Source organism: Hydrogenophaga laconesensis, assembly GCF_031457235.1.
GTDB classification, from domain to species: Bacteria; Pseudomonadota; Gammaproteobacteria; order Burkholderiales; family Burkholderiaceae_C; genus Hydrogenophaga; species Hydrogenophaga laconesensis.
Window position 1 is genome coordinate 1 of record NZ_JAVDWE010000009.1, and the last position, 57,671, is coordinate 57,671.

The 57,671-nt window shown below is 66.5% G+C and carries 44 protein-coding genes and 1 pseudogene (1 of these 45 running past the window's edge); 23 read left to right on the forward strand and 22 right to left on the reverse strand.

All coding sequences use genetic code 11. The features are described from left to right. Both J2X09_RS15860 and J2X09_RS15865 read left to right on the forward strand, forming a co-directional pair. Positions 1-427, forward strand: a pseudogene (locus J2X09_RS15860) (hypothetical protein); the annotation flags it as partial. Continuing rightward, a complete protein-coding gene (locus J2X09_RS15865) occupies positions 424-969 on the forward strand; it encodes a DUF2514 family protein (protein ID WP_204731304.1) in 546 nt (181 codons plus the stop codon). The pseudogene J2X09_RS15860 and the gene J2X09_RS15865, both read left to right, overlap by 4 nt. An 89-nt stretch (positions 970-1,058) precedes the next feature. Here J2X09_RS15865 and J2X09_RS15870 read toward each other — a convergent pair whose 3' ends face one another. Next, complete coding sequence (locus tag J2X09_RS15870; RefSeq protein WP_310308740.1) at positions 1,059-1,259, reverse strand: hypothetical protein; 201 nt, start codon at positions 1,257-1,259, stop codon at positions 1,059-1,061. 157 nt (positions 1,260-1,416) lie between these two features. Between J2X09_RS15870 and J2X09_RS15875 the strand changes: the two genes are divergently transcribed. Together J2X09_RS15875 and J2X09_RS15880 are read left to right on the forward strand one after the other, a co-directional pair. Further along, positions 1,417-2,427, forward strand: a complete 1,011-nt coding sequence (locus J2X09_RS15875; protein WP_204731302.1) for a P63C domain-containing protein — start codon at positions 1,417-1,419, stop codon at positions 2,425-2,427. Between the two features lie 36 nt (positions 2,428-2,463). Then, positions 2,464-3,120 carry an SOS response-associated peptidase gene (locus J2X09_RS15880; RefSeq protein ID WP_204731301.1) on the forward strand — a complete coding sequence of 219 codons (657 nt, stop codon included), beginning with the start codon at positions 2,464-2,466 and terminating at the stop codon, positions 3,118-3,120. 502 nt (positions 3,121-3,622) lie between these two features. Here the strand turns inward: J2X09_RS15880 and J2X09_RS15885 are convergent. From J2X09_RS15885 to dapC, 7 genes are all read right to left on the reverse strand, one after another. Further along, on the reverse strand, positions 3,623-3,871 hold the full coding sequence (locus tag J2X09_RS15885) for a GlsB/YeaQ/YmgE family stress response membrane protein (protein WP_204731300.1): 249 nt from the start codon (positions 3,869-3,871) through the stop codon (positions 3,623-3,625). Positions 3,872-3,975: 104 nt separating this feature from the next. Next, positions 3,976-5,973, reverse strand: a complete 1,998-nt coding sequence (locus J2X09_RS15890; RefSeq protein WP_204731299.1) for an ABC-F family ATP-binding cassette domain-containing protein — start codon at positions 5,971-5,973, stop codon at positions 3,976-3,978. Further along, entirely contained in the window at positions 5,970-6,875 is a 906-nt protein-coding gene (gene prmB / locus J2X09_RS15895; protein WP_310308744.1) for a 50S ribosomal protein L3 N(5)-glutamine methyltransferase, read from the reverse strand. The genes J2X09_RS15890 and prmB overlap by 4 nt, the downstream gene beginning before the upstream one ends. Positions 6,876-6,882: 7 nt before the next feature. Next, the gene (dapE, locus tag J2X09_RS15900; protein ID WP_204731297.1) at positions 6,883-8,055 is read right to left on the reverse strand and encodes a succinyl-diaminopimelate desuccinylase; all 1,173 of its coding nucleotides are present in this window, start codon (positions 8,053-8,055) and stop codon (positions 6,883-6,885) included. Between the two features lie 10 nt (positions 8,056-8,065). Continuing rightward, a complete protein-coding gene (locus J2X09_RS15905) occupies positions 8,066-9,226 on the reverse strand; it encodes a PilT/PilU family type 4a pilus ATPase (protein WP_204731296.1) in 1,161 nt (386 codons plus the stop codon). A 141-nt stretch (positions 9,227-9,367) separates the two neighbouring features. Continuing rightward, positions 9,368-10,192 carry a 2,3,4,5-tetrahydropyridine-2,6-dicarboxylate N-succinyltransferase gene (gene dapD, locus J2X09_RS15910; RefSeq protein ID WP_204731295.1) on the reverse strand — a complete coding sequence of 275 codons (825 nt, stop codon included), beginning with the start codon at positions 10,190-10,192 and terminating at the stop codon, positions 9,368-9,370. 43 nt (positions 10,193-10,235) lie between these two features. Then, entirely contained in the window at positions 10,236-11,459 is a 1,224-nt protein-coding gene (gene dapC, locus J2X09_RS15915) for a succinyldiaminopimelate transaminase (protein WP_204731294.1), read from the reverse strand. 135 nt (positions 11,460-11,594) lie between these two features. Here dapC and smc point away from each other — a divergent pair, with 135 nt between their 5' ends. Genes smc through ligA form a run of 3 tightly spaced genes read left to right on the forward strand, consistent with a single transcriptional unit; the run spans position 11,595 to position 18,343 of the window. Continuing rightward, positions 11,595-15,113 carry a chromosome segregation protein SMC gene (gene smc, locus J2X09_RS15920; RefSeq protein WP_204731293.1) on the forward strand — a complete coding sequence of 1,173 codons (3,519 nt, stop codon included), beginning with the start codon at positions 11,595-11,597 and terminating at the stop codon, positions 15,111-15,113. 15 nt (positions 15,114-15,128) lie between these two features. After that, positions 15,129-16,262: a cell division protein ZipA C-terminal FtsZ-binding domain-containing protein gene (locus J2X09_RS15925; RefSeq protein ID WP_204731292.1), complete on the forward strand. Its 1,134-nt coding sequence runs from the start codon at positions 15,129-15,131 to the stop codon at positions 16,260-16,262. Beyond that, a complete protein-coding gene (ligA, locus tag J2X09_RS15930; RefSeq protein WP_204731291.1) occupies positions 16,262-18,343 on the forward strand; it encodes an NAD-dependent DNA ligase LigA in 2,082 nt (693 codons plus the stop codon). Before J2X09_RS15925 ends, ligA begins: the two co-directional genes overlap by 1 nt. Before the next feature lie 10 nt (positions 18,344-18,353). Here ligA and J2X09_RS15935 read toward each other — a convergent pair whose 3' ends face one another. Further along, entirely contained in the window at positions 18,354-19,979 is a 1,626-nt protein-coding gene (locus J2X09_RS15935; protein WP_204731290.1) for a ShlB/FhaC/HecB family hemolysin secretion/activation protein, read from the reverse strand. A gap of 93 nt (positions 19,980-20,072) precedes the next feature. Continuing rightward, on the reverse strand, positions 20,073-21,413 hold the full coding sequence (locus J2X09_RS15940) for a collagen-like triple helix repeat-containing protein (RefSeq protein WP_204731289.1): 1,341 nt from the start codon (positions 21,411-21,413) through the stop codon (positions 20,073-20,075). Between the two features lie 461 nt (positions 21,414-21,874). On the opposite strand from J2X09_RS15940, the gene def reads away from it, so the two are divergent. From def to J2X09_RS15960, 4 genes are all read left to right on the forward strand, one after another. Continuing rightward, positions 21,875-22,414 (forward strand): peptide deformylase, encoded by a 540-nt coding sequence (def, locus tag J2X09_RS15945; protein WP_204731288.1) that lies wholly within the window; start codon positions 21,875-21,877, stop codon positions 22,412-22,414. 131 nt (positions 22,415-22,545) lie between these two features. Continuing rightward, positions 22,546-23,976, forward strand: a complete 1,431-nt coding sequence (locus J2X09_RS15950) for an efflux transporter outer membrane subunit (protein ID WP_204731287.1) — start codon at positions 22,546-22,548, stop codon at positions 23,974-23,976. Next, positions 23,973-25,088 carry an efflux RND transporter periplasmic adaptor subunit gene (locus J2X09_RS15955; protein ID WP_204731286.1) on the forward strand — a complete coding sequence of 372 codons (1,116 nt, stop codon included), beginning with the start codon at positions 23,973-23,975 and terminating at the stop codon, positions 25,086-25,088. Before J2X09_RS15950 ends, J2X09_RS15955 begins: the two co-directional genes overlap by 4 nt. A gap of 10 nt (positions 25,089-25,098) precedes the next feature. Then, the gene (locus J2X09_RS15960) at positions 25,099-28,257 is read left to right on the forward strand and encodes an efflux RND transporter permease subunit (RefSeq protein ID WP_310308748.1); all 3,159 of its coding nucleotides are present in this window, start codon (positions 25,099-25,101) and stop codon (positions 28,255-28,257) included. Between the two features lie 152 nt (positions 28,258-28,409). Here J2X09_RS15960 and J2X09_RS15965 read toward each other — a convergent pair whose 3' ends face one another. The 3 genes from J2X09_RS15965 to map all read right to left on the reverse strand — a co-directional run bounded on the left by J2X09_RS15965 (position 28,410) and on the right by map (position 32,918). Next, a complete protein-coding gene (locus tag J2X09_RS15965; protein ID WP_204731285.1) occupies positions 28,410-29,240 on the reverse strand; it encodes a hypothetical protein in 831 nt (276 codons plus the stop codon). Between the two features lie 164 nt (positions 29,241-29,404). Next, complete coding sequence (locus tag J2X09_RS15970; RefSeq protein WP_204731922.1) at positions 29,405-32,089, reverse strand: [protein-PII] uridylyltransferase; 2,685 nt, start codon at positions 32,087-32,089, stop codon at positions 29,405-29,407. Positions 32,090-32,093: 4 nt separating this feature from the next. After that, positions 32,094-32,918, reverse strand: coding sequence for a type I methionyl aminopeptidase (map, locus tag J2X09_RS15975; protein ID WP_204731284.1), 825 nt, complete (start codon positions 32,916-32,918; stop codon positions 32,094-32,096). Positions 32,919-33,043: 125 nt separating this feature from the next. On the opposite strand from map, the gene purL reads away from it, so the two are divergent. From purL to J2X09_RS16000, 5 genes are all read left to right on the forward strand, one after another. Further along, the gene (gene purL, locus J2X09_RS15980) at positions 33,044-37,054 is read left to right on the forward strand and encodes a phosphoribosylformylglycinamidine synthase (RefSeq protein ID WP_204731283.1); all 4,011 of its coding nucleotides are present in this window, start codon (positions 33,044-33,046) and stop codon (positions 37,052-37,054) included. A gap of 2 nt (positions 37,055-37,056) precedes the next feature. Then, complete coding sequence (locus J2X09_RS15985; RefSeq protein ID WP_204731282.1) at positions 37,057-37,329, forward strand: DUF2164 domain-containing protein; 273 nt, start codon at positions 37,057-37,059, stop codon at positions 37,327-37,329. Positions 37,330-37,332: 3 nt separating this feature from the next. Further along, on the forward strand, positions 37,333-38,169 hold the full coding sequence (locus J2X09_RS15990; RefSeq protein WP_204731281.1) for a phytanoyl-CoA dioxygenase family protein: 837 nt from the start codon (positions 37,333-37,335) through the stop codon (positions 38,167-38,169). A 12-nt stretch (positions 38,170-38,181) separates the two neighbouring features. Beyond that, positions 38,182-39,156 (forward strand): DUF808 domain-containing protein, encoded by a 975-nt coding sequence (locus tag J2X09_RS15995; RefSeq protein WP_204731280.1) that lies wholly within the window; start codon positions 38,182-38,184, stop codon positions 39,154-39,156. A gap of 84 nt (positions 39,157-39,240) precedes the next feature. Next, a complete protein-coding gene (locus J2X09_RS16000; RefSeq protein WP_204731279.1) occupies positions 39,241-39,795 on the forward strand; it encodes a hemerythrin domain-containing protein in 555 nt (184 codons plus the stop codon). 9 nt (positions 39,796-39,804) lie between these two features. On the opposite strand, the gene J2X09_RS16005 is transcribed toward J2X09_RS16000, so the two are convergent. Continuing rightward, positions 39,805-41,778: a peptidase U32 family protein gene (locus J2X09_RS16005; protein WP_204731278.1), complete on the reverse strand. Its 1,974-nt coding sequence runs from the start codon at positions 41,776-41,778 to the stop codon at positions 39,805-39,807. 63 nt (positions 41,779-41,841) lie between these two features. Here J2X09_RS16005 and J2X09_RS16010 point away from each other — a divergent pair, with 63 nt between their 5' ends. Together J2X09_RS16010 and J2X09_RS16015 are read left to right on the forward strand one after the other, a co-directional pair. Beyond that, the gene (locus tag J2X09_RS16010) at positions 41,842-42,594 is read left to right on the forward strand and encodes an alpha/beta fold hydrolase (protein WP_204731277.1); all 753 of its coding nucleotides are present in this window, start codon (positions 41,842-41,844) and stop codon (positions 42,592-42,594) included. A 9-nt stretch (positions 42,595-42,603) separates the two neighbouring features. Next, positions 42,604-43,344, forward strand: coding sequence for a heparan-alpha-glucosaminide N-acetyltransferase (locus J2X09_RS16015; RefSeq protein WP_204731276.1), 741 nt, complete (start codon positions 42,604-42,606; stop codon positions 43,342-43,344). A 56-nt stretch (positions 43,345-43,400) separates the two neighbouring features. On the opposite strand, the gene J2X09_RS16020 is transcribed toward J2X09_RS16015, so the two are convergent. From J2X09_RS16020 to J2X09_RS16030, 3 genes are all read right to left on the reverse strand, one after another. After that, on the reverse strand, positions 43,401-44,180 hold the full coding sequence (locus tag J2X09_RS16020; RefSeq protein WP_204731275.1) for a foldase protein PrsA: 780 nt from the start codon (positions 44,178-44,180) through the stop codon (positions 43,401-43,403). A gap of 98 nt (positions 44,181-44,278) precedes the next feature. Continuing rightward, entirely contained in the window at positions 44,279-44,557 is a 279-nt protein-coding gene (locus J2X09_RS16025) for a BolA family protein (RefSeq protein ID WP_204731274.1), read from the reverse strand. Further along, positions 44,554-45,102, reverse strand: coding sequence for a septation protein A (locus J2X09_RS16030; protein WP_204731273.1), 549 nt, complete (start codon positions 45,100-45,102; stop codon positions 44,554-44,556). Before J2X09_RS16030 ends, J2X09_RS16025 begins: the two co-directional genes overlap by 4 nt. A gap of 122 nt (positions 45,103-45,224) precedes the next feature. On the opposite strand from J2X09_RS16030, the gene J2X09_RS16035 reads away from it, so the two are divergent. Further along, positions 45,225-46,184: a YcjF family protein gene (locus tag J2X09_RS16035; protein ID WP_204731272.1), complete on the forward strand. Its 960-nt coding sequence runs from the start codon at positions 45,225-45,227 to the stop codon at positions 46,182-46,184. 209 nt (positions 46,185-46,393) lie between these two features. Here J2X09_RS16035 and J2X09_RS16040 read toward each other — a convergent pair whose 3' ends face one another. The 5 genes from J2X09_RS16040 to J2X09_RS16060 all read right to left on the reverse strand — a co-directional run bounded on the left by J2X09_RS16040 (position 46,394) and on the right by J2X09_RS16060 (position 51,389). After that, positions 46,394-47,419 carry an LLM class flavin-dependent oxidoreductase gene (locus J2X09_RS16040; protein ID WP_204731271.1) on the reverse strand — a complete coding sequence of 342 codons (1,026 nt, stop codon included), beginning with the start codon at positions 47,417-47,419 and terminating at the stop codon, positions 46,394-46,396. Beyond that, positions 47,416-48,336 (reverse strand): cysteine synthase A, encoded by a 921-nt coding sequence (gene cysK / locus J2X09_RS16045; RefSeq protein WP_204731270.1) that lies wholly within the window; start codon positions 48,334-48,336, stop codon positions 47,416-47,418. Before cysK ends, J2X09_RS16040 begins: the two co-directional genes overlap by 4 nt. Next, positions 48,333-48,752, reverse strand: a complete 420-nt coding sequence (gene msrB / locus J2X09_RS16050) for a peptide-methionine (R)-S-oxide reductase MsrB (RefSeq protein WP_204731269.1) — start codon at positions 48,750-48,752, stop codon at positions 48,333-48,335. The genes cysK and msrB overlap by 4 nt, the downstream gene beginning before the upstream one ends. A gap of 121 nt (positions 48,753-48,873) precedes the next feature. Beyond that, positions 48,874-50,391, reverse strand: a complete 1,518-nt coding sequence (locus tag J2X09_RS16055; RefSeq protein ID WP_374726511.1) for a protein adenylyltransferase SelO — start codon at positions 50,389-50,391, stop codon at positions 48,874-48,876. A 14-nt stretch (positions 50,392-50,405) separates the two neighbouring features. Then, positions 50,406-51,389, reverse strand: coding sequence for an AraC family transcriptional regulator (locus J2X09_RS16060; RefSeq protein WP_204731267.1), 984 nt, complete (start codon positions 51,387-51,389; stop codon positions 50,406-50,408). A gap of 224 nt (positions 51,390-51,613) precedes the next feature. Between J2X09_RS16060 and J2X09_RS16065 the strand changes: the two genes are divergently transcribed. The 4 genes from J2X09_RS16065 to J2X09_RS16080 all read left to right on the forward strand — a co-directional run. After that, a complete protein-coding gene (locus J2X09_RS16065; protein ID WP_204731266.1) occupies positions 51,614-53,338 on the forward strand; it encodes a carboxylesterase/lipase family protein in 1,725 nt (574 codons plus the stop codon). Positions 53,339-53,524: 186 nt separating this feature from the next. Next, complete coding sequence (locus J2X09_RS16070) at positions 53,525-55,168, forward strand: 3-(methylthio)propionyl-CoA ligase (protein ID WP_204731921.1); 1,644 nt, start codon at positions 53,525-53,527, stop codon at positions 55,166-55,168. A gap of 120 nt (positions 55,169-55,288) precedes the next feature. Then, complete coding sequence (locus J2X09_RS16075; RefSeq protein ID WP_204731265.1) at positions 55,289-56,524, forward strand: branched-chain amino acid ABC transporter substrate-binding protein; 1,236 nt, start codon at positions 55,289-55,291, stop codon at positions 56,522-56,524. A gap of 169 nt (positions 56,525-56,693) precedes the next feature. Continuing rightward, positions 56,694-57,671: the 5' portion of a branched-chain amino acid ABC transporter permease gene (locus J2X09_RS16080; RefSeq protein WP_204731264.1), read on the forward strand. It continues 57 nt past the right edge of the window; the window shows 978 of its 1,035 coding nt (coding positions 1-978); the start codon lies at positions 56,694-56,696; its stop codon lies beyond the right edge, outside the window.

Here is a 57,671-nt window from a genome sequence, read left to right on the forward strand (position 1 = left end):
CGGTCACGATGAACCGACAACGGAGTCGGTCACGATGGGCCGAAATCCTCGGTCACGATACCGAAACCAGCGGTCACGTTGGTCCGAAATACCCACCTATGCCAACCGCAACGGCAACGGGAACGAGGCCAGCGGCGACGGCTGGAACTTCAGGGGGCGCGGGTTCGGGATCACGGGGCGCGCCAACTACGCTGCGGCCTCTCTGGGCGTGGGTCTGGGCTCGGTGTACCTGCAGAAGCCCGAACTGGTCGCGCAGCCCACAGACGCGTGCCTGAGTTTCGCGTGGTACTGGCTGAGCCGGGGGTGCAATCAGGCCATCGACTCGGGCAACTTCGACACCACGACCCGCCTGGTCAACGGTCCCGGGATGCTGCACAAGCATGAGCGTTCTGCAGCGTTCCACCGCAACCTGACGGCATTCGCATGACCAGGCTGCTCGACATCATTCCTTCGTGGTTGTGGGCGACCGCTCTCGCGGCCTCGCTGCTCGGCGGCACCGCCGCAGCGGGCTATCAGTACGTGCTGCTGAGCGCTGAGCGCGCCGCGCATTCGAAGTCGAAGGCCGACCACGCCACTGAGGTGGCGAATTCCAAGCAAGCCGCACTCGATCAATCCGAGGCATTCCGCAAGAAAGAACAGGAGCTACGTGATGCCCAAGTCGCCCACACCGCCGTGGTTCTCGCCCTCCAGGCTGATCTTGACCGCGCTCATCGTGCTGCTGAGCGTGCTTCTGCTGGCGTGCAACACGCCGCCGACGCCGCTGCAGCCGAAGCCCGTAGACGGTGTGCGGCCTCAACCACTGCCGACCCACGCGCGCCAGCCGGAGACCCCATCGGAGTGCTTGCCGACGTGCTCGGACGCGCTGACCGTCGAGCGGGGATCCTGGCGGACCTTGCTGACCGACGCGGCCTTGCCGGCCGATCCTGTGAGCGTGAGTACGACACCCTCTACCGAGCGCTGACCCAATAGCTCAACGGCAGTTGCCACCACCGTTGTCTCCTCGTCAGGTTCGCCTGGCGTTTCCCCCCTGGCCCTCGTGGTCAGGGGGTTTTCTGCTTTCAGAACGGCGTGGGCGAGCGTACTACCTCGACCGGGCCGGGCCCCTGGTAGACCACCTCGCCAGTGAGCACACGCGACACCGTCCACACATCTCCTTGATGCAGCAGCGTGTAGTCGCAAGGAAGGCCAGGCAGCACTTCTTGGGATCGCGTGATCAGCGGATCTGCGTTTGGCCGGCATAGCAGGGTGGGGTGGTCCATGGGGCTCATGGTATCGCCGCTGCACGCTTGCGCGACACGGCCCGGTTTGGGGCAGGCTGGCGATGAAAGTGCAAGCATGTCACATATTGCTTAATGCTTGCAAAATGCACAACGATGGCATACATTGCAAGCATCTCAATCAATGGATGCAAGCATCATGGACGAATCGAAGCCAAAAGGCCGAGCCAAAGGGGGCGTCGCGAGGGCTCGGGCTCTCACTCCGGAGCAACGAAAAGCGATCGCTGAAAAGGCGGCGAAGTCAAGATGGGGTGTTTCGACCGTTCCAACCGCAGAACATGTTGGGGCTGTGAAATTGGGCGAGTTGGCGCTTCAGTGTGCAGTGCTTCCTGATGGCCGACGGGTGTTGTCTCAACGCGGTCTGGCCGAAGCTCTCGGACGGCGCTATGGCGGGAACGATTTTCGCAACGATGATGAAGCCGATGATGGTGGTGGAAAATTGCCGTTCTACATGGCTGCAAAGAGCCTAAAACCGTTTGTTGACAATGACTTAGCGGTGGTGGTGAATTCGATCATTCCCTACCATCACGGCAAGGGTGGCGGTATCGCGCAAGGCGTAGATGCCAGCGCCTTGCCAAAGATCTGCGATGTCTGGTTGAAGGCCCGAGAGGCGGGCGTGTTGACACGGCCGCAGGCCGAGGTCGCCAGGCGTGCTGAGTTGCTGGTTCGTGGTCTGGCTCACGTCGGCATTGTTGCGCTCGTCGACGAGGCCACTGGATACCAGGAGGTTAGAGCGCGAGATGCGCTGCAGGCCTATCTGGAGAGATTCATTCGAAAAGAGCTGGCTGCGTGGGTAAAGGTGTTCCCCGACGAGTTTTTCCGCGAACTGTACCGATTGAAACGATGGCCATGGAGCGGGTCAAGTCGGCGCCCAGGCGTTGTAGGCCACTACATCAATGACCTCGTCTACAGCCGCTTGGGTCCTGGTGTGCTGGAGCAGCTCCAAGAGAAGAACCCGATCATGGAGAATGGCCGACGCCGAAACCGGCACACCCAGTGGCTGAGCGATGACTTAGGCCATCCTGCGCTTTCTCAGCACATGTTTGCATTGATCCGGTTCATGAGGGCAGAGTCGTCCTGGGACGAATTCCGAGTTCGCTTCTACAGAGCTTTCCCTCAACGCGGCGACAATCTGGAGTTGGACCTCTAGGCCTCCACATGAACTTTGGGGCTGTATGCTGCGTCCATGTGCAACCTCTACGGCTCCACCAAAATCGCCGGCATCCGCAAGCACTGGCGGCCAGTGAATGATCTCGACTGGGATGGTGGCGTCGTGGCGCCGCGCAAGCCCGGGCCCTTCATCCGCCGCGCGCGCGACGACTCCGGATACAGCCGTGAACTGGTGGTCGGGCGCTGGGGCCTGATCCCTTGGTTCTCCAAGACCTCGGACATCAAGTACGCCACGAACAACGCCCGCAGCGAGGAACTGACCGAGAAGGCCAGTTACAAGCACCCATGGGCGCGTGGCCAGCGCTGCATCATCCCAGCGGACTGGTTCGACGAACCGAACTGGGAGACCGGCAAAAACGAGTGGTGGCGCTTCCGCCGGACCGATGGTGAGCCCTGGGGCCTTGCGGGGCTGTGGAACGTCTGGAAAGACCCGGCGTCAGGCGAGGAGGTGGAGAGCTACACCATGCTGACCATCAACGCCGACAAGCACCCTCTGATGAAGCGGATGCACAAGCCAGACCCGAAGCTCGGGCCGACCGAGCAGGACAAGCGCAGCGTGATCGCCATCGAGCAGGCCGACGTGGACCAGTGGCTGGCGGGCACGGTGGCGGAGGCGAGCGACTTGTTGCGGCTGTCGCCGGTTGAGGTGTTCGATGCCGGCCCACGGGATTGATCAGCGGATGCGGGCCCCGCCGCGCTTGCCCGCTCCATAGATCGCCAGCCCGGGCGCTGGATCAACCTCAGGCGGGTAAAGCCACCCCACAGGCTGGGCCTCCCAGTACGCACACCCTTTGTAAGACAGGGCGTGGACCTGCAAGCTCTTGACGCACCACACAGCGCCCTCGTCCTGCTCAACCCACCCACCGAAGTGGTTGCAGTGCTCGCAGGCGCGGGCAGTGCGGGAGGTGTCGGGGCCGTCGTAGTGCATTGGGGCAGTCTACGCCCGAATCTGGGTGGGAGATTTTGGCAGAACGGGGTCAAAAACCGGGTTTTCAGGCGTCCGATGCGGCGAGTACACAGAGGGAAACAGGTATGCGCACTGTTCGCGTACCGTCCTTTTAATCCGTTGGTCGGCAGTTCGAGCCTGCCACGTCCTACCAGAAGACCAAAAGCCCCGATCTCACGATCGGGGCTTTTTTCTTGGTGGTTGCTGGCCGCGTGGACTCAGCGCAGCCTCACTTCTTCTTGAAGAAGCCGTAGACCACCAGCAGGATGATGGAGCCGATGACCGAGGCGATGAAGCCCACCGGCTCGCCTTGCTGGTAGAGGCCCAGCGCCACCCCCAGGTAGCCCGCCACGAAGGCGCCGGCCACGCCGAGCAGGGCGGTCATGATCCAGCCCATGCTGTCGTCGCCAGGTTTGAGCATGCGCGCCACGAAGCCGGCGATGAGGCCGATGAAAAGGGTGCCGAGAATGGACATCATGTTGGGAATCCTCCGGATTGGATAGAGAACCGCCGTACTCACGGCGGGCACCGCATCAGGATACCCCAGTCATGTGTCGCGTGCCTGGCCCATGTGGGGTTGGCTCAGGCGCTGGCAGCCTCGATCAGTTCCTGCAGTTCCAGCCAGCGCGCCTCAAGACCTTCGTTTTCATCGTTCACCGCCTTGAGGCGGCGGCCCGATTCGGCCAGATCCATGGGACTGGCGGGTTGGCCCAGCCGGGTTTCCAGGCCGGTCTTCTCCAGGGCAAGCTGCGCCATGCGCTTTTCAACCTGGTCCAGTTCCTTCCTCAGCGGCTTGGTCTTTTCGGCCAGCTGCTGGCGGCGCAAGGCATCCTGGCGCTTCTGTTCGGGTGTGCGGCCCGTCTCTGGCGTCTTGGGTGCTGGTACCGCGGCCGCTGCGGGCACAGGTGTGCGTGGCTGGCCGCGCTGTTCCTGGCGCTGCGCTTCGCGCGACTGTTTCGCCACGTCCAGCAGGTAGCGCTGGTAATCGTCCAGGTCGCCGTCGAAGGGTTCGATGCCGCCACGCGAAACGAGCAGGAATTCGTCGCACACGGCGCGCAGCAGTGCCCGGTCATGGCTCACCAGCATGACGGTGCCCTCGAACTCGTTGAGCGCCACCGACAGGGCCTCGCGTGTGGCGAGATCAAGGTGGTTGGTGGGTTCGTCGAGCAGCAGCAGGTTCGGGCGTTGCCACACGATCATGCACAGCACCAGGCGGGCCTTTTCGCCCCCGCTCATGCTGCCCACGCTTTGCTTCACCTGGTCACCGGTGAAGTTGAAGTTCCCCAGGAAGCTGCGAAGGTCCTGCTCGCGCGTGGGCTGGCCGCTCAGGCGGCCTTGCGCGGTGCAGTCGCGCACCAGCCGGATCATGTGCTCCAGCGGCGTGTCGGCAGGTCGCAGCACGTCGAGTTCCTGCTGGGCGAAGTAGCCGATGTTCAGCCCCTTGCCTTCGGTGATCTGGCCCGCCAGGGGCGCCAGATCGCGCGCGATGGTCTTGACCACCGTGGACTTGCCCTGACCGTTGGCGCCCAGGATGCCGATGCGCTGGCTGGCCAGCACGGAACGGCTGATGCCACGCACGATGGCCACCGGCTCGCCGCCGGCTTCGCGAGGAGGATAGCCGAAGGTGACGTTCTCCAGCGCCAGCATCGGGTTGGGCAGGTTTTGCGGCTCGCTGAACTCGAAGTTGAAGTCGGCTTCGGCGAGCACCGGGCCGATCTTCTCCATGCGCTCCAGCGCCTTGACGCGGCTCTGCGCCTGCTTGGCCTTGCTGGCTTTGGCCTTGAAGCGGTCGATGAACTTCTGCAGATGCGCCATCTTTTCCTGCTGGCGCGCGTAGGCGGTGGCCTGCAGCGCCATCTGCTCGGCGCGCATGTCTTCGAAGCGGCTGTAGTTGCCGCCGTAGCGGTTGAGCTGGACACGCTCGATGTGCACCGTGACGTTGGTGACCGCGTCGAGGAACTCGCGGTCGTGGCTGATCACGAGCAGCGTGCCATCGTAGCGCTTGAGCCAGGCTTCCAGCCAGACGAGGGCGTCCAGGTCCAGGTGGTTCGTGGGTTCGTCGAGCAGCAGCAGCTCGCTGGGGCACATGAGCGCGCGAGCGAGTTGCAGGCGCATGCGCCAGCCGCCCGAGAAGCTGTCCACCGGGCGTTCGAGCTCGTCGATGCGGAAGCCCAGGCCGAGGATGAGGGCCTGTGCGCGGGCGGGGGCATCGTGCGCGCCTGCGTCGTGCAGCGCCATGTAGGCGTGCGCCATGCGCTCGCCATCACCACTCTCTTCGGAGGCGGTGACTTCCGCCTGCGCCTGCATCAGGGTGGTGTCGCCCTCGATGACGAACTGTGTGGCGGACATGTCGGTTTCCGGCATGTCCTGGGCCACCTGCGCCATGCGCCAGTGCGAGGGCACGTTGAAGTCGCCCTTGTCTTCGTGCAGGGTGCCATCGAGCAGGCGGAACAGGCTGGACTTGCCTGCGCCATTGCGTCCGACAAGGCCGACCTTCTCGCCGGGATTGATGGTGCAGGAGGCGCCATCGAGCAACACCTTCGCTCCGCGGCGAAGGACAACGTTCTTCAGGGTGATCATGGGGCGGGCGTCTGCGCGGTGGGCAGCGCCGATAGGGATTCAAGGGTGAGCAGCAGTACCTGGTCGTCGCCAGCGCTGGTCTCGAGCCAGACCGCTTCCAGATGTGGAAAGGCGGCTTCGAAGTGTTCGCGTTCGTTGCCGATTTCCAGCACCAGCACAGCGTCAGGTTTGAGGCAGCGTGGTGCATCGCGCAAGAGGGCGCGGATGAAGTCCATGCCGTCCTCGCTGCCGGCGGTGTTTCCGTCGAGCGCCAGGCCAGGCTCCGCGCGGTATTCGGGGGGCAGCGTCGCCATGCTGTGCGCGTTCACGTAGGGCGGGTTGCACAGGATCAGGTCCCAGGGGCCAGGGCAGGCAGCCAGGCCATCGGACTCGACCAGCCGCACGCGGTCCATCAGTTCATGGCGATCGACGTTGATGCGGGCCACGGCGAGCGCGTCGGGGGAGATGTCGGCGCCGGTGACCTGCACGTCCGGGTAGGCCATGGCCGCGAGCACGGCGAGGCTGCCGTTGCCGGTGCAGAGATCCAGCACATCGCGGGTGCGCTCGCTGAGCCAGGGGTCGATGGAGCCGTCCGCCAGCAACTCGGCAATGAAGCTGCGCGGCACGATGGCCCGCCGATCCACATGGAAGGGGATGCCTTGCAGCCAGGCCTCTCCGGTGAGGTAGGCGGCGGGCTCGCGCGTGTCGATCCGGCGCTGGATGAGGGCTTGCGCGGCCGTCAGTTCTTCGAGCGAAACCGTGCGGCTGGCCAGCCGCTCGAGGTCGCTGTCCAGCGGCAGGCCGAGTTGCCAGAGCACGAGCCAGGCCGCTTCGTCATGCGCGTTGGTCGTGCCGTGGCCATAGGCCAGCTGTGCGGCCTCCAGACGTTGGCCCGCCTGGGCCAAGAGCTCGTTCAGGTTCACGGTGTGTTCACGCGCCCGCACGGGCCTGGGCGTCGAGCTGCTCCAGCGTGCGGCGGTAGATGTTCTTGAGGGGTTCGATGTCCGCCACGGCGACGTTTTCGTCCACCTTGTGGATGGTGGCATTGGGTGGGCCGAGCTCGATCACCTGTGGGCAGACCTGCGCGATGAAGCGGCCGTCACTTGTGCCACCGGTGGTCGACAGCATGGTATCCAGACCGACCTCGGCCAGGATGGCGGCTCGCACGGCGTCCACCAGCGTGCCGGGTGGCGTGAGGAACGGCCGGCCGCCCAATGTCCAGTCGAGATCGAAGTCCGCGCCCGGGTTCAGCCCGTGGCGCTGCAGAAGATCGAGCACGCGCTGCTGCAGTCCTTCGGGTGTGGACTCGGTGGAGAAACGGAAGTTGAAGTCGAGCACCACCGTTCCAGGGATCACGTTGCTCGCGCCTGTGCCGCCGTGGATGTTGCTGATCTGCCAGCTGGTGGGCGGAAAGAACGCGTTGCCCTGGTCCCAGACGGTGGCCGCGAGTTCGGCCAGCGCCGGAGCGGCCAGGTGGATCGGGTTCTTCGCCAGGTGCGGATAGGCGATGTGGCCCTGGATACCCTTGACGGTGAGTTTGCCGCTCATCGTGCCGCGCCGGCCGTTCTTGATCATGTCGCCGGTGCGCTCCACGGAGGTCGGCTCGCCGACGATGCACCAGTCCAGCCGCTCGCCGCGTTGCCTCAACGTTTCACAGACGACCACGGTGCCGTCGAGCGCGGGGCCTTCCTCGTCGCTGGTGAGCAGGAAGGCGATGTCGATGGCCGGGGTGGGATGGGTGGCGTGGAACTCCTCGCACGCCACGACCATCGCCGCCAGCGAGGTCTTCATGTCGGCACTGCCCCGGCCAAACAGCCTGCCCTCGCGGTGGCTCGGCACGAAGGGGTCGCTGGTCCAGGCGGTCGCGGGGCCGGTCGGCACCACATCCGTGTGGCCGGCGAACACGAGGGTGGGTTGTCTGCCCTCGCCCAGGCGCGCCCACAGGTTGGTCACACGGAAGTCGGCGGGGCCGCTTTCGATGGTTTCGCAGGCAAAGCCCAGCCGCGCCAGCCGTGCCCCCAGCATGGCCTGGCAACCCTCGTCCCGGGGCGTGATGGAGGGGCAGGCGATCAGGGCTTCGGCCAGGCGCAGGGTGTCGGTCATCGGACGCGGTTCAGAATTTGACGTCGAGCGTGAACTCGGTGAAGGTCGCGTTGTCGCCCGCGTCTTCCTCGGCGGCCTGCGCGGCCTCGGCCGCCTTCGACGCATTGAAGTCGTTCTGCAGGCGCCACAGCAGGTTGTTGGGCGAATCGGCGTGGGCCAGGCCTTCGTTGCGGGAGACGAGGCCGTCGCTGATCAGGCGCGCAAGGTCCTGCTCGAAGCTCTGCGATCCTTCGGCCAGCGATTTCTCCATTGCATCGCGCACACCGGAAAAGTCGGACTTCTGGATCAGGTCGGCGATCAGCGATGTGTTGAGCATCACCTCCATGGCCGGCACGCGCCCGCCGGTGTGGGTGCGCAGCAGGCGTTGCGAGACGATGGCGCGCAAGGCGGCGGCCAGATCGCCGAGCATGGTCGGGCGCACTTCCACCGGGTAGAAGCTCAGGATGCGGTTGAGCGCCTGGTAGCTGTTGTTGGCGTGCAGCGTGGCCAGACACAGGTGGCCCGACTGCGCGTAGGCGATCGCGGCGGACATGGTCTCACGGTCCCGGATCTCGCCGATCAGGATCACATCTGGCGCCTGGCGCAACGCGTTCTTGAGGGCGATCTGCAACGACGCCGTATCGGGCCCGATCTCGCGCTGGTTCACCACAGACTTCTTGTTGCGGTAGACGTACTCGATCGGGTCTTCGATGGTGAGTACATGGCCGGTGGTGCGCTCGTTGCGGTGATCGATCATCGCGGCCAGCGTGGTGCTCTTGCCGGCACCGGTGGCACCCACCATGAGCACCAGGCCTCGCTTTTCCATGATGAGGTCAGCCAGCACGGGCGCCACATTGAGCGAGTCCAGCGGCGGAATGTCGCCAGGCACGAAACGGATCACCGCCGCGATGTGGCCGCGCTGGCGGAACGCACTGATGCGGAAGTTGCCCAGCGCTTCCAGCGGAACCGCCATGTTCAGTTCGCCAGTTTCCTGCAGCTCTTCCATCCGGGTCGGCGGCAGGATTTCAGCGAGCAGATTGCGGGGTGCTTCCGGCGGCAGCACCTGGCTGTTGATGGGAATCGTCTGCCCGTTGATCTTGATCATCGCCGGCGCATGCGCCGTCAGGTACACGTCCGAGGCCTTCTTGTCGGCCATCAGACGCAGGATGCGCTCCATCGTTCCGCTGCTCATACCGAACCTTTCACGCCATCAAACAAGAGAGAGACACGTCAACGAAAGGACGCCAGTCCTGGCGCACCGCCGAACCGGCTGTGCCGGGCGGCTGGTGCTGCCCCTCGAAGGGGGCGTGGAGCGCGGCGCGGGTGGTCATGATCAATCGCGCAGCAGATCGTTCAGGCTGGTCTTCGAGCGGGTCTGCGCGTCCACGCGCTTGACGATGATGGCCGCATACAGGCTGTACTTGCCGCCATCCTTGGGCAGGTTGCCGCTGATGACCACCGAGCCGGCCGGCACGCGGCCATAGCTCACCTCGCACGAGGCGCGATCGTAGATGGGCGTGCTCTGGCCGATGTACACGCCCATGGAGATGACCGAGTTCTCCTCGATCACCACGCCCTCGACGATTTCCGAGCGGGCGCCGATGAAGCAGTTGTCTTCGATGATGGTCGGGCCGGCCTGCAGCGGCTCGAGCACGCCGCCGATGCCCACGCCACCCGAGAGGTGCACGTTCTTGCCGATCTGGGCGCAGGAGCCGACCGTGGCCCAGGTGTCGACCATGGTGTTCTCGTCCACGTAGGCACCGATGTTCACGTAGCTGGGCATGAGGATCGCGCCTTTGGCGATGTAGCTGCCACGGCGGGCCACGGCCGGAGGCACCACGCGCACGCCGGTGGCCTTCATCTCGGTTTCGCTCAGGTGGGCGAACTTGGTCTTGACCTTGTCGAAGAAGCCCAGATCGCCGGCGCGCATCACTTCGTTGTCCGACAGCCGGAACGACAGCAGCACGGCTTTCTTGATCCACTGGTGCACCGTCCACTGGCCCACGCCTCCACGCGTGGCCACGCGCAGCCTGCCGTTGTTGAGCTCACTGATCACGTGTTCCACCGCGTCCACCACTTCCTTGGGAGCTGAAGCGGGGGAGAGTTCGGCGCGGTTGTCCCAGGCGTTGTCGATCAGGGTTTGCAGTTGTTGGGTCATGGTCTCAGGGCAAGGGTGAAGAAAAAGGAAATCGGAGCGTCGCTCAGGCGCGGCGCGACATGAATGCGTGAATGCGTCTGGCGGCTTCCAGGCATTCGCCGGGTTCGGCCACCAGGGCCATGCGCACGCGCCCGTTGCCGGGGTTCATGCCACCGGTCTCCCGGGCGAGGTAGCTGCCGGGGAGAACCGTCACATTGTATTGAGCCAGGAGTTCGCGGGCGAAGGCCTCGTCGGCGCTCAGGCCCGCTGCGGCATTGGCGAAGGACGCGGGCACACCGGCCCAGAGATAGAAAGAGGCATCGGGCAGGGCGACGTCGAGCACCTCGGCCAGCAGCGGGGTGACCTGATCGAACTTCTCGCGGTACTGGCGACGGTTGTCCACCACGTGGGTTTCGTCGCCCCAGGCGGCCACACTCGCTGCCTGCACCACGGGGCTCATGGCGCCGCCGTGGTAGGTGCGGTAGAGGAGAAAGGGCTTGATCAGCGTGGCGTCACCCGCCACGAAACCGCTGCGCAGGCCGGGCACATTGCTGCGCTTGGAGAGGCTGGTGAAGATCATGAGCCGGCGGAAATCGCTGCGGCCGAGCTTGACGGCCGCTTCCAGCCCGCCCAGCGGCGGCTCGTCGCGGAAGTAAATCTCGCTGTAGCACTCGTCGGAGACGATCACGAAGCCGTGGCGGTCGCTGAGCTCGAACAGGCGCTGCCATTCGTCCAGCGGCACCACCGCACCGGCGGGGTTGCCTGGCGAACAGACGAACAGCAGTTGCGTGCGTGCCCACACGGCTTCGGGGACGCTGTCCCAGTCGGCGGCGAAGTTGCGTGCCGGGTCGCTGGCCACGTAATGCGGCTCGGCGCCGGCCAGCAGGGCCGCGCCCTCATAGATCTGATAGAAAGGATTGGGCATGACCACGGTGGCGCCCGGCCGCGTCGGGTCGATCACCGTCTGGGTGAAGGCGAACAGCGCTTCACGCGAGCCGTTCACGGGGAGCACCTGCGTGGCGGCGTCCAGCGGCACGCCATAGCGTCGCGTCACCCAGTCCGCACACGCTTCGCGCAACGCGGGTGTGCCTGCGGTGGCGGGGTAGCTGCTCAGGCCGGTGTCGAGCGCGCCGGCCAGCACCTGCTTCAGAAAATCGGGCGCCGCGTGCCTCGGTTCGCCGATGCCCAGGCTGATGGGTGGCAGATCGGGGTTGGGGATGACGTCGGCAAAGAGCTTGCGCAGCCGCTCGAAGGGGTAGGGCTGCAGGCGCGAGAGCAGGGGGTTCATGGCCGAGGATTATCGGGCTTGGCGCAGGCGGCTGGCCGGGCGGCATCGCAGCGCGCATGCACGGTATCATCAAGCGCTCCTCCGCCGTGCCATGCGCGGCGAAAATGCCTTTGAATTCAATCACTTGGCCATAGCGTGCGCCTCAATTCGATCAAGCTCTCGGGCTTCAAATCCTTCGCCGAGCCCACCAACTTCATGCTGCCGGGGCAGCTCGTGGGTGTGGTCGGGCCCAATGGCTGCGGCAAGTCCAACATCATGGACGCGGTCCGCTGGGTGCTGGGTGAGTCCAAGGCGTCGGAACTGCGTGGCGAGTCCATGCAGGACGTCATCTTCAACGGCACCACCTCGCGCAAGCAGGCCAGCCGCTCCAGCGTCGAACTGGTGTTCGACAACAGCGACCACCGCGCTGGCGGACAGTGGGGCCAGTTCGGCGAGATCGCCGTCAAGCGCGTGCTCACGCGCGACGGCACCAGCAGCTACTACATCAACAACCAGCCCGTGCGCCGCCGCGACGTGCAGGACGTTTTCCTGGGCACGGGCCTTGGGCCGCGTGCCTACGCCATCATCGGCCAGGGCACGATCAGCCGGATCATCGAGAGCAAGCCCGAGGAGCTGCGTCTCTTCCTCGAGGAAGCCGCCGGTGTCTCGAAGTACAAGGAGCGTCGCCGCGAGACCGCACACCGGCTGGCCGACACGCGCGAGAACCTCACCCGGGTCGAGGACATCCTGCGCGAACTCAACGCCAACCTGGAAAAGCTGGAAAAGCAGGCCGAGGTGGCCGCGCATTACAACCAGCTGCAGGCCAGTGCAACGCTCAAGCAGCAGCAACTGTGGTTCCTCAAGCGCAGCGAGGCGGAGTCCGATCAGGTCAAGGTGAAGACCGACGCCGCCCAGGCGGTGAACGACCTGGAATCGCGCACGGCAGACCTGCGCCGCATCGAGTCCGAGCTCGAGACGATCCGTCAGGCGCACTACGCGGCGGGCGATCAGGTGAACCAGGCCCAGGGCAAGCTCTACGAGGCGAGTGCCGAGGTCGGCAAGCTGGAGGCGGAAATCCGTTTCGTGGTCGAAGGCCGTCAGCGCGTCGAGCAGCGTCTGGTGCAACTCAAGGAGCAGATCGCCTCCTGGTCGACCCGCAGCCAGGACGCTGCGGTGGAACTGGAGCAACTGGCCGAATCGATGGTGCAGGCCGAAGACCAGTCCGTCGTGCTGGCCGCGCAGGGCGAAGAGCAGGCGGGCGCGCTGCCCGCGCTGGAAGACAGCCTGCGGGCCGCCCAGGCGCGTGCCAATGAGCAGCGCGCCAGCGTCACGCAGGTGCAGCAGCAGATCCAGGTGCTGGCGGCAGAGCAGCGCAACGTCGAGGAGCAGAGCCGCGCGCTCAACCAGCGGCGCGAGCGGCTGATGGCCGATCGCAATGCACTGGCGGCGCCCGACGAAGCGCGTCTGCAGAACGCACAGGCGCAATTGGCCACGGCGCAGGAAGCTGCCGAGCTGCACGACGCCGTGCTGCATGAGTTGCAGGACAGCGTGCCCCAGCTGGACGAGGTGCGCCGTGCCGCGCAGCAGGCGGTGAACCAGGAGTCCGGGAAGCAGGCCGACCTGTCGGCCCGCATGGAGGCGCTCAAGGCGCTGCAGGACAAGGTCAGGACCGACGGCAAGCTCAAGCCCTGGCTGGCCAGGCATGGGCTGGACGGCCTGCAGGGTCTGTGGAGCCGCATCCATATCGAAGCCGGTTGGGAGAACGCCCTGGAAGCCGCGCTGCGCGAACGCATGGGCGCGCTGGAGGTGTCGCGGCTCGACATGGTGCGGGCGTTCGGCAACGACGCGCCACCGGCCAAGCTGGCTTTCTACAGCCCACCGCCCGGTGCCGCCGCACCGGCCGGCACCACCGGCCTCAAGCCGCTTGTGCAATGGCTGCGCCTGAACGATGCCGGCCAGCAAGCCTTGCTGGCCGAATGGTTGCATGGCTGCCTGACGGCCGGCAGCCTGGAAGAAGCGCTGGCCCAGCGATCGCAGCTCAAGCCTGGCGAGGTGATCTTCGTGGCCAGCGGCCATGCCGTCACCGCACACAGCGTGAGCTTCTACGCGCCCGACAGCGAGCAGGCCGGCCTGCTGGCGCGCGCGCAGGAAATCGAGAACATCGACAAGCAGCTCAAGGCGCAGCTGCTGATCGCGGAGCAGGCCCGCTCGGCCCTGATCCGCGCCGAGGCGGCCTACACCGATGCGTCGCAGCGCCTGGTGGGCGCGCGGCGCGAGGCGGCCGAATCGCGCAGCCGTGCCCATGAACTGCAGGTGGAAGCGCTGCGGCTGACGCAGATGGCCGAGCAGACGCGTGCGCGCAGCGAGCAGATCGGCGCCGACCTGGCGGAAGTGGACGCCCAGCTGGAGGAATTGCAGGAACGGCGCGTCACGGCCGAGGCGCGGTTCGAAGAACTGGATATGCAACTGGCCGACAGCCAGGAGCGCCATGCCCAGTTCGACGACAAGGTGATCGAAGCCGAGCGCGCCCTCAACCAGGCGCGCGAACAGCAACGTTCGCTGGAACGCACTGCGCAGGAGGCCGTGTTTGCCCTGCGCAGCCTGCAGGCACGGCAGAGCGAGCTGCAGCGCGCGATGGAGACCGCTGCCACACAGGAAAAGTCGCTTGCGGATGAGGAGCAGCGCGCTGCCGATGAGCTCGGTCGCCTCAACGATGCCGCTGCCCAGGCCGGTCTGCAGAACGCGCTCGCCATGAAGCTGGAGCGCGAGCAGGCGCTGGGCGCCCTGCGCAGCCAGTACGACGAACTCACCGCCAAGCTGCGCGCCAGCGACGAACGCCGCCTGCAGCTGGAACGCGAACTCGAACCGTTGCGCAACCGCATCACCGATTTCCAGCTCAAGGAGCAGGCCGCCCGACTGGGCGTGGAGCAGTACAGCCAGTTGCTCGAAGAGGCCCAGGCCGATCTGGCGGCCGTGGCGCAAAGCATCACCGAGGGCAATGTGCGTCTGAGCGGCCTGCAGGGTGAGATCGATCGGCTGCACCGCGAAATCCAGTCACTGGGCGCGGTCAACCTCGCCGCGCTCGACGAACTCACTGCCGCGCGCGAACGCAAGACGTTCCTGGATGCGCAGTCGACCGACCTGATCGACGCCATGAACACGCTGGAAGACGCGATCAGGAAAATCGACAACGAGACCCGCGAGTTGCTGGGCAGCACCTTCGAGACCGTCAACACGCATTTCGGCCGGATGTTCCCCGAACTCTTCGGCGGCGGTAACGCGAAGCTGGTGATGACCGGCGAGGAAATCCTGGACGCTGGCGTGCAGGTGATGGCTCAGCCGCCGGGCAAGAAGAACCAGACCATCCACCTGCTGTCGGGCGGGGAGAAGGCGCTCACCGCCATCGCGCTGGTGTTCGCCATCTTCCAGTTGAATCCTGCGCCGTTCTGTCTGCTGGACGAGGTGGACGCACCGCTGGACGATGCCAACACCGAGCGCTACGCCAAGCTGGTGACCGCCATGTCCAGGGAAACCCAGTTCCTGTTCATCAGCCACAACAAGATCGCCATGGAAATGGCCGAGCAACTGATCGGCGTCACCATGCAGGAGCAGGGTGTCTCCCGTATCGTCGCGGTGGACATGGAATCGGCCGCCGGCATGCTCGAACCCACCTGACCATCGTCACCCACCATGAGCACATTGCAAATCGGTCTGGCCATCATCGGTGGCCTCGTTCTGGCGGGCGTGGTCGCCTACAACGCCTGGGTCACCCGCAAGAGCGCGCCGCGCACGGTGCGTGAACGGGGCGAGGTTCGAGACGACGTGGCGGGTGAAGAGCCGCCACCCTATCTGTCGGCCGATCCGGCCGACCGCGAGATCGAGCGCATCGAGCCCGTGCTGGACGATGGGCCCGCACCGTCTGTGGGTTCCACCGATGCACCTGCCCCCGTGGCCACCGCGCCGGTGAGCATCACGCCCATCATGAGCCAGCCGCCTGAGAAACGCCCCGGGCTGGACGCGCTGATTGACACCATTGCCCCCCTGCAGCTTGAGCACGAGGTTTCGGGCGATGCGCTGCTGGCCGCTTTGCCGGGCACCCGTCGCGTGGGCAGCAAGCCCTTCGCCGTTGAAGGCCAGAGCGAAACCACCGGCGAGTGGGAAAGTCCGCGCGCAGGTCAGCGCTATCGGGCACTGCAGGCCGGCGTGCAGCTCGCCAACCGCTCGGGTCCGCTCAACGACATCGAATTCTCCGAGTTTGTGGTGAAGGCCCAGGCGTTCGCGGATGCCGTCGGTGCCTCGCCCGATTTCCCCGACATGCGGGCCGAAGTCGCCCGGGCACGCGAGCTCGACGCCTTCGCGAGCGGACACGATGCCCAGCTCGGCTTCACCCTGCGCGCACGGCGGACCGCCTGGAGCCCGGGCTACGTCGCGCAGCATGCATCGCGACTGGGCTTCGTGGCGGGCGCACTGCCCGGGCGCATGGTGCTCTCGGGCAACCAGAGCGGCCAGGCCCCCATTCTCAGCCTGGTGTTCGATTCCCAGGCTGCCATGGCCGAAGACCCCGAGCAGAGCGCGTTGCGAGAAATCGCGCTGTCGCTGGAGGTCACGCATGTGCCGCGTGGCGAGCAGCCTTTTCTGCGCATGCGTCAGACCGCAACGGCACTGGCGGAAGCCATGGAAGGCATCGTCACCGATGACGGTGGTCAGCCGCTGTCCAACGAGACCATGGACCGCATCGGTGCCGACCTCGAAAGCCTGTACGACGCACTCGACAGCCGCGATCTGTCGGCGGGTTCGCCGCAGGCGCGCCGACTCTTTTCCTGATGACCGAAGACCTCTTTGCCCAAGCGCCCGCGCCGGACGAGCGCGCCGCAGAGTTGCGCGCCCAGCTCCACCACCATGCCCACCGCTACTACACGCTGGACGACCCCGAGATTCCTGACGCGGAGTACGACCGGCTGTTCCGGGAGCTGCAAGCGATCGAGGCAGAACACCCCGAACTGCTGACGCCCGATTCGCCGACCCAGCGCGTGGGCGGCGCCATCCTCAAGGAACTGGAGCCTGTGCGCCATGCGGTGCCGATGCTGAGCATCCGCACCGAGACCGACACCGAAGCCTCCGGTGCGGCCGCGTTCGATGCGCGCGTGCGGCGCGAGCTCAAGCTGGCCGACAGCGACCCGCCGGTGGACTATCTGGCCGAACTCAAGTTCGACGGGCTGGCCATGAGCCTGCGCTACGAGCAGGGCGTGCTCGTGCGCGCCGCCACACGGGGCGATGGCGAAACCGGCGAGGACGTCACACACAACGTGCGCACGATCGGCCAGATTCCGCTGCGCCTGCCATCGGACGTGCCCCATGTGCTGGAGGTGCGTGGCGAGGTCTACATGCGGCGTGACCAGTTCGAGTCGCTCAACGAGCGACAGCGAGAAAAGATCGCTGGCGGTGCCAAAGGCGAGAAGACCTTCGTGAACCCGCGCAATGCCGCGGCAGGCGCTGTGCGCCAGCTGGACTCGCGCATTGCCAGCGAACGGCCGTTGAGCTTCTTTGCCTATTCCTGGGGCGAAGTGGAAGGCGATGCCCAGCCGCCCGCCACCCAGTTCGACTCGCTCATGCGGCTCAAGGCCTGGGGCTTTCCCGTGGCCGAGCAGACCACGCGTTGCCGCGGGGCCGACGAGCTGATCGCCTTCCACCGCCGCATTGGCGAACTGCGCGACACCCTGCCGTTCGATATCGATGGCGTGGTCTACAAGGTGGACTCGCTCGCACTGCAGAAGCAGATCGGTTTCGTCACGCGCGAGCCGCGCTGGGCGGTGGCGCACAAGTACCCGGCGCAGGAGCAGCTCACCACCGTGCAGGCCATCGACGTGCAGGTCGGCCGTACCGGCAAGCTCACGCCCGTGGCCAAACTCGCACCGGTGTTCGTGGGTGGCGTGACCGTGACCAACGCCACCCTGCACAACGAGCTGGAGGCCCGCCGCAAGGATGTTCGAGTGGGCGACACGGTGGTCGTGCGCCGCGCGGGCGACGTGATTCCCGAAGTGGTCTCCGTGCTGGTGGACAAACGCGTTGGCAACCCACCGCTGTTCACGATGCCGGCCCACTGCCCCGTGTGCGGCAGCGACGCGGTGCGGGAAGAGGGCGAGGCCGACCACCGTTGCACCGGCGGGCTGTTCTGCGCCGCGCAGCGCAAGCAGGCCATCCTGCACTTTGCGCAGCGCCGTGCGGTCGAGATCGAGGGACTGGGCGACAAGCTGGTCGAACAGCTCGTTGACAGCGGCCTCATCAAGACGCTGCCCGACCTCTACAAACTGGGCCTGACCGCGCTCGCCGGGCTGGACCGCATGGCCGAGAAGTCGGCCAACAACATCGTCGCTGCGCTGGACAAATCCCGCCACACGACGCTGCCGCGCTTTCTGTTCGGCCTGGGCATCCGTCATGTGGGCGAGGCCACCGCCAAGGACCTGGCGCGCCACTTCGGCAATCTGGACCGCATCATGGCCGCGAGTGTGGACGAGCTGCTGCAGGTCAACGACGTCGGCCCGGTGGTGGCGCAAAGCATCCGCACCTTCTTCGAGCAACCGCACAACCGCGAGGTGGTTGAACAACTGCGCGCAGCGGGGGTGACGTGGAGCGAGAACGCGGGCGAGCAGAACACGCCACAACCCCTGCTGGGCAAGACCTTCGTGCTCACCGGCACCTTCCCCACGCTCAGCCGGGACCAGGCGAAAGACCTGCTCGAGGCGGCAGGCGCCAAGGTGGCCGGCTCGGTGAGCAAGAAGACCGACTACGTGGTGGCCGGCGCCGAAGCCGGGAGCAAGCTGGAAAAGGCCCTGACGCTGGGCGTGCCCGTGCTGGACGAGGCCGGCATGCTGGCGATGCTCGGGGGCACGCCGCCAGGCGGTTGACGCTGCCCGCTCAATCCCCCAGCCGGTAGCTCAAGGCCAGGCTGGCGCGCCAGTGGCGTTCGGGGTTGTCCGGGGTCCGATCGCCCAGCGGACGGGACATCGCAAGATCCAGGCTGTACTGCTTGTGGTTCGTCAGCCGCAGGCCCAGGCTGAATGAGCGCAGGCGCGCGGGCACGGGGGTGCCGAAGCGGTTATGGACGCGCGCGTCCTCCAGCAGGAGGTAGGGCTGCCATTGGCGCAGCCACCAGCTGTCTTTCGCAAAGGCGCGGTTCACTTCCAGACCCAGGCCCCAACCCGAATCGCCCACGCCCGCGCCGGGGCTGTAGCCACGCGCGAAGCGGCTGCCACCGTAGGACACTTTTTCGCTGCTGGGCAGCGAGTCGGGGCTGTACTGCATGCCCAGCGATACCGTGGTACCGAACTGGTTGGCAAAGCGGTGGCTGTGGCTGGCTTCGAACTGGAGTTTCGCAAATGCCAGCTCGACCGAAGAGGGACCACCGATACCCGGCACATTGCTCGTCACCGATGCGCTCGCGCCCAAACCCTTGAGGCCATGGGTGAGCTTGAGGTTGAGTTGCCGGCTGTCGTCGGCCTGCTGCTCGTTGTAGGCCCATTGCACAAACAGCGCCCGCACGTGGGTGTCTTCGGTCAGCCAGGCGCCGTTGGCCGGGTTGGTCAGGCGGTCGCGCGTGTCCACGCCATAGATTCCGGTGCTGACCACCGTGCTCATCGTGCGCGACAGCCGCAACGGCAATGTGGCGGCCAGTTCGGCGCGGTCCACCTCGGTGCGGCGCTCCAGTGGGCTTGTCACGCCAAGTTGTTCGTTGGGGTCGCCCCGGTATTGCGAAACAGAACCCTTCACGGACCAACCCTTGCGGCCCACGAACTGCTCATAGGTCAGGGCGTTGAAGCTGTCGTGGGCCGCGCTGGAGAGCAAGGTGGACGCCCCGATCTGGTTGCCAGGCAGGAACGGGTCGTTCACTGTGCCGGTGACCACGGCCCGAGGTGTCGGTTTGCGCAATTCCATGCCGACGGCAATGTCGTACGGCTTGCGGTGCGCCTGGATCACCATCGTGCTGGCGCCGTCCGTGCTGGTGGGGGGCTGCACCTGGGCCTGGATGCCCATGCCCGGCAGACGGCCCAGCAGGGCGATCACGTGTTCAAAGGTGGCGGTGCGCAGGGGCCGCTCATGGCGCAGCGGCTCGACCATGTCGCGCAGCAGGGTTTCCGCCGCGCCCGTCGTGCCTTCGATGCGCACGGTGCGGACATGGCCTTCCACGGCAACGACACGCACCACGCCGTCCTTGAAGTCCTGCTGCGGCACAAAGAAGAAGGACAGCGCATAGCCGCGTTCGCGGTAGAGCGCAGTGGCGCGCTGGCCGCGTTCCACGATGTCTTTCACGCTCACGTTCTGGCCGACCAGGGGCGTGAACAGCGCTGCGACTTCATCGAAGGGGATCGACTGCACGCCCGCGACGTCGAATTTGCGTGGTGTGAGCTTCCATTGCAGCAGGGCTTCGGCCGGAGGTGCCGGCCGTTGCACCTCCACCTGCACATCGCCACCCGGTTGATTGGGAAGGGCGGGACGGGGCAGCGTGTCCAGCGGGGCGCTGGGCGGCGCGGCGTTCTGTGCCATCGCGCTCGCCGCGGCCCAGCAGGTGATTCCAGCCAGATACCACGGCCCGGCCTTGCGCGACGACATGCAGCGACCCGTCCCTGTTCCTCAGGCTCAGCGACCCAGCGTGCCGAGCAAACCGCCAACGGTGTTGGTGACCGTCCCGAGTGTGTTGGCCAGAGGTGCCGTGCCGCCGCTGCCGCTACCGCCGCCACCCGTCACGGCCTGAACGACGTTCACCACCGGGGCAAGAGCGCCAGTGGATGGGGCCGGGCTGCTGGTGCCTCCAACGGCCACGCCCACGCTGGACACCAGACCCCCGGTCTGTTGCACGACGCCACCCACTGCGCCTGCCAGCGGTGCGGAGGTATTTCCCGCCACACCGGTCCCGAGGTGCTGCACCGCTGCGCCGGTGCCCACCAGCAGATTGCCCAGCGGGTTGCCGATGCCGGTGACATCGCCCACGCCACCAACGGTCTGCGTGATAGGGGCCGTGATCGGGACGATCAACGTATTGACCACATGGCCGACCTGCTCGACGGGGGACGTGGGCGGGTTGTCCGACGGTGCGTTGACCGCCATGCCCACGCCGGTCAGTGTGCGCGAAGTGTTCCCAAGGATCTCGCCCAGGCCTTGTGCGCCGGGCGTCGAGCCAGCGGCGCCGGAAAGCTGTTCGCCAGCCTCGCCCAGTGTGCGGGCGATCGGGGCGATCACGCCGTTGGCCACGGGGGCCCCCAGGCCGGTGGTCGCGCCCACGGACTGTGTCGTGTTCACGCCGGCCTCGATCACGCGCTCCAGCACGTTGCTGGTGCCGTCGAGTGTCCGGCCCAGCGGTCCGCTCAGGGCGTGTGATTCCAGCGCGTTTCCTGCGTGACTCACGGCTTCGCCCACGCGATCCACCACTGCACCACCCACGTTGGTGAGCGGGCGCAGTGCCGAGGTGGCGGGGTTGCTGCCCAGACCGGTGATGGCGTCACCGGCGCTCGAAACGGTGCGCCCCAGTCCATCCACCGCGCTGCCTGTGCCCGACACGGTGACTCCCAGCGGGTTGTCGGTGCTGCCGATGCGGCCCAGGCCGTTGGAGACTGCGGCGCCGAGCGAATCGACGGTGCCCCCCGCGTTTTGAACCACGTTGCCCAGGGCGCTGCCCGAGGCGCTGCCCACGACGGGCGTGGTCACTTGCTGCACCGTGCCGCCCAGGGAGCCCACCATCTGGCCAGCGTCCGAAACCGTGTTGCCGGTTTCCTGCACCACGGCGGCCACAGGCGAGCTGCTGGTACTGCCACCGCCACCGGCACCTCCAGGGCCCGTGGGCGTTGAACCGCCGCCGCTGCCGGCCGTGTTGAGATGGCCGTTACCCGAACAACCCGCCAAGGCCATGATGATGGCGGTGGCGAGCACGGTCAGTCCGGAACGGATATGTGGCTGGCTGTTGAATTCCAGGGTCGTCTTCATGGGATGGTCCTCCAGGCGAAATTCTGTTGGTTGAACAATTGACAGGTGCTGATAGACGGTCCATTGGCAACCGGAATTCCATTCGCAATGCGTCAATTGACCTGTCCAATTGCCACCGGTGATTGGCCTTCGCCGCAGCCGGTGGTGCATCAAGAACGGCGGTGTGCGGCACCAGTTTAGGTTTGGAAGTCCTGCTGTGACGGGCTGTCCGGGGTGTGCAATGAATACCGGAATGTGTGGCTGCTGGGGTCCTTTGGCGAAAGGAAAGCTGTATTCCGCTGGAAATTGCAGTCTTTGTTTTTCAGGGTTGAAAATTCTTCGGTTGTAGGGAAACATGGATTTGGCCGTCTGTCGGATTGCAATACCCTGCATTGACATTTGCATTTGCCGCGACTTTTCGCACGGCTGCTGGCAGGCGGCTGGCACACTGTCACCTGACTTTCATCCCGCCCCGAGCCCGAATGACCATCCACACCATCCTCAAGATGGGCGACCCGCGCCTCTTGCGCCATGCCCAGCCCGTCACCGCCTTCGACACACCCGAGCTGCACCAGCTGATCACCGATCTGCAGGACACGATGGCCGCCGCGAACGGCGCGGGCCTGGCCGCACCCCAGATCGGGGTGGACTTGCAGGTGGTGCTGTTTGGCAGTGGTCTGCCCAATCCGCGTTATCCGGAGGCGCCACCCGTGCCACGCACTGTGCTGATCAATCCGGTGATCACCCCGCTCGGCGATGCGGAAGAGGAGGACTGGGAGGGCTGTCTGTCCGTGCCCGGGATGCGCGGGGTGGTGCCGCGCTGGCTGCGCATCCGTTATCAGGGTTTCGACGCCATTGGCCAGCCGATCGACCGTGAGGCCGAAGGCTTCCACGCCCGCGTGGTACAGCACGAGTGCGATCACCTCTGGGGAACGCTGTACCCGATGCGGGTGCGAGACTTCCGGCGGTTCGGTTTCACCGAGGTGCTGTTTCCCGGCTTGACAGTGGTCGAGGACGACTGAAAAAGGTGCTTGCGCCGGCTTTCAAGAGGGCGTTACAAAACGGCGCGCCGTTGAAACGTATTGAAATGTTCACCGAGCCAAATCGACTAGAGTCGGTGCCCGGAATAACAACCGAACAGGGACTCCCGTTCATGAAGCGAATGCTTGCCGTGGTGGCCAGCGCCGCCGTGCTCAGCGCGTGCAGCGTGACCAAGCCGCCCGCTGACGTGCCGGTGGAGGTGCCGGCAACCTGGTACGCACCACCGCTGGCGCACCAGGGCAGCACCCAACAGCTCACCGCCTGGTGGGGTGCCTTCGACGACCCCGTGCTCACCGAGTGGATCGCTCGCGCGCAGCGGCAAAGCCCGTCCGTGGCGTCTGCCCGTGCGCAGGTGTTCGCGGCCCGCGCGGCCCGGCTCGGCGTGGAGGCGCAGACCGGCCCGCAGCTCAATGCCGTGGCCAATGCGAGCCGCGGGCTGACCGACCCGACCATGCCGCTGGGCACCACCCTCAATGCGGGCCTGCAGGCTTCGTGGGCCATCGGCCTGTGGGGCGAGAACGACGCACGCCGTGGCGCGGCGCAAGCGCAGCAGGACGCGGCCAGTGCCGGCTGGCACGAGGCGCGGGTGCTGGTGGCATCCGAACTCGCGCAGCTGTATTTCGGCCAGCGCCTGTGCCGCGAGCAGTTGGCTGTCGCCACGCGCGATCGGGATTCCCGCGCCGTCACCTCTGAAAACAACGTGGTCTCCGAGCGCGCGGGGCTGACGGCCCCGGCGGTGGCGGCGCTCGCCCGGGCCAGCGCCGCCGAAGGGGCAGCGCGCTACCGCCAGCAGGACGAACTCTGCGAACGTCAGGTGAAGTCCATCACCGCGCTCACGGGTGTGCCCGAGCCGGAAGTGCGCCAGCGCCTGGCCGGTGCACCGCAGCTGCAGGCGCTGCTGCGGTCGGATCGCATGGACCGCATGCTCTCGGTCAGCGCAGTGCCGGCCGAGGTGCTCCGCCAGCGGCCCGATGTCTACCGCGCCCAGCGCGATCTGGTGGCCGCCAGCGAGGAGGTGGGTGTGGCCCGTGCAGCGCTGCTGCCCAGCCTCTCGCTATCCGCCAGCGTGCTGCGCAACCGCTTTTCGGGGGGTGGCACGGAAGGAACCTTCAACACCTGGTCGGCGGGCCCGATCACATTGAGCATGCCGCTGCTGGGCCGCGGCGCGCTGCATGCCAGCACCGACAGCGCCATGGCCCGCTATGAGGCCGCCGCGCTGGCGTACGCGGGCACGCTGCGCCAGGCGGTGGCCGAGGTGGAACAGTCACTGGTGTCGATGGCCAGCCTGCGTGAGCGTGTGGCCTCCACCGAGACGGCTGTCGAGGGCTATGGTCAGTCGTTCCAGGCGACCGAGGCGCGCTACCGCGTGGGCCTGGCCAGCCTGAACGAGCTGGAAGAGGCCCGCCGCCTCAAGCTCGCCGCCGACAGCAGCGCCGTGGCGCTGCAGCAGGAACGCATCAACGCCTGGATCCAGCTCTATGTCGCCCTGGGGGGCGGCTTCGATCCCGTGAACAACCCCGACGCCCTCAAAGACCCATCATGAACGCCGCTCCTCCTTCCTCGCGCAAACGCTGGCTGTGGCTGGCCATCGCCCTGGCCCTGGTCCTCGTGGCGGTGTTTGTTTTCGTTCTCCGCAAACCGGCCGAACCCGAGAAGCCCGGCGCAGAGGCCGCACCCCGGCCGTCGCTCACTGTCACCCTGGCCAGGCCCACGCGCGGCAACCTGCCGATCCGGCTGCAGGCCAACGGCAACATCACGGCGTGGCAGGAAGCCAGCGTGGGCGCCGAGGTGAACGGCCTGCGCCTGGCGTCGGTGAATGTGAACGTGGGTGATGTGGTGCGCAAGGGCCAGGTGCTGGCCGTGTTCGCCAGCGAAACCACCAAGGCCGACAGCCTGCAGAGCCAGGCCAGTCTGATGCAGGCCCAAGCCAGTTTCGAGAACGCCAGGGCCGACGCCGACCGCGCGCGTTCCATTCAGGACACGGGCGCACTGTCGAAGTCGCAGGTGGCGCAGTACCTCACGCAGGAAAAGGTGGCCCGCGCCCAGTTCGAGGCCGCCAAAGCCGCCTTCGGCGCCACCGAGGTGCGCCTGGGCAACACCCGCGTGCTCGCGCCCGACGACGGGGTGATCTCCGCACGGACCGCCACCGTCGGGGCCGTCGTGGGTGCCGGGCAGGAGCTGTTCCGCATGGTGCGGCAGAGCCGGATGGAGTGGCGCGGCGAGGTCACACCCAGCGAGGTGGGGCGTATCCGCGTCGGCCAGAAGGTGCAGGTCACGGCTGCCACCGGACTGGAGATTGGCGGGCAGGTGCGCGCTATTGCGCCGGCAGCCGACTTGCAGACGCGCAACATCCTCGTTTTCGTTGATCTGCCGCGCCATCCCGAACTCAAGGCCGGTACTTTCGCCCGAGGCCATTTCGACCTCGGACAGAGCGAAGCGCTGACCGTGCCCAGTCAGGCCATCGTGGTGCGCGACGGCAGCAACTACGTCTTCGTCATCGACGAGCAGCACAAGGCCAACCAGCGCAAGGTACAAACCGGGCGGCGCGTGGAAGAGCGCGTCGAGGTGCTGGAAGGGCTGAAGGCCGAGGAGTCCGTGGCGGTGCAGGGCGCCGGCTTCCTCAACGAGGGCGACCTCGTCAAGGTCGTCCAGTGAGGTCGAGGCCATGAACGTTTCCGCCTGGTCCATCCGCAACCCCATTCCGGCGGCGATGCTGTTCGTCATGCTGACGCTGGCGGGCCTGTTCTCCTTCAAGCAGATGAAGGTGCAGAACTTCCCCGACCTGGACCTGCCCACCATCACCGTGGTGGCGGCCCTGCCGGGCGCCTCGCCCAACCAGCTCGAGAACGACGTCGCACGCATCATCGAGAACAGCCTGGCCTCGCTGCAGGGGCTCAAGCACATCTACACCAAGGTGCAGGACGGCACGGTATCGCTCACCGTCGAGTTCCGCCTCGAGAAAGGCACGCAGGAGGCGCTGGACGACGTGCGCTCGGCCGTGGCCAAGGTGCGCAGCGAACTCCCCACCGACCTGCGCGACCCGATCGTCAACAAGGTGGAGTTGGCCGGCGGCGCCGTGCTGGCCTTCACCGTGGCGTCCGACAAGATGGACGCCGAAGCCCTGTCGTGGTTCGTCGACGACGAGGTGGCCAGGCGGCTGCTGTCCGTGCCAGGCGTTGGTGCGGTCAACCGCGTCGGTGGTGTGGACCGCGAGGTGCAGGTGCTGCTCGACCCACTCAAGCTGCAGGCCCTGGGCACCACCGCCACGGACGTCTCGCGGCAACTGGCCAAGGTGCAGATCGAGAGCGCCGGCGGGCGCGTGGACCTGGGTGGCAGCCAGCAACCCCTGCGCACGCTCTCGCAGCTGGCGTCGGCCGAGGCGCTGGCAGGCATGGAGATTTCCCTCACCGATGGCCGCCGTGTGCGCTTGGACCAGCTGGCCGAGGTGCGCGATACCATCGCCGATCCCACCGCAGCGGCTTTCCTCGATGGCAAGCCCGTGGTGGGCTTCGAGGTCGCGCGCAGCCGTGGTGCCAGCGAGATCGAGGTGGGCAACGGCGTGCGCGCGAAGCTCGACGAACTGCGCGCCCAGCGCACCGACCTGCACATCACCGAGTCCTTCGACTTCGTGACACCGGTCAAGGAAGAGTTCGATGCTTCCATGACGCTGCTGTACGAAGGTGCCTTGCTCGCGGTGCTGGTGGTCTGGCTCTTCCTGCGCGACATCCGCGCCACCATCGTGTCGGCCGTGGCGCTGCCGCTGTCGGCCATTCCCGCCTTCATCGGCATGTACTACCTGGGCTTCACCATCAACGTGGTGACGCTGCTGGCGCTGTCGCTGGTGATCGGTATCCTGGTGGACGACGCCATCGTGGAGGTCGAGAACATCGTGCGCCACATGCGCATGGGCAAGACGCCGTACCAGGCCGCGATGGAGGCTGCCGACGAGATCGGGCTTGCGGTGATCGCCACCACCTTCACGCTGATCGCGGTGTTCCTGCCCACGGCGTTCATGGCGGGCATTCCGGGCAAGTTCTTCAAGCAGTTCGGCTGGACGGCCGCGCTTGCGGTGTTCGCGTCGCTGGTGGTGGCGCGTGCGCTCACCCCCATGATGGCGGCTTATCTGCTCAAGCCCTTCATCCACAAGGAAATGCCGCGCTGGGCGGCGTCGAACCCGGTCACGCGCGGCTTCTGGCGCTGGTCGCACAACCAGGAGGAACCGGCCTGGCTGAACACTTACCAGAACTGGGCGCGCTGGTGCATCCAGCACCGCTGGATCACCAGCCTGGGCGCGGGCCTGTTCTTCGTCGGCTCGTTGATGCTCATCCCCTTGCTGCCACAGGGCTTCATCCCACCCGACGACAACTCGCAGACGCAGGTCTTCCTGGAGCTGTCGCCCGGTGCCACGCTGGAGCAGACCGTGGCCACGGCGGAACGCGCGCGCCTGCTGGTGGCGGCCGTGCCGCATGTGCGCTCGGTCTACACCACCATCGGTTCGGGCACGGCGGGTTCGGACCCCTTCGCACCGCAAGGCGCGGCCGAGTCGCGCAAGGCGGCGCTCACCATCCAGCTCGACCCGCGCGGCGAGCGCCCGCGCAAGCAGGGCATCGAGAACCAGATCCGCGACGCCATGTCCAACCTGCCCGGCGTGCGCAGCAAGGTCGGCCTGGGCGGTTCGGGTGAGAAATACGTCCTCACGCTGACGGGCAGCGATTCGCATGCACTGAGCACCGCAGCACGCGCGATCGAGCGCGACCTGCGGACCATCCAGGGCGTGGGCAGCATCCAGTCCACCGCTGCGCTGGTGCGCACCGAGATCATCGTCACGCCCGACCTGGCGCGCGCCGCCGAACTCGGCGTCACCAGCTCGGCCATCGCCGAGACGCTTCGCATTGCCACGGTGGGCGACTACGACAACCTGCTGCCGAAAATGAACCTGCCGCAGCGGCAGATTCCCATCGTGGTCAAGCTTGACGTTGGCGCGCGCCACGACCTCGATGTGCTGCGCCGCCTCGCCGTGCCCGGCGCGCGCGGCCCGGTGATGCTGGAGCATGTCGCGCAGCTCGATTTCGGTGGTGGCCCCGCCGTGATCGACCGCTATGACCGCTCGCGCAACATCAACTTCGAGGTGGAACTCGCAGGCATTGCGCTTGGTGACATGAAGAATGCGGTGATGAAGCTGCCCAGCCTGCGCAACCTGCCGCCGGGGGTGTCGGTGCTGGAAATCGGTGACGCCGAGGTGCAGGGCGAACTGTTCGCCAGCTTCGGGCTGGCGATGCTGACCGGCGTGCTGTGCATCTACATCGTGCTGGTGCTGCTGTTCAAGGCGTTCCTGCACCCGTTCACCATCCTGGCGGCGCTGCCGCTGTCGCTGGGCGGTGCGTTCGTCGGCTTGTTGCTGGCGAACAAGAGTTTCTCGATGCCCTCGCTGATCGGTCTCATCATGCTCATGGGTGTGGCGACCAAGAACTCGATCCTGCTGGTGGAGTACGCGATCGAGGCGCGCCGGCTGCACGGCATGTCGCGACTGGACGCCATCCTGGACGCTTGCCACAAGCGGGCGCGGCCGATCGTGATGACGACGATTGCCATGGGTGCGGGGATGATGCCGATCGCGATCGGCTGGGGGGCGGCCGATGGGAGCTTCCGCTCACCGATGGCGGTGGCGGTGATCGGCGGCCTGATCACGTCCACCTTCCTGAGCCTGCTGGTGATTCCGGCGGTGTTCACCATCGTGGACGACATGTCCAACTGGTTCACCGGGTTGTTCCGGCGCCATCGGCCTGATGAGGGCGCTTCGTCGTCGGAAACGGTTCGCGCCTAGGGGTTGGCGGATCAGGAGGACGGTGCATTCAGCTCCGCGAATGTCCCCCGGCGGCTGTTGCCGCCTCCTCCTTGATTTCGCTGCGCTGAACGCACCGTCCTCCTGATCTTGGGGTGTTGGGTTTGCGCTGTGCATTCCCGATCGGCTTCTTGTCAGTGGGCGTCGCGCCTGGCTTGGGTGGCGCGGGTGCGTGAGCGCGCGGAGGCGTGAATCTTCTTGTTGACGGGTTTCGCTTTCAGCGGATTCACGCGTTCGGCCTTGGGTGTGATGTCGGTCGGCGCCGAGGACAAGGCCGTATCGGATGCGGGGGTGCCCGTCTTCGCTTTCGTGACCGGCTTTTTGCTGCTGGTCTTCGCGTCTGCGGTTACCGCCTTGCGCACGGCCTTGACGATGTTCTGCAGCCGCTTGACGCCCGAGGCCAACGCGGAGACCGAGACAGCCGACTTCTTCACCGTCGGCTTCTTCGCAGGTGCATTTTTGGCTGGCGCTTTCGCGACCGGTGTGCGGGCGCTGGTCTTCGCTTCCGTGCTGCGGGCTTGCACGGCGTCTTCACCGGCCTTCTGCGTGGCGCGTGCCTGACGCGCTTTCTGGCGCGGGGTGCTGGCGGTCTTGCGGGGTGCGGGTTTTGCGCGGGAGGTGCGTTGTGCGGAAGTGCTTGATACCGCCGCATCCTTCTGGCGCAGCAGTTTGTCGTGCTGGGCCTCGAAACGCTTCAACACGTCTTCCATGATGTCGCTCTTGGTCTGGGTGCGTGTGTTTTCCCCGCCCAGGGGTTTGCGGGTCTTGGGTGCACCGGTTCGCGTCTGGACTGTCTGGCGGCGGTACACATCGCGGTACTTGTCGCGCAAGGCGCGCGCCCGCTGGATCTTGCTGGCGAGCCTGCGCAGCGCAATGTCCTTCACGGCGCCGGCACGGCTGGCCTGAAACAGCTCGAGTTCGGGTTGGGTGAGCAGCGGTTGTACCTGTCGAAGTGTGTAGCTCATCGGTTCTCCTGTCGTAAGCAAGGGGCAGGTACCTGGCGATCCAGGCAAAGTCGAGCCTTCATCCTAGTCAGGAAGCCCGTGTCTTTCTGTCGGACAAGACGCACACCGCGCACGTGAAGGCCGCCTGGCACGCGGGCCGGGCGGCTTCGTGGATCGGTTCCGAATCAGCCTTCGAGTGTCTCGAGCAGCTCGGTCTCGATCTCGATCTGCCGCTTGTTCACCTGCAGCTGGGCACCGCTGATGAGAAAGGTGTCTTCCACCCGCTCGCCGAGGGTGGTCACCTTCGCCAGCTGCACACTGATGTCGTAGCGCGCGAGCACACGGGTGATGCCATAGAGCAGCCCCGCGCGGTCGCTCGCCGAGATGGACAGCAGCCAGCGCTGGGCCTTCTCGTCGGGTCGCAGGTCCACACGGGGGGTGATCGGAAAGCTCTTCACGCGGCGTGACAGCCGGCCTTTGGTGGGTGTGGGCAGCGGGCCTCGCTCATCGATGGCCTGCGCCAGGTTGTTCTCCACCATGGCGATCAGCTCGCGGTAGTGCTCCGACATCGTCGGCGCCACCACCTGAAACGTGTCCAGCGCATGGCCGGTGAGGGTGGTGTGCACACGTGCATCCAGGATGCTGAAGTGCGCGCTGTCGAAGTAACCGCAGATGCGCACGAAAAGATCGTGCTGATCCGGCGCGTACACCAGCACCTGCAGGCCTTCGCCCTCCGGTGAAATGCGGGCGCGCACGATGCACTTGTCGAGCAGTGCCTCGGCCCCGTCCTCGGCCTTTGCCGGCCCCCTGGCCGCTGCCTGGGCGATCGGGCGCGACAGCACGCGCGTGTGCCACGCAATCTCGTCCGGCTCGTGGCGCATGAAGTAGCTCACGTCCAGCGTGTCCCACAACGCCTTGTGCGCCTGGTGGGGCAGGGCGTGGAGCGCCAGCATGGACAGTGCCTCGCGCTTGCGGCCTTCGATCACGGCACCCGGGTCGGGTGCCCGCCCGCCGAGCGCACGCAGCGTATAGCGGTACAGGTCTTCCAGCAGCTTGCCCTTCCAGGCGTTCCACACCTTCGGGCTCGTGCCCCGGATGTCGGCCACGGTCAGCAGGTACAGCGCGGTCAGGTAACGCTCGTTGCCCACGCGTTTGGCGAAGGCGGCGATCACGTCCGGGTCGCTCAGGTCTTCCTTCTGCGCCATGCGGCTCATGGTGAGGTGCTCGGCCACGAGGTACTGGATCAGCCGGGTGTCCTCACGCGAAATGCCATGCTGGTGGCAGAACGTGCGCACGTCCCGGGCGCCGAGGTCGGAATGGTCACCGCCCCGGCCCTTGGCGATGTCGTGAAACAGTGCAGCGATGTAGAGGATCCACGGCTTGTCCCACCCAGCGGCCAGCTGCGAGCAGAACGGGTATTCGTGCGAGTGCTCGGCGATGAAGAAACGGCGCACATTGCGCAGCACCATCAGGATGTGCTGATCCACCGTGTAGACGTGGAACAGGTCGTGCTGCATCTGGCCGACGATGTGCCGGAACACCCAGAGGTAACGACCCAGCACCGAGGTCTGGTTCATCAGCCGCATGGCGTGTGTGATGCCTTCGGGCTCCTGCAGGATCTTCAGGAACGTGGCGCGGTTGACCGGGTCGCTGCGGAAGCGCGCGTTCATGACCGACCGCGCGTTGTACAGCGCGCGCAGCGTGCGCGCGGACAGGCCCTTGATGCCCACCGTGGTCTGGTAGAGGTGGAAGGTCTCCAGGACCGCGTGCGGGTGCTGTACGTAGAGGTTGTCGCTGGCCACCTCGATCAGGCCACCCTTGTCATAGAAGCGCTCGTTGAGCGGGCGCAGCCGGTCGACGCCAGCCACGTCGCTCTGCAGGCGCTCCTGGATGTTGAGCAGGAGAATCTGGTTCAGCTGGGTGACGGCCTTCGCGGCCCAGTAGTAGCGCTTCATCAGCGCTTCGCTGGCGCGGCGCGTTCCCTTCGCGGTCGTCGCGCCAGAGGGCGCCTGCGCCTTGAACCCGAACGACTCGGCCACCGCGGTCTGCAGGTCGAACACCAGCCGGTCTTCCCGGCGGTGGGCCAGCAGGTGCAGGCGCGCGCGGATGAGGCTGAGCAGCGCTTCGTTGGCCTTGATCTGGCGTGCCTCCAGCGGCGTCGCCAGGCCCTTGCGCGCGAGTTCGTCCCAGCTGCGGCCCAGGCCGGCAGCCTTGGCCACCCACAGGATGATCTGCAGGTCGCGCAGACCGCCGGGCGACTCCTTGCAGTTGGGCTCGAGCGAGTAGGGTGTGTTCTCGAACTTGGTGTGGCGCTGGCGCATCTCCAGCGTCTTGGCCACGAAGAACGCCTTCGGATCCATGGCCTCGGCCAGCCGTTCCACGAGGTGGGTGAAGGCCTTCTTGCTGCCAGCGATGAGGCGGCATTCGAGCAGCGAGGTCTGGACCGTCACGTCCTTCTCGGCCTCGGCCACGCACTCGGCGACGGTGCGCACGCTGGAGCCGATTTCCAGACCCAGGTCCCAGCAAGCGCCGATGAATCCTTCCAGGCGGGTCTTGAGCGCCGCGTCCTCGTCGGGCCGACTGCCATCGGGCAGCAGCACCAGCACGTCCACATCGGAGAACGGGAACAGTTCGCCGCGGCCAAAACCGCCCACGGCGATGAGGGAGAAGCCGGGGCCGAAGCCCGCCATGGACCACAGCTCGCGCAGGGTCTGGTCGGTCAGCCGGGAGAGCTGCTGCAGGGCCTTGCGCACGCCCCGCGTGGAAGAGCCTTGCACGCCCAGCTGGTCGAGCAGGGCAGCCTTGTCGCTGCGGTATTGCTGCCGCAGGGAGCCGAGATCGGGCCCGGCGGCCTCTGGCGCCTGCGCCATGGCCTCAGGCAAGGGCGGGCGCCGGCGTCACGAAGGCGGGCGCGGGCAGGCTGCCGGCCGACAGGGTGAGCACCTCGTAGCCGGTTTCCGTGACCAGCACGGTGTGTTCCCACTGCGCCGAGAGCGAACGGTCGCGCGTGACGATGGTCCAGCCGTCGCCCATCTCCTTGATGTCGCGCTTGCCGGCATTGATCATGGGTTCGATGGTGAAGGTCATGCCCGGTTTGAGCTCTTCCAGCGTGCCCGGGCGGCCGTAGTGCAGCACCTGCGGGTCTTCGTGAAAGCGCTGGCCGATGCCATGGCCGCAGAACTCGCGCACCACCGAGAAGCCGTTGCCCTCCGCGAAGGTCTGGATGGCGTGGCCGATGTCACCGAGGCGGATACCGGGACGGACCATCACGATGCCCTTCCACATGGCTTCGTAGGTCACCTGCGTCAGGCGGCGGGCCTGCACCGAGCAGGCGGCCTCGCCGCCGATCATGAACATGCGGCTGTTGTCACCGAACCAGCCATCCTTGATCACCGTCACGTCGACGTTGAGGATGTCGCCCTTCTTGAGCGGTTTCTCGTTCGGAATGCCATGGCAGACCACGTGGTTGACCGACGTGCACAGGTGGCCGGGATAGGGCGGGTAGCCGCTGGGCTGGTAGCCGATGGTGGCCGAGACCGTGCCTTGCTGCTTCATGTACTCGGCCGCCAGGCGGTCGATCTCCAGCGTGGTCACGCCCGGCTGGATCAGGGGGGTGAGGTAGTCCAGCACTTCGGACGCCAGGCGGCAGGCCGTGCGCATGCCCGCGATGCCGGCTTCGTCTTTGTAGGTGATGCTCATGGGGCGCAATTATCCCATCGGCCCCCGTCTGGCGGGGCCTCGCGGGGCAAGGCCATGGAGTCGGGCGGGTAAAATTCCGGGTTTTCCACCTGCCACGGCAGGTCAACGCACCTCAGGCTCCCAACGTGTCCCTGCACCTGCGCTTTTTTGAAGGCGGCAACGCCGTCAGCGACTTCAAAGTCCAGCAGCTCCTGCCCCGTCTCGCGGGCATTTCCGACAAGATCACCAGCCTCTCGGCCCGCTTCGTGCACCTGGCCAGCTTCGACGGTGAACCCGACGCCGCGACGCTGCAGCGCCTGGGCGAACTGCTGACCTATGGTGAGCCCGCCACGGCGGCGCAGCAACAACTGGAAACGGCAGGCGCGCCTGCGCTGTTTGTGATGCCCCGGCTGGGCACAGTGTCACCCTGGGCCTCCAAGGCCACCGACATCGCCCACAACTGCGGTCTGAGCCTGCACCGGGTGGAGCGGCTGGTCGAGTACCGCATCGGCGTCAAACCCGGCCTGCTGGGCAAGAAAACGAACCTGTCGGAGGAGCAGTTGCGTGCTGTGGCGGATCTTCTGCACGACCGGATGACGGAAAACGTCTCTCTGGACCGCAGCCAGGCGCAGGCCCTGTTCACCGAGCTCCGGCCCGCCCCGATGGAGCAAGTGGATGTGCTGGGGGGCGGCCGCGCCGCCCTGTTGCGTGCCAACACCGACTGGGGCCTGGCCCTGGCGGAAGACGAGATCGACTACCTGGTGAACGCCTTCAACGGCCTGCGGCGCAACCCGACCGACGTCGAGTTGATGATGTTCGCGCAGGCCAACAGCGAGCACTGCCGTCACAAGATTTTCAACGCCCAGTTCACCATCGACGGCGTGGCCCAGGACAAGAGCCTGTTCGGGATGATCCGCCACACGCACCAGCTGGCGCCGCAACACACCGTGGTGGCCTACTCGGACAACGCCTCCATCATGGAAGGCAGCCAGGTCGAGCGCTTCGTGGCCCGCGCTGTCGGTGGCGCCTCGCCGGCCTATGCGGCCGAAGCGGCCACCCACCACGTGCTCATGAAGGTGGAAACGCACAACCACCCGACCGCAATTTCTCCCTTCCCTGGCGCATCCACCGGTGCGGGTGGCGAGATCCGCGACGAGGGCGCCACCGGCCGTGGCTCCAAGCCCAAGGCAGGCCTCACCGGCTTCACCGTCGGCAAGCTCTGGGGCGGCCTGAGCGACCAGCCGGGCGGCAAACCCGAACACATCGCCAGTCCGCTGCAGATCATGACCGAGGGCCCGCTGGGCGGCGCGGCGTTCAACAACGAATTCGGACGACCCAACCTGCTGGGCTACTTCCGTGAGTACGAACTGCCGGTGGACGGCGTGCAGCGTGGGTACCACAAGCCCATCATGATCGCTGGCGGAGTCGGCGTGATCGACTCGGCGCAGACGAAGAAGATCGAGTTTCCCGCTGGCGCGCTGCTGATCCAGCTGGGCGGCCCCGGCATGAAGATCGGCATGGGCGGCAGCGCGGCCAGCTCCATGGCCACCGGCACCAATGCCGCGTCGCTGGATTTCGACTCCGTGCAGCGCGGCAACCCCGAGATCGAGCGCCGCGCGCAGGAGGTCATCAACCACTGCTGGCAGCAAGGCGCAAACAACCCCATCCTGGCGATCCACGACGTGGGTGCGGGCGGTCTGTCCAACGCCTTTCCCGAACTCACCAACGACGCCGGGCGCGGTGCCCGCTTCGACCTGCGCGCCGTGCCGCTGGAAGAAAGCGGCCTGGCGCCCAAGGAAATCTGGTGCAACGAAAGCCAGGAACGCTACGTGCTGGCCATCGCGCCCGAATCGCTGGAGACCTTCAAGGCCTTCTGCGAGCGCGAGCGCTGCCCGTTCGCCGTGATCGGCGTGGCCACCGAAGAGCGCCAGCTGGTGCTGACCGACGAGGGGCAGCAGAGTCCCGTCGACATGCCGATGAACGTGTTGCTGGGCAAGCCACCCAAGATGCACCGCGACGTGAAGACCGTGGCACGCACGCCTGCCGCGCTGGACCTCACGGGCGTGAACCTGCAGAAGGCCGTGATCGACGTCCTCAGCCACCCGACCGTGGCCTCCAAGCGCTTCCTCATTACCATCGGCGACCGCACCGTGGGCGGCCTCAGCCACCGCGACCAGATGGTCGGGCCCTGGCAGGTGCCGGTGGCCGACTGCGCCGTGACGCTGGCTGACTTCAAGGGCTTCGCTGGCGAAGCCATGAGCATGGGTGAACGCACCCCGCTCGCGGCACTGGACGCAGCCGCGTCGGGCCGCATGGCAGTGGCCGAGGCCATCACCAACCTGCTCGCCGCCCCGATCGAACTGCCGCGCGTGAAACTCTCCGCGAACTGGATGGCCGCCTGCGGCGAACCCGGTGAAGACGCTGCGCTGTACGCCACCGTGAAGGCCGTGGGCATGGAGTTGTGCCCCGCGCTGGGCATTTCCATTCCCGTGGGCAAGGACAGCCTGTCCATGCGCACGCAGTGGACCGAGGGCGGTGAGACCAAGAAGGTGACCTCGCCGGTGAGCCTGATCGTCAGCGCCTTCGCCACGCTGGCCGATGTGCGCGGCACGCTCACGCCACAGCTGAACAACGTGCTGGAAGACACCACCCTGGTGCTCGTGGACCTGGGCAAGGGCCGCCACCGCATGGGCGGCAGTGTGCTGGCCCAGACGCTGGGGCAGGGTGGTGGCGAGGTGCCTGATCTGGACGATCCGCAAGACCTGATCAACCTCGTCAACGCCGTGAACACCCTGCGGGCGAGCGGCCAGGTGCTGGCCTACCACGACCGCAGCGACGGCGGCTTGCTGGCCGCTGCCGCTGAAATGGCCTTTGCCGGCCACGTGGGCGTGGCGCTCAACGTGGATCTGCTGGTCACCGAGGGCGACGGCATCAGCGACAGCCGCGCCGAGATGGGCGACGCCAAGAACTGGGCCGGGCAGGTGAGTGCACGGCGCGAGGAGCTCACGCTCAAGGCACTGTTCAGCGAAGAGCTGGGCGTGCTGCTGCAGGTGCGCACCGAAGACCGCAACGCGGTGATGCAGACCCTGCGCGATCACGGCCTGAGCAAGCACAGCCATTTCGTCGGCAAGACCCGCCCGGCCAGCTCGGCCATGGACGCGGGCAAGGGCCAGCTGCAGGTCTGGCGTGACACCAGGGCCGTGTTCTCCGCCAGCCTGTTCGATCTGCAGCAGGTGTGGGACAGCGTGAGCTGGAAGATCAACCAGCAGCGCGACAACCCGGCCTGCGCCGATGCGGAGCACGCCGCCGCCGGCCAGCCCGCCGACCCGGGCCTGTACACGAAGCTGTCTTTCGATGCCAGCGACAACGTGGCTGCGCCGTTCCTCAAGCTTGCACGGCCTCGTGTGGCCATCCTGCGTGAGCAGGGCGTGAACTCCCACGTGGAGATGGCCTATGCGTTCACCCAGGCGGGCTTCGAGGCGTTCGATGTGCACATGACCGACCTGCAGACCGGCCGCGCGAAGCTGGCTGACTTCAAGGGCGTGGTCGCGTGCGGCGGTTTCAGCTACGGCGACACGCTGGGCGCCGGCATCGGCTGGGCGCGCAGCATCACCTTCAACCCGGTGCTGTCCGACCAGTTCCAGGCGTTCTTCGGCCGCAATGACACCTTCGGTCTGGGCGTGTGCAACGGCTGCCAGATGTTTGCCGAGCTGGCCGACATCATCCCCGGTGCCGAAGCCTGGCCGCGCTTCACCACCAACCAGAGCGAGCGTTTCGAAGCGCGCCTGTCGATGGTGGAAGTGGTCGAATCGCCGAGCCTGTTCTTCCAGGGCATGACCGGCAGCCGCCTGCCGATTGCCGTGGCGCACGGCGAGGGCTACGCCAACTTCCGCCACCGGGGCGATGCCACGAAGGCGATTGCCGCCATGCGTTTCACCGACAACACCGGTGCTGCCACGGAGGCCTACCCCTTCAACCCCAACGGCAGCCCCGGCGGCCTGACCGCCGTGACCACGGCCGATGGCCGCTTCACGGCCATGATGCCGCACCCCGAACGCGTGTTCCGCAACATCCAGATGAGCTGGACGGACCAGGATCCGGCGGCCTTCAGCGCCTGGATGCGCATCTGGCGCAACGCGCGCAAGTGGGTGGGCTGACCATGGCCATCGAGCTGCCGAAAGGGACGCGGGACGAGGCCATTGCCTCCATCCAGCGCTACTTCGAGGCCCACATGGACGAGCGCATCGGCAACATCGCCGCAGGTGGCCTGCTGGGCTTTTTCCTCGAGGAGATCGCGCCGGTGGTCTACAACCAGGCGGTGGCCGACGTGCAGGAGCGCCTGCAGGCCCGTGTTTCGGAACTCGACATCGACGTGCACGAGGACGCCTTCACCTACTGGCGCAAGCGCGAGAAACCCACCAGGGGGAAATGAGACATGGCCCGCGAACTCGTCCTGCCGGCAGGCACCGCCACCGATTTCGCGAACGACGGCGCGGTGGTGCTGCGGGGTGTTTTGAACGCCTCCGAACTGGCCCTGCTCGAACGCGGCATCGAACACAACCTGGCGAACCTGAGCCCGCTGGCGCTGGTGGCCAGCGAACCGGACGACCCGGGCCGCTTCGTCGAGGACTTCTGCACCTGGCAGGCCAACCCGGCCTACCAGGAACTGCTGTGTGGCTCCGCCCTGCCGCACATCGCCGCACAACTCATGGGCAGCCGCACCGCGCGGCTCTACCATGACCATCTGCTGGTGAAGGAGCCCGGCACGCGCCAGCCCACGCCCTGGCACCAGGACCAGCCGTATTACAACGTGAGCGGCCGCCAGAATGTGAGCTTCTGGATTCCCGTGGACCCGGTCCCGCTGGCGAGCACCTTGCGCTTCGTGGCCGGTTCGCATGCCGGCACCTGGTACATGCCGCGCACCTTCCGCGACCAGCAGGCGAAGTGGTTTCCCGAAGGCACGCTGGCCGAGTTGCCGGCGATTGATGCACAGCCCGAACGATTCCGCCAGCTGGCCTGGGCACTCGAGCCCGGCGACTGTGTGGCGTTCCACATGCTCAGCCTGCATGCCTCCAGCGGCGTCGGCCCGGGGCAGCGGCGGCGCGTTTTCTCGGCCCGCTACCTCGGTGACGACGCCCGGCACGCGCCACGCCCCTGGCGCACCTCGCCACCCTTTCCCGGCCTTGCCGGGCGCATGGCCGATGGCGCCGAGCTCGACGATCCCCTGTTCCCACCTGTCTGGCCCCGCGCTGACCTTCCCAACCCACCCTGAAAGGGCCTCACCATGGCCGGTACCAGTCTGCTTGCGCTGATCGACGACATCGCCACGCTGCTCGACGACGTGGCCGTCATGACCAAGGTGGCCGCGCGCAAGAGCGCGGCGGTGGCGGACGATGTGGCCGCAATGACCAAACTCGCCACCAAGAAGACGGCCGGCGTGCTGGGCGACGATCTCGCGCTCAATGCGCAACAAGTCACAGGCGTGAAGGCGGAGCGTGAGCTGCCCGTGGTGTGGGCCGTGGCCAAAGGGTCGCTCATCAACAAGGCCATCCTCGTGCCCAGCGCACTGCTCATCAGTGTGATCGCGCCCTGGGCCATCACGCCCTTGCTGATGCTGGGCGGCCTGTTTCTCTGCTACGAAGGTGCCGAAAAACTCTGGCACGCTTTCGGCCCGCGCAAGCCCGAAGACACCGCGCACCGCGAGGAACTGGCCCATGCCCTGGCCGACCCGGATGTCGACCTGGTCGCCTTCGAGAAGGAAAAGATCAAGGGTGCGGTGCGCACCGACTTCATCCTGTCCGCGGAGATCATCGTGATCACGCTGGGCACCGTGGCGGCAGCGAGCATGGGCGAGCGGGTGGCGGTGCTGGTGGGCATCTCGCTGATCATGACGGCGGGCGTCTATGGCCTGGTGGCCGGTATCGTCAAGCTCGACGATCTGGGTCTGCACCTCAACCGGCAGGCCGCGAGCTGGAAGCAGTCACTGGGACGCGGCATTCTTGTGGCTGCGCCCTGGCTGATGAAAACGCTGTCGGTCCTGGGCACGGCGGCCATGTTCCTGGTGGGGGGCGGCATTCTGGTGCACGGCATTCCGGCGCTGGGCCATGGCATCGAGGCCTTCGCCGCCACGCTGGGCTGGATCGGATCGCTGGCCGCGAGCCTGGCGGGTGGTCTCGCCGGTCTGGTGGCGGGCGCCGTGCTGGTGATGGTGGCCGGTCTGGTGAAACGCCTGCGCGGCGGTGGTGCAAAGCCCGTCTGACCTGACGGGCGGCGCACCAGGGTCGAGGACTGCTTGACATGCGTCAAAGGCGGCAGGGCGTGGTCTGCCTAGACTGGCTCCACCATGAACACCGCACAGACCCCCGACCGTACCGAGCCAGCGGACGCCGCTCCGCTGAACGCCTTTGCCGATTGTCACATCGGCATCCTGAAGCGACTCAACGTGCTGGACCAGCTGCCGGCGTTGCTGGAGCCGGCCGCACAGGCCCGCCGCATTGCCACCGATTCGCTGGGCTTCTTTCGCGAGGCGATCTTCGAACACCACCTCGACGAGGAGACAGAGTTGTTTCCCGCCGTGCTGGCCAGCGCGCAGCCGGGTGCCGAACGCATGCGCGTGCAAGGCATCGTCGACCGCCTGACGCGCGAGCACCGCATTCTCGAAGGCCTGTGGAAGGTGCTGGAGAAGGACCTCAAGCGCGTCGCCAGGGGGCAGGATGCCGATCTCGACGTCGAAGAGGTGCGCGCCCTGGTCGCGGCCTACGCCAGCCACGCCACCTATGAGGAACTGGAGTTCCTCCCGCTGTGTGAATCCATCCTCGGGCGCAACGGCAACCACATGGCGGCGCTCGGCCTGTCGCTGCACCTGCGCCATGCGCCTGCGGTGATGGCGCACATCTGAGGGCCAGGGTCAGTTCGCGGTGACGGAGGTGGGCCGCGTGCGGTAGAACTTCAGCGGGCTGGCAGGCGCGGCCTGCATCACGTTGGGCTTGATGCGACCGACCACGTGCATTTCGCAGGGCTTGCAATCAAAGCGCAGCGTGAGTTTCTCGTTGCCGTGCGTGATGCTCATGGGTTCGGCGCGGATGGTGCCCTGAACCCCCGTCACACCCTTGGCCTGCTTGGGGCACAGGCTGAGCGAGAAGCGCACGCAGTGCTTGGTGATCATCAGGCTCACCTCGCCTTCTTCCTCGTGGCTTTCGTAAGCCGAGGCGATCACTTTCACGCCGTGCCTGGCGTAGAAATCGCGCGCCTTGTGGTTGTACACGTTGGCCAGGTAGGTCAGCGTGTCTTCCGGGTAGGCCACGGGCGGGTCCACCGGCACGGCCCGTGGCAGGCGCTGCCATGCCGAAGCGCGCGCGGTTTCGAGCGCGGCGATGGCGTCGCGCCGCAGGGGGTTGAGCAGCGAGGCAGGCACGAACCAGGGCTGCGAAAGCTGAAGCGACACGTCGATCGGCTCGAACACCGTCTCGCCCAGGCGTGAGAGGCTCTCGCGCAGCCGGGCCTCGGCTTGCGCGGGGTCTTTCGCGGGCTCGAGCGTGCAGGGCAGGGTGGCGGCGGCGCAATGGCCGTCTTCATCGGTGACGGTGAGGGTCAGGCCTTCGGCGCTGTCCTCCAGGCGCAGCCAGGCGCCAATGCGCCGGTCGGCGGACTTCTTTTCCAGCGTGCGCACCCAGTCCATGTCGCGGTTGCGGTTCACCACCGTGCCGCGCTTGAGATGGCGCAGGCCACCCATGTCGTCCTTGGGGAACACGCGCCACTGGCCGGCGGCTCCTGCGGGTTCGGCACGGTTGATCTGCAGGCCCACCAGTTCCTTGTGCAGGTCCAGGTAGCACAGCCCGTCGCCGTTGTGGATCACGACGGCCGGATCATCGGTTTCCAGTTCAACGAAATTCGGTCCGACCCGGGTCACCCAGCCGATCGGACGGCCCGGGTTCTTCGGGGTGTCGAACGCGCCAATGTCTTCCTTGCGGCCTTGCACGAAGTAGTCGGTGAACTCGCGGTTGAAGTTCTGGTCGGGGTCGGGTGAGAAGGCGAACGTGCAGTGCCCGCTGGAGGCCCGGGCCAGCTCCGGCTGCTCGTCCAGGATCTCGTCGAACAGCCGGCGGTAGTGCGCCGTGATGTTCTTGACGTAGCCCATGTCCTTGTAACGGCCTTCGATCTTGAAGCTGCGCGCGCCCGCGTCGATGAGAGCGCGGAGGTTGTCGCTCTGGTTGTTGTCCTTCATCGATAGCACGTGCTTGTCGTGCGCGACGATGCGGCCCTGGCTGTCCTTCACTTCGTAAGGCAGCCGACACGCCTGCGAGCAGTCGCCCCGGTTTGCGCTGCGCCCGGTGTGCGCGTGGCTCACGTAGCATTGGCCGCTGTAGGCCACGCACAGCGCGCCGTGGATGAAGAACTCGATCAGGCAGCGCTCGGCATCCAGCGTGTCGCGGATGGCGGCGATCTGCGGCAGCGTGAGTTCGCGCGCCAGCACCAGCTTGGACAAGCCGGCGTCCTGAAGGAAACGAGCCTTCTCGGGCGTGCGGATGTCGGTCTGCGTGCTGGCGTGCAGCTGGATCGGCGGCAGCCCGATTTCCAGCAGGCCCATGTCCTGGATGATCAGCGCGTCCACCCCGGCGTCGTAGAGCTGCCAGGCCAGCTTGCGCGCGGGCTCGAGCTCGTCGTCGCGCAGGATGGTGTTCATGGTGGCATAGATGCGGCTGCCGAAGCGGTGAGCGTGCTTCACCAGCCGGGCGATGTCCTGCACTCGGTTGTCCGCGCTGGTGCGCGCGCCGAAGGACGGGCCACCGATGTACACCGCATCGGCGCCATGGTTCACCGCTTCGATACCGATGTCGGCATCGCGGGCGGGGGAGAGCAGTTCAATCTGGTGGGGCAGCATGGCGGTCGTTGTGCGTGCAGAATCGGGCCGGAAAGCAACCCGACATTGTCCCGGAGAACGCCCATGCCCCCAAGCCCCGACACCGCAAAACCCGCCATCGTGCTCGTTCACGGGGCCTGGCATGGCGCCTGGTGCTGGCGCCGCGTGCTGCCGCTGTTGCGCGGTGCGGACGTGGAAACGCACGCGGTCACGCTCACCGGCGTGGGCGAGCGCGCCCACCTGCTGAGTCCGTCTGTCGATCTGCATACCCACATCGAGGATGTGTTCGGTCTCATCGAGGCGGAGGAGCTGCAGCGCGTGGTGCTGGTCGGCCACAGCTATGCCGGCGTTGTGATCACCGGTGTGGCAGACCGCCTGCAGCGCGAGCGACCGGGTTCGCTGGCCCATCTGGTCTTCCTCGACGCCGCCGTGCCGTACCCCGGTGACAGCTGGAGCAGCCACCAGTCGGCGGAGACGCGCCAGGCGCGCATTGAAGCGTCCAGGCCCAGCGGCGGCCTGAGTTTCCCGCCGCCAGATGCCTCGATCTTCGGGTTGGACGGCGCGGACCGCGACTGGGTCAACCGGCGCCAGACGCCACAACCCTTCCGGCTGTACCAGCAGCCGCTCGACTACAGCGGCGAAGCCGTTGCTGCGGTGCCCCGCACGTTCATCGATTGCACCTCGCCCGCGCTGCCCACCATCGCGCCCGCACGCAAGCGCGTGCGCAGCGAGCCCGGCTGGCAGGTGCTGGAACTGGCCACCGGCCACGACCCGATGATTAGCGAACCCAGGGCGCTGGCCGACATGCTGCTGGGCATCCAGCGCGCATCGGCCTGACGCCGCGCCATGGCACGGCGCCTCGACCGGATCGACCTGCTGCGCGCGGCGGCCATGCTGTGGATGACCGCTTTCCACTTCTGCTTCGACCTGAACTTCTTCGGGCTGATCCAGGAGAACTTCTACCGCGACCCGTTCTGGACCGGCCAGCGCACCGCCATCGTCAGCCTGTTCCTGTTCACGGCCGGTCTGTCGCAGGCGGTGGCGGTGCACCAGCAGCAGAGCTGGGCGCGCTTCTGGAAGCGCTGGCTGCAGGTGGCCGGCGCGGCGCTGCTGGTGACGGCGGGATCGGTGGCGATGTTTCCGAAGAGCTTCATCTACTTCGGCGTGCTGCACGGCATCGCGGTGATGCTCATCATCGTGCGCGCCACGGCGGGCTGGGGTGCATGGCTGTGGGTGCTCGGGGCTGCCGCGATCGCCCTGAAGTGGGCCGCACCGCCCGCGATGACCATCTGGCCTGCGCTGGGTGTGCTGAACGACACCTGGCTCAATTGGCTGGGTCTGATTGATCGCAAGCCCATCACCGAAGACTATGTGCCGCTCATTCCCTGGCTCGGTGCGATGTGGTGGGGCATGGCCGCGGGTCAGTGGGCGCTGCGCCACCGGCCGATGTGGCTGGGTGCGAATGACGCCCCGGCCACCGGCGTGAAGCGTGGCGTGATGAAGCTCGGGCAATGGAGCCTGTCCTACTACCTGCTGCACCAGCCGGTGATGATCGGTCTGCTGTGGCTGGCCGTGGGCCGCAGCTGAGGCGGGCAAAAAAAAGCGCGGCCGGGCCGCGCTTTCTGCATGGCGTGTAGCGGGCCTTACTGGACCTTGGCCTTCTCGCGCAGCGTCTTCTGGAACTCTGCCAGCTTCTGCTGCTGCATCTGCTGCTCGATCTGCGGCTTGACATCTTCCAGCTTGGGCAGTTCGGCGGTGCGCACGTCGTCCACGCGGATGATGTGCCAGCCAAACTGCGACTTCACCGGATCCTGCGTCATCTGACCTTTTTCCAGCTTGATCATGGCCTCGGAGAATTCGGGCACGTAGCTGGCGGCGGCGGCCCAGTCCAGGTCGCCACCGTTGGCACCGGATCCAGGGTCCTTGGACTGCTTCTTGGCAATCTCCTCGAACTTGCCGCCCTTCTTGAGGCTGGCGATGATGGCCTTGGCTTCGTCTTCCGTTTCCACGAGGATGTGGCGGGCGCGGTATTCCTTGCCCCCATTGGCCGCGACGAACTTGTCGTACTCGGCCTTCACGTCGGCGTCGGTCACCGGGTTCTTTTTCTGGAAGTCCGCGAACAATGCACGGATCATGATGGTCTGCCGGGCCAGTTCCATCTGGTTCTTGTAGTCGTCGGACGCGGCGATGCCACGCTTCTGCGCTTCCTGCATGAAGATCTCGCGCAGAACCACTTCTTCCTTGAGCTGGGCACGCACGTTGTCGTCCACCGGCCGGCCAGAGGCTGCGATCTGCTGCTCCAGCACCGCCAGACGGGCCGAGGGAACGGGCTTGCCGTTGACGATGGCCACGTTCTGGGCCAGAGCCCAGGGGGCAACCGTGATGAGCGCAGCCGCAGTAAGGGCCGTCAGGGGAAATTTCATGGTGTTCCTCGGAAGAAAAAAAGTTGGAGCCACAGCGTAGGGTGTGGTTTCAGCGAACAGGTATCAGAACGTAGCGGCTGAAAGAATTTGTCGGGGCTTCAGGCCTTGATTTCGATGGCCAGCGCGTGCAGGCCGGCATCGGTGAATTGGCGCAGCGCATCATACACAAGGCGGTGCTGCGCGACGCGGCTGCGGCCCGCGAACGCAGGCCCGCCAATGCGCACACGGAAATGGGTGCCGTAGCCCAGGCCATTGGCGCCCGCATGGCCCGCGTGGGCGGCGCTTTCGTCGAGCACGTCCAGCACGGTCGGGGCAAGCGACTCACGCAGCACCGCCTCGATCGTTCCGGCGGTGGGCACCACAGGTGTGTCGCTCATGGCTTCTTCTCCACGGCGTCGTCTTCTTTCAGGTAGCGCGCGATGTAGAGGCCCTGCCCGACGATGAAGACCACCGGGAACACATAGCCCCAGAGCTTGAAGTTCACCCAGTCTTCGGTGGAGTAGTACGCCGCCACATAGGCGTTGATGCCTGCCATGAACAGGAAGTAGCCGACCCAGGCCGCCGTGAGACGCGCCCAGACGTTGGCTGGCAGGTTGAGCTGGCTGCCCAGCAGGATCTGCAGGAAGTTCTTCTTCCAGATCCACAGTGCGGCGGCGAGCACGATGGCCATGCTGGCGTACAGCACCGTGGGTTTCCACTTGATGAAGCGCTCGTCGTGCAGCAGCAGCGTGAGCGCGCCGAACACCAGCACCAGCACCAGCGTCACCTTGTGCAGGGTCTGCAGCTTGCGGTCGATCGCATAGATGACACCCGTCTGGACCAGGGTGGCCACCATCAGCACCCCAGTGGCCGTGTAGATGTCGGCCATCTTGTAGGCGATCACGAAAAGGGCGATGGGAAAGAAGTCGATGAGAAAGCGCATGGCGCGATTATCGGGCTTGGTCCTGGCCCATCCTTAGGCGGGGCTTTGGAACTTGCCGCCCCGCACAGGCTCTCTATCGTGTCTGTCTTTCCGATTCATCCTTTTCAGGAGCCATTTCCCGCATGACCCCACAGGAACAGCAGTCCATCCTCACCATTGCCCTGCTGGCCGCGTTTGCCGATGGCAGCAAGGCCGACACCGAGCGGGAGGCGATCCGGCGCATGACGGAAACCCTGCCGCACGAATCGGGTGGCCCCATGCTGGTGCGTCTGTATCAGGACGTGCTGCTCAAGCGCGTTTCGCTGGCCGATGCCGTGGCAGGCCTGCAGGACGCCGGCCAACGGCAGCTGGCGTATGAAATGGCGGTGTGCGTCTGCGATGCCGACGGTCGGCAGAGCCCGCCTGAAACGGCTTTTCTCGCGGACCTGAAGAACCGCCTGAAGCTGGACGCCAGCGAGGCTGCAGCGTTCGACCGTGAGGCCGATGCCATCGTGGACGCCGCCGAAAAGGGCGTGCCCGCGAAGGCTCCTGTCGCACCACCGGTGGTGGCCGCCACCGTGGCGCCTGGCGTCGATCTGGACAAATCGATCCTCAACCACGCCTTGCTCAACGGCGCGCTGGAGTTGCTGCCCCAGTCCTGGGCCTCGATGGCCATCATCCCGCTGCAGGTGAAGATGGTGTACGCCATCGGCAAGGCGCACGGCGTCGAACTGGACCAGGGCCATATCCGCGAATTCATCGCGGCGGTGGGTGTGGGCCTGACCTCGCAATACCTCGAACAGTTCGGCCGCAAGTTGTTGGGTGGACTGCTCGGGAAGGCCGCCGGGCGCACCGTGGGCCGCATGGGGGGCGCGGCCACCGGCATGGCGTTCTCCTTCGCCACCACCTATGCGCTGGGCCAGGTGGCCAAACGCTACTACGCAGGGGGCCGGGTCATGAGCACCGAACTGCTCAGGCAGACCTTCCAGGACCTGCTGGGGCCGGCCAAGCAGATGCAGGCGCAGTACCTGCCGCAGATCCAGCAGAAGGCCGCATCGCTGGACGCTGGCCAGGTGATGCAGATGGTGCGCGGCGGGGTCTGAGGCCTCAGATCCAGCGCCGGACCTGTGCCCTGCAGATGTCGAAGCCGGGGCTGAAGCGCACGCTCTTCCGGGCGGATCTGGAACACCGTCAGGTACACGGCGAACACGGGCAGCACGATGAACGCGGTGGTGCAGGGCTGGAAGTGAATTGGTGCACCGAGCTTAAAGTCCGTAGCTGCTACGGACTCAAGCGCTGGCGCATCGTTCACTCAGGCCGGCTGCGCGACGCTCGCCGGGGTGGCCATGGCTTCTGCCGTCAGGGTCATTGAGCGCAGGCGCAGGTCGGGATCGAACAGGTCGCTCACGATCATGAACTCATCCGCCTGCGTCACCTGGGCGAGGGACTGCAGGCCTTCGCGCACGGTATCGGGCCCGCCGATCACGGCCGCTGCCAGGAAGTCGGCAATGGCCGCCTGCTCCTGTGGGTGCAGGTTTTGCATGAAGCCCTTCACCGGCGGCGGCAACTGGCCGCGACGGCCGGTGATGATGCCCAGCACGCGCTGGTAGGTGCTGCTCGCGAGGAACTCCGCCTCCTCATCGGTGGGCGCCGCCACCAGCGGCACGCCGACGATGGCATAGGGTTCGGCCAGCGTTGCCGAAGGCTGGAAATGCGTGCGGTAGACGTTGAGCGCCTGCAGCAGCAGGCGCGGCGCGAAGTGCGAGGCGAAGGCGTAGGGCAGGCCGCGCTCGGCCGCCAGTTGGGCCGAGAACAGGCTGGAGCCCAGCAGCCAGATTGGCACATTGGTGCCCGCGCCAGGGTTGGCCACCAGGCGCTGCCCGGGCGAGGCAGGGCCCAGCAGCTGCTGCAGCTCGGCGACATCGCGCGGGAAGTCGGCCTCGGTCTCCACGCGGTCGCGGCGCAGGGCGCGCATGGTGTGTGGGTCGGTGCCGGGTGCGCGGCCCAGCCCCAGGTCGATGCGGCCCGGGTAGAGCTCGGCCAGTGTGCCGAAGGCCTCGGCCACGACCAGGGGCGCGTGATTGGGCAGCATGATGCCGCCGGAGCCGATGCGCATGCGCTGCGTGCCGCCCGCGATGTGGCCGATCAGCACGGCGGTGGCGGAGCTGGCGATACCGCTCATGTTGTGGTGCTCGGCGAGCCAGTAGCGCGTGAAGCCCAGCGATTCGGCGTGCCGGGCCGTGCGCAGCGCGATGGACAGCGCGTCGGCCACGGTGCCGCCTTCGCGCACGGCCACCAGATCGAGCATGGAGAGGCGGATGTCTTTGAGCTGTTTCATGCCGGCAGGAACCCCTCGATCGACAGATAACGCTCGCCGGTGTCGTAGTTGAAACCGAGCACCACGGCATGGGCGGGCAACTCGGGCAGCTTCTGAGAGATGGCGGCGAGCGTGGCGCCAGAGGAAATTCCCACGAGGATGCCTTCCTCCCGCGCGCAGCGGCGTGCCATCTCGCGCGCGGGTTCGGCATCGACCTGGATCACGCCGTCGAGCAGGCTGGTGTCCAGGTTGTTGGGCACGAAGCCCGCACCGATGCCCTGGATGGGGTGGGGCGAGGGCGCACCGCCGGAGATGACGGGCGAAGCCGCCGGCTCCACCGCGAACACCTGGAGCCTGGGCCAGCGCTTCTTCAGCACGCGAGCCACACCGGTGATGTGGCCCCCCGTGCCCACGCCGGTGATCAGCACGTCAATGCCCTCGGGAAAGTCGGCGGCGATTTCTTCGGCCGTGGTGCGCACGTGCACGTCCACGTTGGCCGGGTTGTTGAACTGCTGCGGCATCCAGGCGCCGGGCGTGCTGGCCACGATCTCCTCGGCGCGGGCGATGGAGCCTTTCATGCCCTTCTCGCGCGGCGTGAGATCGAAGGTGGCGCCATAGGCCAGCATGAGGCGGCGGCGCTCGACGGACATGCTGTCGGGCATGACCAGGATCAGCTTGTAGCCCTTCACCGCGGCCACCATGGCCAGGCCGATACCGGTGTTTCCGGACGTGGGTTCCACAATGGTGCCGCCCGGTTTGAGTGCGCCGGAGCGTTCGGCGTCTTCCACCATGGCCAGGGCGATGCGGTCCTTGATCGAGCCACCGGGGTTGCTGCGTTCGGATTTCACCCACACTTGCTGGCTGGCGTTGCCGAACAGGCGTTGCAGGCGAACATGTGGCGTCTTGCCGATGGTCTCGAGGATGCTCTGGGCTTTCATGGCGTTTCCTTCCCGGGTTGGAACTCCAGCGATGCGGAGTTCATGCAATAGCGCAGGCCGGTGGGCGCCGGGCCGTCTTCGAACACATGGCCCAGGTGCGAGCCGCACTGGCTGCACACGGTTTCCACGCGGACCATGCCGTGGCTGCGGTCGGTGATTTCGGTGATGGCGCCGGGCACTGCCAGCGAGAAGCTGGGCCAGCCGCAACCCGCGTCGAATTTGGTGTCGGCATCGAACAGCTTGTTGCCGCAGCATATGCAGTGGTAGCTGCCATCGGCCCACACCCGTTCGTACTTGCCGGTGAACGGCCGTTCGGTGTGCGCATGGCGCGTCACGTCGAAGGCGCGGGGCTCGGCGCCCTTGGCCGCCAGCACTTCGCGCCACTCGGCTTCGGTTTTCTGGATGGGAAAGCTCATGCAATTTCCTTTCGATGGTTCATATGACGCTGTTCCTTCGAGAGGTGCCACGGAGCCGGCTTGGCCGGGCCGCAGGCACCGCCCCCTTTGAGGGGGGCGCGCGAAGCGCGGCGGGGGTGTTTCACGACGAACAGCTGATTTCGATCTGGCTGGCCCAGTCGGGCGGGAAGGCGGCCAGGTCTTCCTGGCCGGGAAGCTCTTCAAATGGGTGCTCCAGCGCGTTTTGCAACCGGGCCAGTTCGCTGAAGTCGCCCTGCTTCGCGCGCTGGATCGCGATCTCGCCCAGGTGGTTGCGCAGCACCACGTTCGGGTTGGTCTGCAGCATGCGCGCCTGCGTCGCGGCAGCGTCGAAACCAGGTTGCGACTGCAGGCGATCGCGCCAGCGTGTGGCCCAGGTGTCGAAGACCTCGCGCTGCAGGAACAGGTCACGGACCGACTCGATCGGCCCCGCGACCGCGTGGCTCAGGCGTCGCCAGAAGATGGTGAAGTCCACCGCGTCGGCGGCCATCAGCTTCATGAGGGACTCGGTGAGATCGGCATCGCCGTCTTCCACGCGGGTCAGCCCGAGCTTGTCGTTCATGCGGCGCTGCAGGGCGGCCGGCATCAGCGCCTTGTAGGGCTCGAGCGCGTCCAGCGCCTGCTGCTGGTCGTCCATCAGTGGCAGCAGAGCCTGGCCCAGCGCGAACAGGTTCCAGTAGGCGATGTTGGGCTGGCGGTTGTAGGCGTAGCGCCCGCCGGTGTCGGAGTGGTTGCAGATGTGGCCCGGGTTGAACGCATCGAGGAACTGGAACGGACCGTAGTCGATGGTCAGGCCCAGGATGCTCATGTTGTCGGTGTTCATCACGCCGTGGCAGAAGCCCACCGCCTGCCATTGCGCCACCATCCCCGCGGTGCGCGCGCTCACGGCTTCGAGCAGCGCGGCATAGGCGCTGCCCGGCACCTCGCGGCAGGCCGGATAGAAACGGTCGATGACGTAGTCCGCCAGCTGCCGCAGCTCGTCGTGCAGGCCATGGTGCGAGAAGTGCTCGAAGTGGCCAAAGCGGATGAAGCTGGGCGCCACGCGGGTGACGACCGCCGCGGTCTCGATCTCCTCGCGGCGCACCGGCGCAGGCGATCCTGTCACGCACAGCGCGCGGCTGGTGGGAATGCCCAGCGCGTGCATGGCCTCGCTGCACAGGAACTCGCGGATCGAGCTGCGCAGCACGGCGCGGCCATCGCCCATGCGGGAATAGGGCGTGAGGCCCGCGCCCTTGAGTTGCACCTCCTGTGGGCCGGACCCGGCATCGACCTCGCCCAGCAGGATGGCCCGGCCATCGCCGAGCTGGCCGGCCCAGTGGCCGAACTGGTGGCCGCTGTACACACTGGCCAGCGGCTGCGTGCCGGCGATCGGCAGGTTGCCGGTAAAGGCATCGAGGGCGGCCGGGGATGCGAGCCATGCGCGGTCCAGCCCCAGCAGATCGGCCACCGCCGGGCTCGTGCCGACCCAGTGGGGCGAGGGCAGGGGCGTCGGGGGGCGGTGTGAATAGAAGGCTTCGCCCAACTGGGCAAAGCGGTTGTTCCAGGGCAGGCCCAGATCGAGGGATGCGGCCATGTCGACGGGTCGGTTCATGCCGGTCATTGTCTCCCTCGGGGCCGACATGGGCGGGCGCAGGGTCAATCCGGCTCGGCGAGCGGCTCGTTTTCAAGCAGCCGTGTGCGGTACTGACCCGGCGACACGCCAAACCACCGCTTGCTGGCGCGGAAGAAGTTGCTCTGGTCGGCAAAGCCCAGCAGGTCGGCCACCTGGCTGAGGGGGTAGCGGTCTTCGGCCAGGTACTTCTGGGCCAGGTCGCGCCGGGCATCGTCCAGCAGTTGCTGGAAGTTCGTGTCCTCTTCGCGCAGACGGCGCTGCAGGGTGCGGTCGGCCATGGCCAGGCTGCTGGCGATGTCTTCGCGGCGCGGTTCGCCCAGGTGCAGGCGGTGGATGATTTCCTCGGTGACGCGATGCCCCACGCTGGCGTGGCCCAGCCGCACCAGGCGCGACTCGGTCACGCGCTGGTGCATGTCGAACAGCACCGGGTCGCTGGAGAGCAGGGGCATTTCCAGGTCGGCGTTGGTCAGCAGCAGCCGTATGCGCGGCTGGCCGAAGCGCACGGGGCAGCCAAACGCCTGCACGTAAGGCGCTGCGTCGGCCGGTTCGGGGTAGCAGAATTCGACCGCCAGTGGCTGCACGTCGCGTCGCGTGATCCACCGGCAGAGCGACGCCACCGTGAGCAGGCTGTATTCCAGCCGTTGCCGCGGCAGCGGGCGTGTATTGCCGATGAGGCCGAGCACGAGCCAGCAGTTGTTGCCCTCGGGCTCGAGTTCGAGCGTGATGGCGTCGGAGATGACCGCGTAGTACCGCGAGAGGTTGACCAGCCCGGCCTTGAGCGTGGGGCTGGCCAGCATGACGTAACCCACGGTGTCGAAATTGACAAAGCGGGCCGGCAGCCCGGGTTCCATGCCCAGCGCGGGGTTGCCCGACCAGGCCACGGCCAGTTCCCACAGCCGGGTGATCTCATCCACCTCGACGCGGCCGTCCGGATCGTTCAGCACGGTCTCATCGATGCCGGCACCGGCCAGCAGGCGGGGCGCATCCAGGCCCCGCGAGGCGAACATGTCGGTGAGGCATCTGACCCAGAGGGCGGAACTGCTTCTTCTGGGGGCGGTTTGGCGTCGTGAAGTCACTCGATTGGTCGTGTTGCGATAGCGGCGCTTCGGGCACCTATTTCTAGAATTTCCGCAGGATAGAGGGCGCCACCGGAAAGCTGGAATTCAACGGGATTTCAGCCGCCGGCGCAAGCGCTTTTCCGGGTTCGAACAAATACGACAGGAGACAAGACATGAACAGCGGCACCCGATGGTGGCTGGCGGGCACGGCCTGCCTCGTTCTCGCGGCCTGTGGCGGCGGTGGTTCCAGCGCCCCCCCGGAGGCGGCCGGGCCCGAAGTCCGGCAACTCGCGCAAGGTGCGGTCAAGGGCAGCAACGATGCGGCCACCCAGGGCACCTATTCATGGAAGGGCATTCCCTTTGCCCAGCCGCCGGTGGGCGCGCAGCGCTGGAAGGCCCCCGCGCCGGTGGCCACCTGGAGCGGCACGCGAGACGCCACGGTGTTTGGTGCCGCCTGCCTGCAGAACGGCCGCCTCTACGGCCCGGGCGCCAACAACCGCTACGACGCCACCATCGGCACGACGCTGAACACGCCGGTGGGCAGCGAAGACTGCCTGTTCCTCAACGTGTGGCGGCCGGCCACGGACGCCACGGGCCTGCCCGTCATCGTGTTCGTGCATGGCGGCAGCAACATCACTGGCTACACCGCCGATCCGATTTACGACGGCGCGGCCCTGGCGCGCGCCGCCAACGCGGTGGTCGTGACGCTCAACTACCGCCTGGGTGTGCTGGGCTTTTTCAATCTGCCGCAGTTGAAAGGCGGCGTGGACAGTGCCGAGGATTCGGGCAATTTCGCCCTGCTCGATATCGTGCAGGGCCTGCGCTTCGTGCAGCAGAACGCAGCGGCCTTCGGTGGCCACGCGGGCAACGTGACGCTGATGGGGCAGTCGGCGGGCGCGACCAATGTCTGGTCGCTGGTGGCGTCGCCGCTGGGCGCGGGCCTGTTCCACAAGGCGGTGCCGATCTCGGGCGGCATCTCGCTGGCCAGCAACCTGCCGCCGGGCACCATTCCCTCGCTCAACCCGGCCGCCACCTCGCTGGCGCAGGCCAACACCTTGCTGGCGCGCCTGCTCATCGCCGACGGACTGGCCTCCGACCTGACGAGCGCGCAGGCCTATGTCGCCACACAGTCGTCGGCGCAGGTGGCCGCCTACCTGCGCGGCAAGGCGGGGAGCGCCATCCTCACCACCTTGCTGACCAACGGCCTCACCGGTTCCGGGCCGATTCCTGACGGTGCGGTGCTGCCGCTGGACCCGATCTCGGCCATGGCCGCCGGCCACTACAACGCGGTGCCGGTGCTCGCGGGTACGACGCTGGAGGAGGGCAAGCTGTTCCCCAGCTTCCTGACCCTGCTCGGCGGTCCACCCGGCTTCATCATCACCGATGCCCAGCTGTTCGACCTGTGGGCCAGCTTCAACCCCGATGCGCCGACGCCGCTGACCGAAGGTGACATCCTCAACGCCGCCTACGTGCCCGCCAGCACACCGGTGACCGGCTGGACGGCGCGCGCCGCGCAGCTCACCGCCGCGTCCTTCAACGTCGGCCGCGACAACGTGCTCAACACGCTGCGGACGCGGCAGGCCGAGGTCTGGCACTACCAGTTCGACTGGGCCCAGCAACCCGCGCCATGGAACACCGTGTACGGCGCCGCGCATGCGTTCGATCTTCCGTTCCTGTTCGGTAACTTCGGGCCGTCGCTGTTCTCCAATGCGATCGGTGGCAACGCCAACCGGGGGGGTCGCCTGGCGCTGTCGGACCACATGATGGCCAGCCTGGGCAGCTTTGCCCGCACCGGCAACCCCAATCATGCCGTGCTGGGCGCAAGCTGGCAGCCGTGGCCCGCGCAGGTGCATTTCAATGCGTCGCAAACCAGCGCGCAGATCAGCACCACGCCTTGACAGGGATCAACCCGACCCACCGCCATTCACACCATTCGCCGCAACACCGTGTTGATGAGGGCAGGCCAATCGTGTCCCGCAATGGACACCGAGGGTATCTCCCATGGATATCCCCGGGGTGCTCCTGCAGGGCGAGCCGCTACGATGAGCGCCGACACCAACCCCCTCATCGACAGGAGATTTCCCATGCTGGGCCAGATGCAGAGCCAACCCCTTCTGATTTCGTCGCTGATCGTGCACGCCGAGCGGCACCACGCAGGTGGCGAGATCGTTTCCCGCCGGGTGGAGGGAGACATCCACCGAAGCAGCTGGGGCGAGATCGCGCGGCGTTCACGGCAGGTGGCGCACGCGATCGACAGCCTGAACCTCGAACAGGGCGATCGCGTGGCCACGCTGGCGTGGAACGGCTATCGCCATCTGGAACTGTATTTCGGCGTGAGCGGCACCGGCCGCGTGCTGCACACGCTCAATCCCCGCCTGCATCCCGAGCAACTGGTCTGGATCGTCAACCACGCGGAAGACCAGGCGCTCTGCTTCGACATGACCTTCCTGCCGCTGGTGAAGGCCGTGGCCGCGAAATGCCCCACGGTGAAACACTGGATTGCGCTGTGCGATGCCGACCAGCTTCCCGCCGACAGCGGCATCCCCGGCCTCAAGAGCTACGAGGCATGGATCGGCGCCCAGCCCGACACCTACGACTGGCCGACCTTCGACGAGAACTCCGCGTCGAGCATGTGCTACACCAGTGGCACCACGGGCAACCCCAAGGCCGCGCTGTATTCGCATCGCTCGACGCTGCTGCACGCGTTCGGCGCGGCACTGCCCGATGCCATGTGCCTCTCGGCGCGCGACAGCGTGCTGCCCGTGGTGCCGATGTTCCACGTCAATGCCTGGGGCCTGCCGTATGCGGCGGCGGCCGTTGGCTGCAAGCTGGTGTTTCCTGGCCCGGCGCTGGACGGCAAGTCGGTCTACGAACTTATCGAGGCCGAAAAGGTGACCATGGCCGCGGGCGTGCCCACCGTCTGGCAGATGCTGCTGGGCCACCTGCAGGCCAACAAGCTCAAGTTCAGCACGCTCAACCGCACCGTCATCGGCGGCTCCGCCTGCCCGCCGGCGATGATCAGCGCCTTCAACGACCAGTACGGCGTGGAGGTGCTGCACGCCTGGGGCATGACGGAGATGTCGCCGCTGGGCACAGTGTGCACGCTCAAGAACGCACAGCTCGCGCTGTCGCCAGAAGAGCAACTGAAGGTGCGCCTCAAGCAGGGCCGCGCGATCTTCGGTGCCGACATGAAGATCGTCAACGAGGCCGGCGAAGAGCTGCCATGGGATGGCAAGAGCTACGGCGACCTGCTGGTGCGCGGTCCCTGGATCATCGCCAGCTACTTCAAGGGCGAGGGCGGTGACCCGCTGCGCTACGACGCTCAGGGCCATGGCTGGTTCCCCACTGGTGACGTGGCCACCATCGATGCCGACGGCTTCATGCAGATCACCGACCGCAGCAAGGACGTGATCAAGTCCGGGGGTGAATGGATCAGTTCGATCGACGTGGAGAACATCGCGATGGCACATCCGTCCGTCGCCATGGCGGCCTGTGTCGGCATGAAGCACCCCAAGTGGGACGAACGCCCCATCGTGGTGGTGGTGAAGAAGCCCGGCACCGAACTCACACGAGAGGAACTTCTGGCGTTCTACGAGAACAAGATTGCCAAGTGGCAGATCCCCGATGACGTCGTTTTCGTGGACGCGATTCCACTCGGCGCCACCGGCAAGATGCAGAAGATGACCCTGCGGGAGCAGCTCAAGGACTACGTGCTGCCAGGGGCGTGAGCGCACCATCGCGCGGCGTTTTGTCGCCTGCGCGATAGAAGCCCGGGCAATCCCCTACGCTGCACCGCACCAGAAGCCTTTACGCTGCGTCATTCGATTCGTTCAACAAGGAGACAAGCTATGAAACTGACCGTGAAGATCGTGGCTGGCGCCGCCATGCTGGTGGCTGCAGGTGCAACGTTTGCCCAGGCGGGCGAAACCGTCAAGATGGTGCGGATCGATCCCTTGACGGGCCTGCTTGGCCCCGTGGGCGTGAGCCAGATCAAGGGCTACCAGTTCTTTGCCGAGAAGTTCAGCGGCAAGGGCAACCCGGCCGGGGTGAAGTTCGAGGTCACCCCGATCGACAACAAGCTCAGCCCGGCCGAAAGCCTCAATGCCCTCAAGGCGGCGATCGATCAGGGCGCGCGCTACATCATCCAGGGCAACGGCTCTTCCGTGGCCCTGGCGCTGGCCGATGCGGTCGAGAAGCACAACGCCCGCAACCCCGGCAAGGAAGTGCTGTACCTCAACGACTCCGCGGTCGACCCGGACCTCACCAACAGCAAGTGCAGCTACTGGCACTTCCGCTTCGACGCGGACACCTCCATGAAGATGGAAGCCATGGCCAGCTTCATCGCCAAGCAGCCCGACATCAAGAAGGTGTACTTCCTGAACCAGAACTACTCGCATGGCCATCAGGTCGTGAAGTACGGCAAGGACGCCCTCACGCGCAAACGTCCGGACATCCAGTTCGTCGGCGAAGACCTGCACCCGCTGGCCCAGACGCGCGACTTCGCGCCCTACATCGCCAAGATCAAGGCCTCGGGCGCCGACACCGTGATCACCGGCAACTGGGGTTCGGACCTCTCCCTGCTGATCAAGGCGGCCAACGAGAACGGCTACAACGGCAAGTTCTTCACGTACTACGCCGGTGTCACCGGAACGCCGACGGCGCTGGGCACCAACGGTGCGGGCCGGGTCTACCAGATCGCCTACAACCACTACAACATGGGTGGGCAGATGGACACCTGGATGAAGGAGTTCAACCAGAAGTACAACGACGATTTCTACACGGGTGCGACGATCCGCATCTTCGAAATGCTGGGCGCCGCCATGGCCAAGGCCAAATCGACCGACCCGGTGAAGGTGGCCGCGGCCATGGAAGGCCTGACGGTCAAGAGCTTCAACGGTGAGGTGCAGATGCGCAAGACCGACCACCAGCTGCAGCAGCCGCTGTACATGTCGGTGTGGCAGAAGGCCGATGCCAAGTACCCGTACAGCCCGGAGAAGACCGGCATGACGCTGGCACCGGTGGCGGAGTACCCGAACTATGTGTCGAGCACGCCCACCAGCTGCCAGATGAAACGACCTGGATGAGGGTTCACCCCCGCCGCGCTTCGCGCGCCCCCCTCTAGGGGGCGACACTGGCGGCCCGGCAGAGCCGGTTCCGCGGTGTCTCTTGAGGGGGTGTCGAGCGCAGAGAGAGCCCGACACGGGGTGCCGTTTCGGGCTCTTTCACTTGCAACGATGAGGAAGGTCTGAGGGAATGGAGTTTTTCATCATCTCGATGCTGAACGGTTTGAGCTACGGGCTCCTGCTGTTCATGCTGAGTTCGGGGCTGACGCTGATCTTCAGCATGATGGGCGTGCTCAATTTCGCGCACGCCAGTTTCTACATGCTGGGTGCCTACGTGGGTTACACCGTGGCGCAGTTCGTCGGCTTCTGGCCAGCGCTGCTGATTTCGCCCATCGTGGTGGGCCTGCTCGGTGCGGCGTTTGAACGCCAGTGCCTGCGCAAGGTGCACAAGTACGGCCACGTGCCCGAGCTTCTCGTGACCTTCGGTCTGTCCTATGTCATCGTCGAACTGGTGCAGCTGATCTGGGGCCGCATCGCGGTCGAATTCCGCCCGCCCGAAGAGCTTCGCGGCCCGGTGTTCACCCTCATCAACCATTCCATCGATGGCATGCGCCTGGTGTGGGGTGCTGCGGCGCCCGAGATGTGCAGCGCGGCCGATGCCGCGGTGCGCGTGGTCTGCTCGCCGTTCCCTGCCACGCGCGGTTTCATGATGCTGGTGGCGGTGGTGATGCTGGCCTCGGTATGGCTGCTGCTCACGCGCACCCGCATCGGTCTGGTGATCCAGGCCGCACTGACGCATCCGGAGGCGGTCGAATCGCTCGGCCACAACGTGCCGCGCGTGTTCATGCTGGTCTTCGGTGCGGGTTCCGCGCTGGCCGGGCTGGCGGGCGTGATCGGCGGCAGCACCTTCCTGACCGAGCCCGCCATGGCCGCGACCGTGGGGTCGGTGATCTTCGTGGTGGTGGTGGTCGGTGGCATGGGTTCGCTCTCGGGCGCGTTCGTCGCCTCGCTGCTCATCGGCGTCGTGCAGACCTTCGCCGTCGCCTTCGAGTACTCGCTGCTCACGCTGGCCGACCAGATCGGCCTGCCGCTGTCCGACGCCCTGCGCAACAACTCGTACATCAAGCTCACGCTGTCACAGGTGGCGCCCATCCTGCCGTACCTGTTC

What these genes read in the sequence shown, in the direction of transcription:
- dapC (WP_204731294.1), bottom strand. Translation starts at nt 11,459, where the DNA reads ATGAACCCCCTGCTCTCGCGCCTGCAGCCCTACCCCTTCGAGCGGCTG.
- J2X09_RS16020 (WP_204731275.1), bottom strand. Translation starts at nt 44,180, where the DNA reads ATGAAATTTCCCCTGACGGCCCTTACTGCGGCTGCGCTCATCACGGTT.
- J2X09_RS16015 (WP_204731276.1), top strand. Translation starts at nt 42,604, where the DNA reads ATGGCACGGCGCCTCGACCGGATCGACCTGCTGCGCGCGGCGGCCATG.
- dapD (WP_204731295.1), bottom strand. Translation starts at nt 10,192, where the DNA reads ATGACCCAACAACTGCAAACCCTGATCGACAACGCCTGGGACAACCGC.
- J2X09_RS15905 (WP_204731296.1), bottom strand. Translation starts at nt 9,226, where the DNA reads ATGAGCAGCGGAACGATGGAGCGCATCCTGCGTCTGATGGCCGACAAG.
- J2X09_RS15880 (WP_204731301.1), top strand. Translation starts at nt 2,464, where the DNA reads ATGTGCAACCTCTACGGCTCCACCAAAATCGCCGGCATCCGCAAGCAC.
- J2X09_RS15885 (WP_204731300.1), bottom strand. Translation starts at nt 3,871, where the DNA reads ATGATGTCCATTCTCGGCACCCTTTTCATCGGCCTCATCGCCGGCTTC.
- J2X09_RS15875 (WP_204731302.1), top strand. Translation starts at nt 1,417, where the DNA reads ATGGACGAATCGAAGCCAAAAGGCCGAGCCAAAGGGGGCGTCGCGAGG.
- J2X09_RS16070 (WP_204731921.1), top strand. Translation starts at nt 53,525, where the DNA reads ATGCTGGGCCAGATGCAGAGCCAACCCCTTCTGATTTCGTCGCTGATC.
- J2X09_RS16040 (WP_204731271.1), bottom strand. Translation starts at nt 47,419, where the DNA reads ATGAAACAGCTCAAAGACATCCGCCTCTCCATGCTCGATCTGGTGGCC.
- J2X09_RS16000 (WP_204731279.1), top strand. Translation starts at nt 39,241, where the DNA reads ATGAACACCGCACAGACCCCCGACCGTACCGAGCCAGCGGACGCCGCT.
- J2X09_RS16055 (WP_374726511.1), bottom strand. Translation starts at nt 50,391, where the DNA reads ATGTCGGCCCCGAGGGAGACAATGACCGGCATGAACCGACCCGTCGAC.
- dapE (WP_204731297.1), bottom strand. Translation starts at nt 8,055, where the DNA reads ATGACCGACACCCTGCGCCTGGCCGAAGCCCTGATCGCCTGCCCCTCC.
- J2X09_RS15965 (WP_204731285.1), bottom strand. Translation starts at nt 29,240, where the DNA reads ATGAGCTACACACTTCGACAGGTACAACCGCTGCTCACCCAACCCGAA.
- J2X09_RS16005 (WP_204731278.1), bottom strand. Translation starts at nt 41,778, where the DNA reads ATGCTGCCCCACCAGATTGAACTGCTCTCCCCCGCCCGCGATGCCGAC.
- J2X09_RS15995 (WP_204731280.1), top strand. Translation starts at nt 38,182, where the DNA reads ATGGCCGGTACCAGTCTGCTTGCGCTGATCGACGACATCGCCACGCTG.
- J2X09_RS16035 (WP_204731272.1), top strand. Translation starts at nt 45,225, where the DNA reads ATGACCCCACAGGAACAGCAGTCCATCCTCACCATTGCCCTGCTGGCC.
- J2X09_RS16030 (WP_204731273.1), bottom strand. Translation starts at nt 45,102, where the DNA reads ATGCGCTTTCTCATCGACTTCTTTCCCATCGCCCTTTTCGTGATCGCC.
- J2X09_RS15925 (WP_204731292.1), top strand. Translation starts at nt 15,129, where the DNA reads ATGAGCACATTGCAAATCGGTCTGGCCATCATCGGTGGCCTCGTTCTG.
- J2X09_RS15935 (WP_204731290.1), bottom strand. Translation starts at nt 19,979, where the DNA reads ATGGCACAGAACGCCGCGCCGCCCAGCGCCCCGCTGGACACGCTGCCC.
- def (WP_204731288.1), top strand. Translation starts at nt 21,875, where the DNA reads ATGACCATCCACACCATCCTCAAGATGGGCGACCCGCGCCTCTTGCGC.
- J2X09_RS15950 (WP_204731287.1), top strand. Translation starts at nt 22,546, where the DNA reads ATGAAGCGAATGCTTGCCGTGGTGGCCAGCGCCGCCGTGCTCAGCGCG.
- J2X09_RS16065 (WP_204731266.1), top strand. Translation starts at nt 51,614, where the DNA reads ATGAACAGCGGCACCCGATGGTGGCTGGCGGGCACGGCCTGCCTCGTT.
- J2X09_RS15985 (WP_204731282.1), top strand. Translation starts at nt 37,057, where the DNA reads ATGGCCATCGAGCTGCCGAAAGGGACGCGGGACGAGGCCATTGCCTCC.
- J2X09_RS15990 (WP_204731281.1), top strand. Translation starts at nt 37,333, where the DNA reads ATGGCCCGCGAACTCGTCCTGCCGGCAGGCACCGCCACCGATTTCGCG.
- J2X09_RS16075 (WP_204731265.1), top strand. Translation starts at nt 55,289, where the DNA reads ATGAAACTGACCGTGAAGATCGTGGCTGGCGCCGCCATGCTGGTGGCT.
- J2X09_RS15970 (WP_204731922.1), bottom strand. Translation starts at nt 32,089, where the DNA reads ATGGCGCAGGCGCCAGAGGCCGCCGGGCCCGATCTCGGCTCCCTGCGG.
- map (WP_204731284.1), bottom strand. Translation starts at nt 32,918, where the DNA reads ATGAGCATCACCTACAAAGACGAAGCCGGCATCGCGGGCATGCGCACG.
- ligA (WP_204731291.1), top strand. Translation starts at nt 16,262, where the DNA reads ATGACCGAAGACCTCTTTGCCCAAGCGCCCGCGCCGGACGAGCGCGCC.
- J2X09_RS16060 (WP_204731267.1), bottom strand. Translation starts at nt 51,389, where the DNA reads ATGTTCGCCTCGCGGGGCCTGGATGCGCCCCGCCTGCTGGCCGGTGCC.
- J2X09_RS15865 (WP_204731304.1), top strand. Translation starts at nt 424, where the DNA reads ATGACCAGGCTGCTCGACATCATTCCTTCGTGGTTGTGGGCGACCGCT.
- cysK (WP_204731270.1), bottom strand. Translation starts at nt 48,336, where the DNA reads ATGAAAGCCCAGAGCATCCTCGAGACCATCGGCAAGACGCCACATGTT.
- J2X09_RS15940 (WP_204731289.1), bottom strand. Translation starts at nt 21,413, where the DNA reads ATGAAGACGACCCTGGAATTCAACAGCCAGCCACATATCCGTTCCGGA.
- J2X09_RS16010 (WP_204731277.1), top strand. Translation starts at nt 41,842, where the DNA reads ATGCCCCCAAGCCCCGACACCGCAAAACCCGCCATCGTGCTCGTTCAC.
- J2X09_RS16025 (WP_204731274.1), bottom strand. Translation starts at nt 44,557, where the DNA reads ATGAGCGACACACCTGTGGTGCCCACCGCCGGAACGATCGAGGCGGTG.
- J2X09_RS15955 (WP_204731286.1), top strand. Translation starts at nt 23,973, where the DNA reads ATGAACGCCGCTCCTCCTTCCTCGCGCAAACGCTGGCTGTGGCTGGCC.
- msrB (WP_204731269.1), bottom strand. Translation starts at nt 48,752, where the DNA reads ATGAGCTTTCCCATCCAGAAAACCGAAGCCGAGTGGCGCGAAGTGCTG.
- J2X09_RS15870 (WP_310308740.1), bottom strand. Translation starts at nt 1,259, where the DNA reads ATGGACCACCCCACCCTGCTATGCCGGCCAAACGCAGATCCGCTGATC.
- J2X09_RS15890 (WP_204731299.1), bottom strand. Translation starts at nt 5,973, where the DNA reads ATGATCACCCTGAAGAACGTTGTCCTTCGCCGCGGAGCGAAGGTGTTG.
- J2X09_RS15960 (WP_310308748.1), top strand. Translation starts at nt 25,099, where the DNA reads ATGAACGTTTCCGCCTGGTCCATCCGCAACCCCATTCCGGCGGCGATG.